We start from the raw sequence: 57,274 nt of genomic DNA, 5'->3' as shown, positions 1-57,274 counted from the left end.
TCCTCGCCGCGCAGGTGCTGCATGTCGCTCACGAGCGTCAGCGACCGGCGGTGGTCGCCGACGGCGTCGAGCGCCATCGCCAGCTCGCAGGTCTCGGCTCCGGTCACCCACGGGTTGGTGTCGACGCAGTGGATGCCGAGGCCCGGGACGACGAAGTCGCTCCAGCGGGTCTCGAGCAGCGCGAACGCCTCGGCACCGCGGACGGCCCCACCCAGGACCGGGTAGTACCAGTCCATCGAGTAGGTCGCCTTGTCCTCGAACAGGTCGGCGTGCTCGCGGATCGCGTGCCCGAGGCGGCCACCGGCGATCTCCCACTCGGGCTGCGGGTCGTCGAGCAGGTCGGCCAGGGCCACCCCGGCGCGCAGCGAGTGATAGATGCTCGAGCAGCCGGTCAGCAGCGCGAAGCTCTCCGTGGGCGTCCACCTGATGCCGCCGAAGGCGAGCTGCTGCGACACGACCCAGTCGAGGCCGGCGCGCACCGAGGGCCAGTAGCGACGCACGAAGCCGATGTCACGGCGTACGAGCCAGTGGTGCCAGAGGCCGACCGCGAAGTAGGCCGACATGTTGACCTCGCCGCGCGGGTCGTCGACCTCGCCCGCCACGATCTTCATCGGCCACGAGCCGTCCTCGCGCTGCATCGTCGGCACCCAGTCATAGGCACGCTCAGCGGCCTCCACCTCGCCGCCGACGAGCAGCGCCATGGCGGCCTCGACGTGGTTCCAGATGTCGACGTGCTCGCCCACCGTCCACGGGATCGCCCCGCACGGCTCCTGCATGGCCGCGATCGACGCCGCGGTCTCCGCGACCTGGGCCGCGGTCAGGATGCCGTCGACGTAGGGGATCCGCGCCAGCGGGTCAGACATCGCCGTCCAAGGAGGCGGTCTCGGGCTTGCGGAAGTAGAGCACCATCGACTTGCCGATCATCGGGTCGAGGACCTTGCCCGCGAGCTGGAGGGCCTTGGGCTGCTTCATGATCTCCCAGACCAGGAGCTTGTGGTAGGCCTTGGCGAGCGGGTGCTCGTCGTTCTCGACGCCGACCGCGCACTTGATCCACCAGTAGGGCGCGTGCAGTCCGTGGGCATAGCCCTTGCCCTCGAAGACCATCGCCTCGCCGGGCGTGCCGTCGTTGAAGCGACCGGCCTTGGTGACCTTGTCGACCAGCTCGTGGTCGGTGTAGATCCGGATGTGGCCGCCCTCGGCGTTGTGGTAGTCGTCCGACAGCTTCCAGTTGATGACCTCGGGCAGCCAGCGCGGCACGGAGATCGCCATGGTGCCGCCGGGGCGCAGCACGCGGACGAGCTCCTTGATGGCCTCGACGTCGGCGTGGATGTGCTCGAGCACCTCGGCCGCGACGATCCGGTCGAACTCGCCGTCGGCGAAGGGCAGCTGGAGCGCGTCGCCCTGCTTGATGTCAGCCTCGGCACCCAGGGGGACCTCACCGGCCTCCTTCATGGCGGAGAAGAGCTCGAGCACGCCGGCCAGCTCGTCGGCGTCCATGTCGAAGGCCACCACGTCTCCCCCGCGGCGATACATCTCGAACGCGTGGCGTCCCGCGCCACACCCCATGTCGAGGACCCGGTCGCCCGGCTTCAGGCCCAGGCGGTCGAAATCAACGGTCAGCAAGGTTCTTCCTCTCGGTTCCTGCGATGTGCGCGCCGGTGGCGCGCTCCTGCTCGAAGTCGGCGATGACCTCGGCGTAGGCCTGGGCGACGGTCGCGGCGACCGCCCGCCAGCTGAAGAGCTCCTCGACCCGCTGACGACCGGCGGCGCCCATGCGCTCACGCTTGGCGGGGTCGTCGAGCAGTCCCTCGATCGCGGCCTTGAGCTCGCCGACGTCGCCGGGGGTGACCACCTCGGCGCACAGCCCGTCAGGGCCCACCACCTCGGGGATGGCGCCGGCGCGGGAGACGACCAACGGGGTCGCGCAGGCCATCAGCTCAGCGGTCGGGAGCGAGAAGCCCTCGTAGAGCGAGGGCACGCACGCGAGCTCGGCCGAGCCCATGAGGTCCACGAGCTCCGCCTCGCTGACGCCGTGGACGAAGCGCACGGAGTCGCCGATCGAGAGCTTCTCGATGAGCTTCTCGGTGCGGCCACCGGCCTGCGGCTTCGTGACCAGGATGAGCTCGACGTCGCGCTCGGTGCGCAGCTTGGCGAAGGCCTCGAGGAGCGTCGCGATGCCCTTCATCGGGGCGTCGGCGCTGGCCATCGCCATGATGCGTCCAGGGACGCGCGGCTTGGTGGGCGGCTTGAAGCCGTCGTCGACGCCGAGGAGGATCACCTGCATCTTCGCCGGGTCCACGCCGAAGTCGGTCGCGATGTCGCGCTTGGAGGTCTCCGAGGGCGTCATGATCTTGCGCGCCTGACGGGCCACCTTGCCCTGCATCCGCAGGAAGCCGTACCAGCGACGCAGGGTGACCTTCCGCCACGGGTTGCGGGTCTGGGCCAGGTCGATGCGGCGGTCGAAGGTGATCGGGTGGTGCAGCGTCGTGATCAGCGGCAGACCGAGCTTCTCGATGTCGAGCATGCCGTAGCCGAGCACCTGGTTGTCGTGGGCGATGTCGAAGTCACCGGCGCGCTCGGCGAGCAGGCGCGCCACGCGCTTGGAGAAGGTCTTGGGCTCGGGGAAGCCCGCGGCGCACATCGTCGCGAACTCCTCGACGTCGATCAGGTCGCGGAACTCCTTGAGCTTGGGCACCCGGAAGGGGTCGGGCTCGCGGTAGAGGTCGAGGCTGGGCACCTTGGTGAGGGCGACGCCCTCGTCGAGGTCGGGATAGGGCTGTCCGGAGAACACCTCGACGGTGTGGCCGAGGCGGGTGAGCTCACGACTGAGGTGACGCAGGTAGATGCCCTGGCCCCCACAGTGCGACTTGCTGCGGTAGGACAGCATGGCGATGCGCACGCGTCACGACCTCTCTCTGGGTAACGGGATGCGACCCCGGGGGGGACGCATCGATTGTCCGGACACACGCCGGAAGACTGACACGCCGGGCCGGACGAAGTGGAACGTGTTCCTATTATGACCCACTCATTGCTAGCCTGATGACCTGAATCATCCAACACCACCGAGGTCCTCGGCACATTCCACCGTCGCGACGTGCCGCGCACCCCCGAGCACAAGGAGCCCCTTGTGAGCAGTGCCAACTCCTTGACGGTGGACGATCTCGGATCTGCTGCCCAACGTGACCGCCGCAAGCGCATCCTCGACGCCACCTACGAGCTCGCCCGGGAGGGCGGGTTCGACGCGGTCCAGATGCGCGCCGTCGCCGACAAGGCGGAGGTGGCCCTGGGCACGCTCTACCGCTACTTCCCGTCCAAGATCCACCTGCTGGTCTCGGCACTGGCCAGCGAGTTCGAGCGCGCCGAGGCGGCGTTCCGCGACAAGCCGATCCCGGGTGACACCAGCTCGGAGCGGGTCATCTTCGTGCTCAAGAAGACCACGCGTGGCCTCCAGGGCGACCCCCACCTCACCGAGGCGCTGACCCGGGCCTTCATGTTCGCCGATGCGTCCGTGGCCAACGAGATCCACTCGGTCGGCATGCTGCTCAGCTCGATGCTTACGCAGGCCATGCACCCGGGCAAGACCGACCTGACCGACGACGACGTCGCGATCGCGCGCGTCATCGGTGACGTCTGGCTCTCCGCCCTGGTCGCCTGGGTCACCGGTCGCTCCACGGCCGCCGAGACCGGCGCCCACATGGAAAACGCCGTGCGACTCCTCCTGCGCGACTGATCGGCGCCCCACCTGCCAGACTTCCCTCTCCGACAACCGGCCTCGGGAGGTGACGTGAGTCCTGTTCGTGCCCACGTGGGCGACCTGAGGCCGATCTACGCGATCATGCGGCGCATCAACACCGGTGCCGACGTGCAGTCCGTCCTCGAGGCGATCGCCGAGGGTGTCGCCCAGGCGGTGGGCTTCGAGGTCGCCGCCATCAGCTATCTCACGCGCGACCTCGAGCTCGAGGTCGTCACCGTCGCCGGCAGCACCGACGCCCGCGACCAGCTCGTGGGCAGCCGCGTGCCGCTCGCGGAGATGGAGCAGGAGCTGGCCCTGGCCGAGCCGCTGGGCTCGCTGTTGTTCATCCCCGCCGAGCGCTTCGCCGACGTGCCCACCACCGGCTGGATCCCGGCGGTCGACCCGTCGACCGACGCGAGCCACGCCGGTGACCGTTGGCGTCCCGAGGACACGCTGCGCTCCCCGCTCCTGTCCCCGGACGGCGAGCTGCTCGGCCTGCTCTCGGTCGACCTCCCCATCGACGGGCAGCGCCCTGATGCCGCACGCCGTGAGCTGCTCGAGATGTATGCCGAGCTGGCCGGCGTCGCGCTCAACAACGCCCAGCGCGCCTCCGACCTGGAGGACCAGGTGCGCCTTTCCCGGGCCGTGGAGGCCATCAACAGCACGGCTGCCGAGTCGCTCGCCGTCGCCCACATCGTCGAGAGCAGCGTGGCCCCGGTCGCGGAGGCCCTCGACGCCGACACCGTCTGGCTGCGCGTCTTCGGCGACGGAGGCGTGGCCGACCAGGGACAGTCCGCCCGCCACCCCGCCGGTGGCGGGCGCGCCACCCCCGGCATGCTCGAGCACGCAGCCGGTGACGCGCGCACTGCCTGGGCCGACGGGGTCGTCGTGCTCGCCCGGATCGGGGAGGACGGCTCGGTCGGGACCGCTGAACGCGCCCCGGTGGCCGGCTTCGGGCAGCACGAGTTCACCGGGGTGCGGCCCAGGCCGACCGACGCCGAGCGGGTCCCGGTGGCCGGTGGCACGGCCGGCTGGGTCCACCGCCGCGACGCGCCGGCCCAGCCCGCGACCGCCGACCAGTCCCAGGTCGTCGAGTTCCTCCGGGTCGCCAGCGCCGACAACGTGCTGCTCGCCCCGTTGGGCGCCGGACCCGACTGCCTCGGCTACCTCGTCGCCGTACGCCGTCGCGAGCTGGCCGACTGGTCGACGTCGGAGGTCCACGCGGCCGGCCAGATCGCCCGCAACCTGGGGCAGGCCGTCCTCAACGCGCGGCTGCTCGAGCACGAGCAGGTGCTCGTGGCCCAGCTCGAGAGCCTCGACCACTACAAGAGCGACCTGATCTCCACGGTCTCCCACGAGCTGCGCACCCCGCTGACGTCGATCTCGGGCCACCTCGAGCTGATCGAGGACGACCCTCGCGGAGCCACCGCGGCCAGCTTCGAGGTCGTGCGTCGCAACCTCGAGCGGGTGCTGTCCCTCATCGACGACCTGCTCACCCTCAAGCGGCTGACCGACTCCGAGGCACCCGTCGCCTCCGGGGTCGTCGACCTCCAGCAGGCGGCGATCGACGCTGCCTCGGCCGTCCGCCCGAGCGCCGTCGAGGCCGGCGTCACGCTCGTCGTCGTGCCGAGCGGCGGCCCGCTGCTCATCAGCGGCGACCGCGACGAGCTCGAGCGGGTGGCGCTCAACCTGGTCGGCAACGCCGTCAAGTACAGCCGCCGTGGCGACACCGTGACCGTCTCCACCGAGCGCACCGAGCGCTTCGTGCGGCTGGTCTGCCACGACACCGGGATCGGCATCAGCAAGGCCGACCAGGAGGAGCTCTTCACCGAGTTCTTCCGCTCCACCAACCCCGACGCCCTGACGCAGCCGGGCACCGGGCTGGGCCTGAGCATCGTGCGCCGCATCGTGCAACGTCACGGCGGGTCGATCCGGCTCGAGTCCGACCTCGGGGTCGGCAGCACCTTCACGGTGCGCCTCCCGCTCAGTCGCGTGACGAGCTAGAGACCGCGGCCCACCAGGGCGACGAGGTCGGCCACCGAGTCGCACACGATGGTCGGCCGGTAGGGGAAGTGCTCGATCTCGTGCGGCTTCGTCGACCCGGTCGTCACCAGGATCGTGCGGATGCCGGCCTCGAGGCCGCTGATGATGTCGGTGTCCATCCGGTCGCCGATCATCACCGTGGTCTCCGAGTGCGCGTTGAGCTTGTTGAGCGCCGAGCGCATCATCAGCGGGTTGGGCTTGCCGATGAAGTAGGGCTGCCTCCCCGTCGCGGTGCTGATCAGCGCGGCCACCGAGCCGCAGGCCGGCAGCTTGCCCTGCTGGCTGGGGCCGCTGGCGTCGGGGTTGGTCGCGATGAACCGCGCGCCCCCGTCGATCAGCCGGATCGCCTTGGTGATCGCCTCGAAGGAGTAGGTGCGGGTCTCCCCCAGCACCACGTAGTCGGGGTCACGGTCGGTCATCACGTAGCCCACGTCGTGCAGCGCCGTGGTCAGCCCCGCCTCCCCCACGACGTACGCCGTGCCGTCGGGCCGCTGGTCGAGCAGGAACTGGGCGGTGGCCAGGGCGGAGGTCCAGATCGACTCCTCCGGCACGTCGATGCCGCTGCCCAGGAGCCGTGCCCGCAGGTCGCGCGGCGTGAAGATCGAGTTGTTGGTGAGGACCATGAAGTCCAGCCCCGAGGCCTTCAACGCGTCGACGAACTCCTGGGCCCCGGGGATCGGCACCTCCTCGTGCACGAGGACGCCGTCCATGTCGGTCAGCCAGGTCTCCACAGCTCGATGCTCCATGGCGACATCCTCGCAGGGCCTTGCACGCCCTGCGACGCGTCAGCAAGCGCCGGATCAGTGAGGCTGCCACCCGATGACTCCCAACAGACGCGAAACTGCCGCGTGAGCCGATATGGATCTGTGGCACGCACGACATGGGGCATGAGCGTGCGTTCCTGCCTCGGCAACGGCGCGTTGGTTTGTTGCACTGGCGGGGCGACGGTAGGCATGAATCCGTGCCTTCCTCGGAGCCCTCCATGACAGCCAGTGACTATGACCGCTTCGCCGACGCCTACTCGGCGGAGAACGAGTCCAGCCTCCTGAACGCCCACTATGAGCGACCCGCGATGCTCCGCCTCGCCGGGGACGTCACGGGGCGCCGCATCCTCGACGCGGGGTGTGGCTCCGGCCCGCTGTCAGAAGCCCTGCGCGCTCAGGGGGCCTCCGTCACCGGCTTCGACGTCAGTGCGGGGATGGTCGACCTCGCTCGCCGCAGGCTCGGTGACGAGGCTGACCTGCACGTAGCCGACCTCGACGCCCCGCTGCCGTTCACCGATGCTCAGTTCGACGATGTCGTCGCGTCCCTGGTCCTGCACTACATCGAGGACTGGTCGACACCGTTGGACGAGCTCCGACGCGTGCTCCGCCCGGGTGGTCGGCTCATCGCATCGGTGAACCACCCCTTCGTCCGCAAGATGACTCATCCCGAGATCGACTACTTCGAGGTGTCGCAGTACTCCGAGGACTTCAGGTTCAACGGCGAAGATGCCGTGCTGACGATGTGGCACCGCCCACTGCACGCGATGACGGATGCATTCACCAGCGCCGGGTTCCGTATCGCCGTCGTGAGCGAGCCACCGTTCGACCCGGACACCCCCCGTGAGCTCCTCCCGCCTGGCATCGGCGAACGGACCGCGTTCGTGTGCTTCCTGTTTTTCGTGCTCGAGGCTGTCTGAAGCCCGCAGAGCCCGAGTCGCCCTGGGGTATCTTCCGGTGAGGGGCGTCTGAAGACGAGGTCAGGTTGTGTGGAAGAACGAGCCGGGACCGTCCGTGATGCACGCACTCGTCACGCAGGCGCGACTGGCGGTGGCCGCCTGCGACACCTCCGGAAACCTCATCATGTTCAGCCCAGCACTGGAACGGATCTTCGGCTGGTCGTTCACACCGTTGACCGAGGCTCAGTTCTTCGACGCCATCCCACTCCTGACCGCCGACGGCAAGACGCCCTTGCCGCCGGAGGACCGCCCATTGACTCGCGCCCGACACGGTGAGGTCGTCTCAGACGCGGTGGTGGCCGCCGACACCGCCGATGGGCGCCGCATCTACCTGCGCTGCAACGCAGCCCCGCTGCGGGACGATGACAGAACCGAGCGCGGCGCCGTGCTCCTGGTCCAGAACATCACCATGGAGACCGCCGGCCGGGTCGAGCAGGAAGAGCTGCGGCACCGGCTGATCGACACCGTGAACCACGAGTTCCGCACCCCCCTGACCAAGCTCATCGGTCACCTGGAGATCCTCGACGACTCATCCGAGGAGTTGCCGGCAGATGCCCAGTGGTCGGTCGGGGTGGCGCAGGATGCCGCGGCCGAGCTCAGCGATCTGGTCCTGAGGGTTTCCGGATTGGCCGATCTAGGGTCCCACGCGAAGTTGAACCCGACCGACTGCAACGTGGCCGGGCTCCTGCGTGACGTCGCCCGCGAGTTCGCTCCGGTCCTCGCGGCCCGCGCGATTGGCCTCGACGTCGATCTCCCCGATCGGGTCACGACCACCCTGGACCCCGGTGAGATCACCCAGGCCGTCGTGGAGTTGCTCGCCAACGCTGGGCAGTTCGCGCCACCAGGCTCCCGGGTGAGGCTTGAGCTCAAGGTGGGGCCTCAGTCGGTAGAGGTGAGTGTCATCGACCAGGGGGGCGGGATCCCCGCACGAGACCGCGATCGGCTGCTGCAACCGTTCGAGCGGGGCAGCCACCCCGGGCAGGAGACCAACAGCAGGGGGCTAGGCCTCGCCATCGCCCAGACCATCGCAGCCGCGCACGGAGGGAGCGTCACCCTGCGAGACAACGACCCCACCGGCCTCGTCGCAACCCTGACCCTGCCCCGCTACCGCCCCACCGATCGCTAGCAGCTAGAGGCCAGTTGCCGCGGGCGATCGGAGTGGAACACGGTCATCGGCATGTGCGGTCATCAGGTTGCTGACGCCATGAACGCCGCGAGGATGTAGTGCGGATGACGATCGAGGTTGTTGCGAGCTCGGTCGTGGCGCATGGTGGTGCGCGGGTCAGCGTGGCGTGCGGCGATCTGGACGTCGCGCAGGTCGACGCTGGCGTCGTCACGAAGGTGTGACGAAGCATGTGCGGGTGCATCCGAGCCGTGGCGACTGTGCCCGTGGCCCTGATGGTCTTGACGGGTCTCGGGGCCCGCGTCCATGGCATGCGGTGGCTCCGCGCTGCTGGCAGGTTTCGCGTTCCCGCTGACTTGGGGTGGCTTGGTGAGTGCGCGATGAACCGCCGCACGGCACCAGCAACGGATAGCACTGGCACCGCCCGACCATGCCGCGTAGAGGTCGGCGGACAGGCGGGGTCTACTTCCCAGCACTTCTCCCACCCTGCGGTGGAACCCGTCTCTGTCTCTTACCTGCCGGGATGGCCGGTGGCTCAGCCTAGGGACAATCGTGCGCTCGTGTCGCGATGCGCGCGAGCTCATCGCGGCAGAAGCGGAAGGTTCCGTGGACGCTCGGCTGTTCGCCTTCAGCGCGCCTTTCCCTCGGGCTCGCTTTCGTGGCTGGGAGTCCTCATTGCCGCAGGTGTCCGCCTGTGCGTGATCTAGGGTGACGGCTAGCTACTTGGGAGGCTACGGATGAGATCGAGAACCGGACTGCGGGTGCTGGCCGGCGTGGTGGGCATCACCACCATGGTCGCGCCGAGCGTGGTGGCCCTGAGTGGCGCGGAAGCCGCCGAGACCTGCTTCGGCCTGAACCCGACCATCACCGCACGCCCCGGCGCAGCCGAGGTGCGAGGCACCGAGGGCAACGACGTCATCGTGGCCGAGAAGGTCTCACGGGTGTATGCGCTGGGTGGCGACGACGCCGTGTGTGTCACCGGACGGTCCCGGATCGAGGCCGGCGACGGCAACGACCGAGTCCAGTCCCAGTCGCCTGTGCGCACCAAGACCGTGGTCGTCCTGGGCTCGGGCTCCGACCTGTTCGAGGGCTCGCTGGGCCAGGACGTGGTGTTCGCCGAGCAGACCTCCCCCAACGAGTTCACGGGCGAGCCGGAGTCGTCCCCCGGCACCGGCACGGAGAACACCGACGTCGTCCGCACCTACGGCGGTGCCGACGAGGTCTTCTCCGGTGCTCGAGAGGACAGCCAGGTCAACCAGGACGAGGTCCACCTCGGAGGTGGCGCCGACCGCGTGTCGGTGGTCACCTGGCGCGGGGGTGAGGTCCTGGTGTCCGGCTCGACCGGCACCGACGAGTTCTCCTACTCCTCCGGCGACGCGCTCGCGGAAGCCGTGGCGATCTCGATCGACCTCACTGCGGGCACGGCCATTGCTGACGGGGTCCGGTTCGCGACGGTCGAGGGCTTCGAGGACGTCGACGTCATCCACACCTCTGCGGCCCCGGGCTCCTCGCTGGAGGTGCGCGGCAACGGTGGGCGCAACACGATCGACGCGACCGCTTACAGAGTGGACACCGTCAGCATCAAGACCGGGGCCGGCCGCGACTGGGTCGATGCTTCCAACAGCGGCGGCAGAAGCATCAGCGTCGTGACGGGGGACGACAATGACGTCGTCTTTGCCGGCGCGGACAGTGTCAGCGTCCAGACTGGCGACGGCGACGACTCCGCTTCTCTCTACGCCCGCGGCATCGCTGACAGTCCGGGTGGGGTCAGCTTCGATGGGGGGGACGGCGCCGACGACCTAGAGGTGACGGGCGTCCTGGAATCCGTTCTGGGTGGGGATGGCTACGACTCGGTCAAGGTGAACCGCTACAGCGACGACGAGGACAAGCCGGCGCTCTTCGACCTCGCCAACGGGATCTTCACGCGAGGAGACCAGACCGCGGCCTTCGAGACCGAGAGGCTAGTCGTACATGCCTATGACGGCGAGAAGTACGCCGCGGCCACAATCCTGGGCTCGGAGGGGTCCGACAAGATCATCGTCTCGGGGTGCGGGAGCGTCGTCCGAGGTGCCGGCGGCAACGACGCCCTCATCTCCCGGACCGGGGAGTGCATAGGCGATGAGCCCCTGTTGTACGGCGACAGCGGCGACGACTTTCTGCAGGGCGCGCACTATCGAGACGTGCTGCGCGGTGGAGCAGGATACGACCGAGCCTTCGGCGGCCCGGGCAGCGATCTCTGCCGAGCCGAGTTCAAGCGCGAGTGCGAGCGGTACTGACCAAAGCGCCGGATACACAGAGCAATGCCCAAGACTCGCGCTCATCGGCAAGACCGCGCACATCGCGGCAGATGCGTGCGCCTGTAGAGGTCAGGAACCTGCGGTCGTGGCCCGGCGCCTACGTGCGTAACGTCCGAATGCCCAAGGCGATTGCTACCAACACAGCGCCGATGAACAGGGTTCCAAGCCCTACCCAGCGCGGGATCGAGTCGACGGGGCCCCAGGCCATCAGTGCCCCAAGGACCATGACGGCCAGTCCGCCTCGCAACGCGCCGATGGGTGCGAACTTTGCCTCCGGAGATGCCATGCCGCCGACCATAACGGACAGTTGGAAGCGCCATCGCAGCGCGGCATAAGCGCGTCTTCGAGCGCACGCCACGCGGCAGATCCAGAGGGATCTCCCAGACATTGCGGCTGATCGACCGCACTGGGCACGTGCGATCAACCGCATTGTTCATCCCGCCCTGATGTCGGCATGAGCAGAGTTTCACCACGCTCAGAAGCGGTGGCATGACGGATCCGGATCGCGGCTGGGAGCGGACGATCGCACATGCGTTGCCCTACCCGTCGCGGAGCCGTTCGAAGGATGGCTACTGTTTGACGCTGCCCACACCGAGCATTGACGAGATTGAGGAAGGGGCTGGCGGGTGAGGTGGATCTGGAACGGGCTCATGCACCCGGCCCGTGTCGTCCCAGCGGCGTTCTTCGCTGCTGTCGTCGTCGGCACCATCCTGCTGTCGCTTCCCTACTCGACACCAGGTCCGACCCGGCCTCCGGTGTTGACTGCTGCGTTCACGACCGTCTCCGCGGTCTGTGTCACGGGGCTCACCAACGTCGATACCGCGACCTACTGGTCGCCGTTCGGGCAGGTCGTCATCATGGGCCTGATCCAGGTGGGCGGGTTCGGCATCATGACCCTCGCGACCCTGCTCGGGATGCTGGTGGGCGGGAAGCTGCGACTCAAGTCGTCCCTCATCGCCCAGGCCGAGACCCACACCCTCAACATCGGCGACGTCCGCCATGTCATCCGTCGCGTCGCCATCACAGTCCTGGCGTTCGAGGCTGTGTTCGCGACCGTCCTGACGGTCCGCTTCCGGGTCGCCTACGACGACTCGTGGGGACAAGCCCTGTGGCACGGGGCGTTCCACGCAGTCTCGGCATTCAACAATGCTGGGTTCGCTCTTTACAGCGACAACCTCATCGGGTTCGTCGACGACGCCTGGATCATGTTCCCCATCTGCGTGGCCATTATCGCCGGAGGCATCGGCTTCCCCGTCCTGTTCGAGCTACGCCGACGGTGGCGCACACCCCGCGCATGGACCGTCCATACCCGCTTGACCGTGTACGGATCGCTCGGCCTCCTGGTTCTTGGCACGATGGGCTTTCTCGCCCTGGAGTGGTCCAACAACTCGACCATCGGAGCTCTCGACACGTGGGGGAAGGTTGTCGCAGGCGTGACTGGCGGGGTCGTGCCCCGAACGGCTGGCTTCAACAGCATCGACTACGGCCAGATCACCCCCGAGACGATGGCCATCAACTACGTCCTCATGTTCATCGGAGGCGGATCGGCAGGCACCGCGGGCGGCATCAAGGTCACCACGTTCTTCCTGCTCGCCTACGTCATCTGGTCCGAGATCAGGGGCGAACGCGACACCAACATCGCTCACCGCAGCATCGCCGGGTCCACCCTGCGCCAAGCCCTCACCGTGGTCCTCCTCGCCATTGCCGCCATCAGTCTCGGCACCATGTCGATCCTGCTCGCCACCGACTACGCCCTCGACGTCGTCCTCTTCGAAGCCATCTCGGCCTTCGCCACCGTCGGACTGTCCACCGGCATCACCCCTGACCTGCCACCGACAGCCGAGATCACCCTCATGGTCTTGATGTTCGTAGGCCGCGTCGGCACCATCACCGTCGGCACTGCGCTGGCCTACAAGTCCCGCCACCACCACTACCGCCTGCCTGAGGAGCGCCCCATTGTTGGCTAAGAGGAAAACCGACAGCGTCTCCGTTGTCGTCATCGGGCTCGGACGATTCGGGTCCGCTGTCGCCGAGTCGCTCGTCAACCTCGGACAAGAAGTCCTCGCCATCGACGAGAACCGTGAACTCGTCGAGCGCTGGTCCGACGAGCTCACCCACGTCGCCCAGGCCGACACCACCGACGATGAAGCGCTCCGCCAACTCGGTGTTGCCAACTTCGACCGCGCCGTCGTTGCCATCGGTGCCGACATCGAGGCGAGCGTCCTGACCGTCCTGGCCCTCGCCGAGGCCGGCGTCCCCGACATCTGGGCCAAGGCAATCACCCGCAAACACGGACGGATCCTCGAGCGCGTCGGCGCACACCACGTGGTCTACCCCGAGCACTCGATGGGCGAAAGAGTCGCCCACATGCTCACCGGCGGGATGATGGACTACATCGAGTTCGACGACGCGTTCTCCATCGCCCGCTCCCTCGCCCCACAGGAGACCTGGGGCAAGACGCTGGCGGAGTCGTCGCCCCGCACCCGCCACGGTGTCACCATCGTCGGCATCAAGCGGCAAGGCGAGGACTTCACCTACGCCCGCCCCGAGACCAGCATCGACCGCCACGACCAACTGATCGTCTCGGGCCCCATCAAAGAGGTCGAACGGTTCTGCACACTTCGCTGACGTTGCGTTCCCATCGGTCATCTGGAGCACCGAAGCGTCTATCGTCGATGTGCGGGCTCATCCGCGTCACATACGGCGGTCGTTGGGCTCAGTGGGGTGAACGCAGCTACCCGGGAGGTACTCAAGGTCTGGCAGGTAACTCAGCGGCCCCCAGACAACCATCTGCGCGTCGTCCACCGCCGCAGCGCAGTCTTGATCGCTGAAATATCCTCTCTCGAACGCGGCGAAAGCGCCCGCGATCAGCCAGATGAGGACCAGGAACACACCCAACGTCAGAACCCTCTTCACGTCCCCACCCTCGCCACTCGTGTCGCCTTGGACGCACGAAGCAGAGTCCTGGTTGCACGTGGAAGGGTCGTCATCGGCATGAGCGCGCACCATCGGCGGCACATGCCGATGGCCGCCGAGCACGCGGGACCGGCGGCCGCCGACGTCTGCTGAAGCGTGTCGCCGGGCACGATTCCGCGATACGTTGCGCGGTGCCGCTGTGCGGTCCACGCCTGACAGGAGACCCCATGCCCCACGACCCGAGCCAGTCGAAGATCGATCGGCCCTTCACCCGTCAGTCCACGGTGCTCGAGCTGGCCTCGACACTGCCCGGGCGCGCGTTCAAGACCATGATCGTGCGCCAGCTCCCGGCGACAGCCACCGAGAAGGAGCGTCAGGAGCTGGAGGACCTCACCGTCAGTCTTCCGCTGGAGACCTTGGTGGAGCTCTCCGAGGGCAAGCTCCCCTGGGGGATCGCCGACTCCGTCGTCGACCTGGCCAACCGCAAGCCGCACCGTCTGGTCGCTCGTGGTGTCGGCGCCGGCGCGGGCGTCCTGAAGAAGGCCACGCGCGCCGTTCGCCGCTGACAGGGCGCACGATCGGGGCGCACGATCAGGGCGGCCGGCTACTGCCCGAGGAACTCCGCGGTCGAGCCACCGAGGTCCATCGCCGGCAACCCGAGTTTGCGGTGGTCCCAGCTGCGGGTGCGGATCGCGTCGAGACGCACCACGACGCGGTTCTTGGCCATCAGCTCGACGAAGGGCTTGAGCTCCTCGGTGTAGGGCGCGTTGTAGCGCTCGAAGACGTTGACGCACACGTCCCACACCACGTCGGTGTCCTCGATGACCTCGGCGGTCCCCTCGAGGGCGACGCCTCGCAGCTGGTCGTAGGTGTTGCCGGTCTCGACGAGGAAGCTCATCGTCGGATCACGGCGCAGGTTGACGACCTTCTGCGACTTGGCCTTGGTCTCGATCCAGATGTGGCCGTCGAGGTAGGCGTACCACATCGCCACGAGGTGCGGCCGACCCTGCGGGCCGAGCGTGGCGATGGTCGCGTTGCGCCGCTGGGTGAGGAAGGTGTCCACCTCGTCGTCGGACATGACGATCTGGGAGCGTTGATTGGCCATGAGCGGGGTTCAGCCTCCGAAGGCGTGGGTCGAGGTGACGCCGCCGTCGACGGCGATCTCCGCGCCGTTGATGTAGGCCGACTCGTCGGAGCCGAGGAAGACATAGAGCGGCGCGATGTCCTCAGGATGCCCGACGCGACGCAGCGGCACCTTGGACGCGCCGAACTCCATCGCGGCGTCTCCCCCGTGCACGCGGGTCATCGGGGTGTCGATCATCCCCGGGTGCACGGAGTTGACCCGGATGCCCTTGGGTCCGAGCTCCATGGCCGCGCACTTGGTCATGCCACGGATGGCCCACTTGGTGGCGGCGTACGCCGTGCAGCCGGCCATGCCGGCGAGTCCCTCGACCGACGAGGCGTTGATGATCGAGCCGCCGCCGTTCTTCCTCATGGTCCGCGTGACGGCCTGCATGCCCAGGAAGCAACCGAGCTGGTTGATGCGCCAGAGCAGCTCGACCTCGTCGGCGCCCTGGCGCTCGATGTCGCCGAAGCGCAGGATGCCGGCGTTGTTGGCCAGGATGCTCACCGGGCCGAAGCGGGTGTTGACGTCCTCCACCACCGCGGTCCACGACGCGGCGTCGCTGACGTCGTGCTGCACGAAGTGGGCGTCCGGACCGAGCTGGTCGGCCAGCGCCTGTCCCTCGTCCTTGGCGACATCCGCGATGACGATGCGCGCGCCCTCGGCCACGTAGGCACGGGCGATCCCGGCCCCCTGGCCCTGCGCGCCGCCGGTGACGATGGCGACCTTGCCGTCGAGACGACCCATGGTGGTGCTCCTTGCGAGTTGGTGGCTAGACGGTGAGCTGCATGACGGAGTCGGCGGCGAAGCCCTGGGCGGGGTCGCGTCCCTCGAAGTAGCCGCCGAGCTGCTGGTCGAGGTCGTCGAGCGTCCAGGCCGCTCCGGCCTTGTCGAAGCGCTGCTCCACGACCGGGGCCGCCACGAGGGCGACCATCCCGCCGTAGACCACGAACACCTGACCGGTGATCGAGTCGGCGGCCGGGGACGCGAGGTAGGCGACGAGCGGCGCCACGTGCTCGGGCGAGTAGGGGTCGATCTCGAGACCCGACTGGTCCTCGCCGAACACCTGGGCCGTCATCGCGGTGCGAGCGCGCGGGCAGATGGCGTTGGCGCGGACGCCGACCTTGCCGAGACCGCGCGCCGTGGAGAGGGTGAGCGCGGTGATGCCCGCCTTGGCAGCGGCGTAGTTGGCCTGTCCCGGGGAGCCGCCGAGGAACGCCTCGGAGGCGGTGTTGACGACCCGGCCGTAGACGGGGGCGTCGGTGTCCTTGGACTTCTGCCGCCAGTGGGAGGCCGCGTTGCGCGAGAGCAGGAAGTGGCCGCGCAGGTGCACGCGGATGACCGCGTCCCACTCGTCGTCGCTCATGTTGAAGAGCATCCGGTCGCGGGTCATGCCGGCGTTGTTGACGACGACGTCGAGCTGGCCGAAGCCGTCGACCGCGGCCGCCATCATGGCGTCGGCGGTCGAGCGCTCGGCGACATCGCCCTCGACGATGCTCACCTCGCCCCCGCGGGCACGGATCTCCTCGGCGGCCTCGTCGGCGGCTCCGGGCAGGTCGTTGAGGACGATCCGGGCGCCGGCGTCGGCCAGGGCCAGCGCCTCGGCGCGCCCGAGCCCGGCGCCTGCCCCGGTGACGATCGCGACGCGGCCGTCGAGTGACAGGTCGTGGTGGTCCACCATCAGCGGATCAGTCCTCCAGGGAGATGGCGGCGCGCGGGCAGGCCGCCACGGCGCGCTTGACGTTGTCGAGGGTCTCGGGCGTCGTCTCCTCGGCCTTGACCACGAGGTAGTCGTCGTCATCGAGCTCGAAGACCTCAGGGGCCATCGCCTCGCACAGGGCGTTGGACTCGCAGAGGTCGAAGTCGACCTTGATCTTCATGGGTTGTCTCCTTGCATCGAGAGGGGCGTGCGGTCTGCTCAGGCCTCGGACGAGTGGCCGGGGAACACCTTGGCCGAGGGGTCCATGGCAACGGTCGCGTTGTTGACCGCGGTGGCCGCCTCCCCGAAGCCGACGGCGATCAGGCGGACCTTGCCGGGGTACTCCGTGATGTCACCGGCCGCGAACACCCGCGGGAGGTTGGTCTGCATCGACGGGTCGACCACGATGTGCCGCTTGAGGACGTCGATCCCCCACTGCTGCAGGGGACCCAGGTCGGCGATGAAGCCGAGCGCGGCCACGATGGCCTGGGCCGGCCGGGTCGTGGTGACCCCGCCGACGGTGATGTCGACGGACTCGACGGTGGCACCACCGTTGATCGCGCTCACCTCGGCCTTGGTCACGATCTCCACGGTCGAGTCGCGCACCTGCTGGACCGTGCGCTCGTGCGCACGGAAGGCATCGCGCCGGTGCACCAGCGTCACGGACCTGGCCACCGGCTCGAGGTGGACGGCCCAGTCGAAGGCACTGTCGCCACCGCCGACGATGACGACGTCCTTGCCGGCGTAGGGGACGAAGCTCGGCACGAAGAACTCCAGCCCACGCCCGAGCCAGTCGGCCTGGGCGGGCAGCGGACGGGGGCTGAACTTGCCGATGCCGGCGGTGATGATCACGGCGCCGGCTCGCACCGTTGTGCCGTCGTCGAGGCCGACGGTGACACCCTCGTCGTCCTGGGTCAGCGTGGAGGCCGTGCGGTCCAGGAGGTACGTCGGGCTCGCGGTGCCCGCCTGGCTCACCAGGCCCTCGACGAGGTCGCGCCCCTTGATGCTGGGGAAGCCGGCGACGTCGAGGATCTGCTTCTCGGGATACATCGCGGTGATCTGACCACCGAGCTCGGGCAGCGAGTCGACCACCGCGACCCGGTGTCCACGGAAGCCGGCGTAGTAGGCGGCGTAGAGACCCGTGGGCCCGGCGCCGATGATGAGGAGGTCGGTCTCGACGGCGTCAGGTGTGGGAGAGGTCACGCCGTGATCCTTCCGTGCCGGGCCGTCATGCTCAACAGACGCGCCGCCTCGTCTCACGACGACGCCGCCTGGGCATTTCTGGAACGTGTTCTAGTTCGCCCGCACGCTATCAGATGGTCTCCATCTGGGAGACCAACCAGCCGCCCTCGGTCCGCACGACGGTGACCAGGATCTTGTACTGCGCGACGTTGAGGTCGGTGCCCGCCTTGGTGGTGCTCTGGTCGAGGAAGACCAGCGCCACGACCTGCTCGGGCGAGGCCTGCACCACCCCCTGGGCTGCGACCTCGGCGGTCACCTCGGTCTTCTGGGCGATGAAGTCCTCGCGGATCTCGGCCTTGGTCTGCCGGAACTCCTCGGCGAAGGAGTCGGTCATCTTCGACGCCGCCAGGTCCACCTGCTCGTCGTAGGTCCGGAAGGACGACGACACGATGTCGACGGCGGAGCGGGCGGCCGCGTCCACGGCCGAGGTCGCGGCCACCTTGCCGGTCACCACGGGCCGCTTGGCGGAGACCACGGGGTCGTCCTGGCCGTAGACGTAGAACGCCTCTCCTGCTGTCACCGCCGCGAGCAGCACGACGAGCGCGACCAGCAGTCCCGTCGTACGCCGTGAGGGCGGCGGGCGCTCCTGCTCGTCCTCGACCGGCCACTCCACGTGCTCGTGGCGGGCCTCCGGCTCCGGAGCCTCCTGGGTGACGTCCTCTGCGCTGTCCTCGGCGCTGTCGTCGAAGACCGGGTCGTCTGCACCGGACGTGCGTCCCGCGACCTTGCGCGGACGTGCGGTCGGCGTGCGGGCGCCCAGGGGCCGCTTCGGCGGACGCGGGCCCGGCCCGGAGACGCTCATCCGACGAACTCCAGGTTGTTGGTGCGCCACTCGCCGTCGACCAGCAGCAGGTCGAGGCGCAGGCGGAAGTCGCGCGCGGTCTGCTCGTCGTTGCTGGACACGTTGCTGACGCTGCCGTTGGTCGCGACGATGACGGTCGCGCTGTCGGCGTCGAGACCGGTCACGGCGGCCGACCGGACCGCCCCTGTCATCACCGACTCGTTGGTGGTCAGCAGGTCGACCAGGCTCTCGCTCGAGCCCTCGTACTGCTCGAGGAACTCCCCCGTCGCGTTGTCCGCGACGGCCTCGAAGGAGTCCTCGGGGGTGCGGTAGTCGATGTTGACGAAGGCAACGGCCATCCGGCGAGCGGCCTCGAGCACCTCGCCGTAGCGCTCCTGCTCGGCCTGCGCCGCCGCGCGGTTGTCGTGCTCGCGGAAGGCTGCGTAGCCGCCGACGCCGCAGGCCACGAGCAGCACCACGACGAGGACGGTGAGCAGCACCGGGAGCCGGGCCGCTCCCCTCTCGGACGCCCTGCCTGGCGTCATCGTGACGACACCGGTCCCACCAGCAGCCATTTCCACGAGTCATCTCCCAAGATCGACAGGTCACCCGGGTCGGTGAAACGCACCGGATCGCCGTTGCGGTCCACTGCACCGTAGACCAGGCCGGAGGTCGGGTCGTAGGAGCCACCGAGGGCGCGCGGCGGAGAGGCCGGAGGGGGTTGGGCGCCGGGCGAGTACTTCGGACCGCGCATGACGTACGGCGGGCCGCTGAGGCACTGCGCCGGGAAGATCGGTGCATCGGTCAGGTCGTTGGCCTGCCGCCACTGCGAGGGCGGCTTGTAGCCCTCGGTGCAGGGCGGGACGCTGTTGTCGAGCTGCAGGCTGACGTGGCCGTAGCCGTCGGGCGTGGTGCCGGTGAAGCCGCCGGCGATGGTCCGCGGGAAGGTCACCAGCAGCTGCTCGAGACCGTCGAGGTGCGAGACCACGACCTGGTTCACGCTGACGGCGTTGCCGAGCAGGATCGGCAGGGTGGGCTCGAGGTCCTCCAACAGGGCCTGCACCTCCCGGGCGGTGCCCGGGGTGCCCTCGAGGGTGGTGCGGATGTCCTGGTCGGAGTCGCGCAGGGCGGCGGTGAGCAGGCGGAGGTCGCGCGAGAACGCCCGGATGTTCTCCCCCTCGGCGCGCTGCGTGCGCAGCACGGGCAGCGCCGTCTCGAGCAGCCGCACCGTGACGTCGGTGTTGGCCGCGGCCTCCCGGATGAACTCCCCTCCGCCGTCCAGCAACCTCTGGAGGGGGACCCCGGTGTCGCGGAACATGATCCCGAGCTCCTCGATGAGGGTCTTGAGATTCTCCTGGTCGACCGACCCCACGAAGGAGTCGAGCTCCACGAGGAGGTCGGCCTCGTCCACGGGCAGGGACTCCATCGACCCGACCAGCGTGCTGCCGTTCTCGGCGTAGGGGCCCTCGTCGTCCGCGGGCTCGAAGTCGAGGTACTGCTCGCCGACGGCCGAGAGGTTGTGCACGAACATCGGCGCGTCCAGCGGCAGGCGCGTGCCCTCCTCGAGGGCCAGCTCGACGCTGACGCCGGCCCGGGTCGGGGTCATCGAGGAGACCTTGCCGATCTTGACGCCGCGGTAGGTCACCTCGCTGCCCTCGAAGAGGCCACCGGAGCCCGGCAGGGTCGCCTCGACCGTGATGCCGCGCCCCAGCACCTTGTCGACGAGGCCGAGGTAGGAGGCGGTGATGTAGACGATGCCGACGCAGGCCAGCACGACGAAGGCCAGCAGCCGGATCCTGATGCCGGTGCGGGTCACGACACCCCACCCCCGAACAGGCCGGTGGTGCTGGGCTCCGGGCTCGCCGCCCCGCTCGTCAGCGCCAGGTTGAGCCGGCCCAGGCCGGGCAGCAGTCCACCGAGGTCCGGCACCGGGAGCTCGAGGTCGGGCAGCGCGAGCCCGCCGTTGCCCAGCGCCTTCAGCGCGAGGCAGACCGGGTTGTCGGCGTACTTGGCGCGCTTGCAGTCCTTGACGAGCTTGGACAGCAGGTTGATGCTGCCGAGGACCTTGACGCAGGCCTTGCTGGTCAGGTCGGCGCTGGTGAGGCAGTCGAGGACCGTGTTGAGCGGGTCGTCGGGCAGCCCGGGGATGGGGATGTCCGGGAGGTCCGGTGCCGGGCCGCCCTCGCCGGGTGAGAGGAAGTTGGCGATGTTGATGTCGGCCTTGATCGAGGTGTTGGCGTAGTCGCCCAGCACGATCTCGCTGGCCTCCTGGGGGAACGGGAAGCTCAGCAGCAGGTTGAGGCCGGGCGCCAACTTGTCGCCGGCGGCACGCAACCGGTTGACGATCGGCTCGAGGCTGCGCAACGAGGCCACGAGGTCGTCCTTGCTGGCGCCGATGACACGGGTCCCGACGACGCCGAGCCGGTCGAGGGAGGACAGCATCGCGACCAGCTCGTCGTGCTGGTTGCCCAGCACCTCGATGGCCGGGCCCGCGGCGTCGAGCGCCCCCTCGATCGTGGTGCGCTCGGCGTTGAGCGTCGCGGTCAGGTTGTTGAGCGACTCCAGCGCGCTGATGATGTCGTCCTTCTGCGCGTCCAGGGTCCCGATGACGCTCTCGAGCGAGCCCAGCAGGCTGCGCACCTTGTCGGTGCGCCCGCCCATGACGTCGTTGATCTCCTCGGTGATCGAGCCAAGCTGTCCCACACCGCCACCGCTGAGGAGGAACGACAGCGCGCCGAGCACCTCCTCCACCTCGGGGTTGCGACCGGTCGCCTCCAGCGGGAGGTTGTCGCCGTCCTCGAGACGCCCCTGGGCGGTGCCGGCCTCCGGCTCCTCGAGGGCGACGTACTTCTCCCCCAGCAGGCTGACCTGGCGGATGTCGGCGATCGTGTTGTCGGGGAGCCGGATGTCGTCGCGCACCCGCAGCGTGATCTTGGCGTGCCAGCCGACCCGCTCCACGTCGATGACCTCACCCACGGTGACGTCGTCGACCATCACCGGCGAGCGGGGCACGATGTTGAGGATGTCGCGGAACTCCGCGGTGAACTCGTAGGCCTCGTCGGCGTCGACGGGCGAGCCGGGGAGCGGGAGGTCGTAGGCGCCGTCGAACTCGCACCCCGACGAGAGCAGCGCGAGGACAGCGACGAGTCCCACCCATCGGCCGCGGCGGTGAGTGGTCGGGCGCGTCACGGGGTGCCTCCCAGGAGGGTCGCGAGGCTGGGCTCGAGCTCGCTGGCGTACTGCTGCTGGACGACCTCGCGCCCTGCCGGCTCGTCCTGCACGACGGGCCCCACGCGGGCGCCAGCGGCGCCGCGGCTGGGGGGCGGGGTCAGGGCCGCCTCGCCGATCGGCTCCAGTAGGGCGGAGAAGATCTGGCAGGCGAGGTCCTTGCTGATGCGCGGGAGCGCGGACTGCTGGACCACCGAGCAGAGGAACCCGTCGGCGTCGGCGACGTTGCCGCTCACCCCGATGCGGGAGCCGATCGTGCCCGACTCGGAGTTGTAGGCCAGGACCAGGTTGCCGATGGCGACGGGGGCGATGCGCAAGGCGGTGTCGAGGTTGGACTTCTCGGAGTTGATGACCCGCACGATGCTGCTCAGCCTCTCGACGTTGCGCACCAGTGCCTTGCGGTTGCCGCGCACGAAGGTCTCGACGGTGCCCACGGCGTCGGCGACGGAGGCCAGGGCTGCCTGGAGCTCACCCCGCTCGGCCGACAGCTGGGAGGAGACCCCCGCGAGACGCCGGATGAACGCACGCACCAGCTTGTCGTTGGAGGCCAGCGTGCTGGTGAAGTCGGCCAGCTGCGTGACGGTGTCGAAGAGGTCGCCGCTGCCCTCGCCGAAGGTCGTCGCGGCCTCCGACAGGTCACGGATCATCTGGTTGGCACGAGCACCCTGCCCGTCGAGTCCCTCGGCCCCCGCCTCCAGGAGGTTGTCGAGGGTCCCGTCGGCGTTGACGCCGTTGGGTCCGAGGGTCTGGGTGAGGTCGCGCAGGGCGGCGTAGATGCGGTCGAGCTCGACGGGGACGGCCGTGTCGGGCAGCGCGATGTCGGCGCCATCGGCCATCACCTCGCCCTCGGTGTAGGCCGGGGTCAGCTGGACGAAGCGGTCGGCGACGAGGGTCGGCGTCACGATGACGGCCTTGGCGTCGGCGGGGACGTCGTAGGTGGCGTCGTACTCGATCTCGACGCGCACCGACTCACCCTCCGGCACGACGGCGGTCACCTCGCCGACGTTGACGCCGAGGATGCGCACGTCGGTGCCGGTGTAGACGCTGACCGCGCGCGGGAAATGCGCCGTGACGGTGCGGGTGCCCTCCCCGCCGCCCTGGGTGAAGGTGATGACGGCGGCGACGAGGAGCACCACCACGATGACGGGGGTGACGAGCCGGGGCAGGGAACGAGTCATGTGGCGCCTCACTGGGCCGGCCCGGGCAGGAACTCGCCCGTGGGGATGGCGGCCAGGTTGACGGCGTAGGCGTCGAACCACGGACCGGTGCCGATGATGTTGCCGAGGATCGAGACGTAGGGACCGAGCGCCGAGAGCGTCGCCTTCAGCTCCTTCTCCTTGCCGTTGAGCAGCGCCAGCAGCTCGTCGACCTCGCGCAGGGCGGGCCCGATCTGGCGCTGGTTGTCGGTCGCGACCCCGCGCAGCTCGACGGCGAGGCTGCGCGCGTTGACGAGGAGCCGGTGGATGGCGTCCTTGCGCCGCTGCACCTCCGCGAACACCAGGTCGCTGCTCCTCAGCAGCTGCACGATGTCCTGGCTGCGGTCGGCGAGCAGCGTGCTGACGTCCTTGGAGCTGGCCAGCAGCGCCTGGATCTCCTCGTCGCGCGACGCCACGGTCTGCGAGAGCCGGGAGATCCCGGTCAGGCTGTCCTCGATCTCGGGGGCCGCGGAGTCGACGGTGTCGGCGACGACGTCGAGGGCCCGGACCAGCTGGTCCTTGTCGATCTCCTCGGTGGTGGTGGTGAGGTCACCGAAGACGCCGACGATGTCGTAGGCCGACTGGGTGCGCTCCTTCGGGATGCGGGTGTCCTCGTCGAGCTGGCCCTCGCCGGCCGGCGTGAGCTCGAGGTACTTCTCGCCCAGCAGGCTGAGCACCTCGACCGAGGCACCGCTCTCGGTGCCGAACTCCACGCCGTTGTCGACCTCGAACTGCACCAGGACGGTGTTGCCCTCGAGGGTGACGTCCTGGACGCGGCCGACCCGGATCCCGCCGACCTGGACCATGTTGCCGCGGTGCAGACCGCTGGCGTCGGTGAACTCCGCGACGTAGGAGGTGCCGCCGAAGCCGGGGAACTTGGAGAGGTTGAAGGCCGCGGCCATGATCACGAGCATCACGACCAGGCTCATCGCTCCGAGGCGGAGGATCTGGGCGTCCGAGTAGCGCTTCACGTCGTCATCACCTGTTGCACCGGGGCGCGCTCGAGTGGAACTCGATGTCGTCGAGGCCCGACAGGAGCTGGTTGAGCAGACCCTTCGGGATGCCCGGGACCTGGAGGTCGGGCAGGGTGATCGTGCCCGAGAAGCCGCAGATGTAGTAGTTGTACCAAGACCCGTACGTGCCGGTCCTGGTCTGGTCGGTCATCGACTCGGGGAGCCGGTCGAGCAGCTCCACGACCTGCTCCTTGTTGGCCTTCTTGTTGAGCAGGACCGCCAGCTTGCGCAGCTCGGCGATGTCGGCCTTGAGCACCGGACGGCTCTCGCGGAGCAGGTCGGCGAGGACCACGGTGAGGTCGCTGATGCTGCCCAACGACGACCCGATGACGTCACGGTCGCGGGCCAGGTCGCCCATCCAGTCCTTGAGCTCCACCACCAGCGTGCTGAGCTGCTCACGGCGACCGTCGACGGTCTGCAGGGTCGTGCTCAGGTTGTCGATCACCTCGCCGACCAGCTGGTCGCGGTCCGCGAGCGCGTTGGTCAGCGACGCGGTGTTCGCCAGGAGGCCGCGGATCGTGCCGCCCTCGCCCTGGAGCACCTGGATGAGGTTCATCGTGAGCTCGTTGACCTGCTCGGGCTGGAGCGCCTGGAAGAGCGGCTTGAAGCCGTTGAACAGCGTGGTGAGGTCGAGGGCGGGGCTGGTCTGCTCGACCGGCAGGACATCGTCCTCCTGGAGCGGCTGCGCATCGGCTGAGACGCCCTCCTCGAGGGCGAGGTAGCGGTCGCCGACCAGGTTGAGGAATCGGATCTCCGCTCGGGCCGCGGTCGTCATGGGCACGTCGGCCTTCACCCGGAAGGTCACGAGCGCCTGCGTGCGGTCGTGGTGCTCGACCTTACGCACCTCCCCCACGCTGACGCCGGCGATGCGGACGTCGTCGCCCTTCTCGAGCATCGAGGCCGAGGTGAAGACGGCGCGGTACTCACGACCCGCGCCGAAGCCGAGGTTGCCCATGATCGCGGCCAGCAGTCCCGTGACGAGCACCGAGACGATGGTGAAGATCAGGAGCTTGATCCCCGAGGACACGAAGACGCTGTTGCGCGACATCAGGCACCACCTCCCCGGACGACGGGGGCGTAGAGCAGCGAGCCGAGCGAGCCGTAGCTGTCGGCGGCGCGTCCCGAACGACCCGCGAGGAGGGCGTTGACGACCGCCTGCTCGGCCTCGCTGCCGGCATATCCGCTGGACATGCCCGAGCCGAACCCCGCAGCCGCCGCCTGCTTGGACAGGCCCGGGATCGGCAGGACCGGGACGGGGCTCGACGGCGGGTTCTCGTCGATGTCGGAGCCGTCGGCGAACGAGTTGGGGCCGATCGGGACCGGCGGGAACGGCAGCCCAGAGCACCATGGGCCGTGACCGACCTCGCCGTACTCCGGCAGGTCGCCCTGGTCGTAGGCCTTGTACTGGGCCGTGCCGAACTCGATGAACTGCTTGACCTGGTTGCCCTCGAAGGTCTTGGCGAGCAGCGGCCGGTAGCGCGCGGCGCCCTTGATCAGGCAGGGGAACTCGGGTGAGTAGATCTCGAGCAGCTTGAGCACCGGGGCAGTGACCTCACCGATGCGGATCAGGTCGGACTCGTTGTCGGAGAGGACCCGGGTGGTGGTGTCGGAGAGGCCGGCGACGTCGGAGAAGAAGACGTCGAGCTCCTGGCGCTTGGCGACCACCGTCTTGCTGGTGACGGTGAGGTTGCGCAGCACCCCGATCAGGTCCGGCGCGGCGAGGTCGTAGGTGTCGGCGACCGCCGCCAGCTCGACGAGGTCCTGCCGCAACGTGGGCAGGCTGTCGTCGATCGCGCCGAGGTAGGAGTCGAGGTCCTCGATGGTGTCGCCCAGCTGGTCACCGCGGCCCTCGAGGGCGGTGGCGAGGGCGTTGAGGGTGGCGTTGAGGTCGGCGGGCCGCACCGCGCGCAGCAGCGGGAAGAGGTCGGCCAGGATCTGGCTCAGCTCGACGTTGGTCTCGACCTGGCCGGCCGGGATCACGGAGCCGTCACGCAGGGGGCTCCCGCCCGGCTGCGCCGAGGGGATGAAGGAGAGGAACTTCTGCCCGAACAGCGTCGTGGGCAGGATCTGGACCCGGGCGTCCTCGGTGATCTCCCGCGCCGCCGCCGGCTCGAGCGCCACCTCGATCGAGGCCATCGCGCCGTCCTGCTCGACGCTGCGGACCTGCCCGATCAAGGCACCGTTGAGCCGCACGTCGCCGAACTTGGCGAGCTGGAGCCCGGCCCGGTCGGCCTTGACGGTCACCATCGTCACGGTGTCGAACTTCTTCTGGTAGATCGCCACCGACAGGTAGACCAGCGCGGCCATGGCGGTCAGGAAGACCACGCCGGCGACGAGCAGGCGGCGGTGCTCGGCCGGGGAGTCGTGGTGGATGTTGACGAGCATCGGCGACTACCCCGTGATCCGCACGGTCGTGGTCGAGCCCCAGATCGCGAAGCTCAGGAAGAAGTCGGCCACCACGGTGAAGACGATGCTCGTCCGGATCGCCCGGCCCACGGCCATGCCGACCCCGGCGGGGCCGCCCGACGCGGTGTAGCCGTAGTAGCAGTGGATCAGGATGATCGCGGCCGACAGGAAGAGCAGCTTGAAGAAGGACCAGAGGATGTCGATGGGTGGCAGGAACTGCAGGAAGTAGTGGTCGTAGGTGCCGGCCGACTGCCCGTAGATGAGCGTGGTGATCAGCCGCGGCGAGAGGTAGGACGCGCTCAGTGCGACGACGTAGAGCGGGATGACGGCGATGAACGCCGCGATCATGCGGGTCGTGACCAGGAACGGCAGCGACGGGATGCCCATGACCTCGAGGGCGTCGATCTCCTCCGAGATCCGCATGGCGCCCAGCCGCGCGGTGTAGCCGCAGCCGACCGTGGCCGCCAGCGCGATCGAGGAGATCAGCGGCGCCACCTCACGGGTGTTGAAGTAGGCGGAGATGAAGGCGCTGAACTTCGCGACCCCGAGCTGGCTCAGCGAGGCGTAGCCCTGGATGCCGACCTCGGTGCCGGCGAAGAACGCGAGGAACGCGATGACGCCCACCGTGCCGCCGATCAGGGTCAGCCCGCCGGCTCCGAAGGTGACCTCGGCCAGCGTGTTGGTGATCTCGCGGGGATAGCGACGGATCGCCCGCGGCGTCCAGGCCAGCGCCTTGACGTAGAACATGAGCTGGTCGCCGTAGGCCTCGAGCGACTTGCGTCGCCCGTCGACGACGGCGCCTGCGATGGAGCTGATGGTGGCCATGTCAGATCCCCGGGGGCGGGATGACTTGGAAGTAGATCGCGGTGATCACGGCGTTGATGAAGAACAGCAGCATGAACGCGACGATCACCGACTCGTTGACCGCGCGACCCACGCCGCTGGGGCCGCCGCCGGCGTTGAGACCCTTGTAGGCACCGACGATCGCGGCCATCCCGCCGAAGACGACGGCCTTGATGATGGCGATGTAGAGGTCGGTGATGCTGGCCAGCGCCGTGAACGACGACAGGAACGCGCCGGCCGAGCCACCCTGGACGATGACGGTGAAGAAGTAGCCACCGCCGATGCCGGCGGCGATGACGATGCCGATGATCATCAGCGCGACGAACATGGTGGCGACGACGCGCGGTGCCACCAGCCGCTCGAGCGGGTCGACGCCGAGGACCTCCATGGCGTCGATCTCCTCGCGGATCTTGCGGGCGCCGAGGTCGGAGCAGATCGCGGAGCCGGCCGCGCCCGCGATGATCAGCGCCGCCGCGATCGGTGCCGCCTCACGCACCACCGCGAGGACGGCCGTCGCACCGGCGAACGACTGCGCACCCAGCTGCCCGGTGAGGTTGCCCACCTGGAGCGAGATGACCGCACCGAAGGGGATGGAGACCAGGATCGTGGGCATCAGGGTGACGCTGGTGATGAACCATGCCTGCTCCACGAACTCGCGGAACTGGAACGGCTTGGTGAAGATCCGCTTGACGACCTCGACGGTCATCGCGGCCAGCTCACCTGGCCCACGGAGGACCGACACGGCACTGAGCGCCATCGATCCACCTCCCCATGTCTACGACGGGCGTCACACTAGAACGTGTTCTTGTTATCACACAACGAGACGCGTCCTTACCCCGTGCCCTCCCCGGCCTGACCCGCCACGAGTGACGGTGGCCACAGGCTAGCCCCGGTGTCGCCCTAGGATGGGCGAAAAGCGCAACCCGAAGGATCCACGTGAGCCGACTGGCCACCATCCGCGAGCACCCCTCGGGCGTGCTGCTCTTCGCCCAGCTGTTCGCTGTGCTGTCCTATCCCTTCCTCGACGACTCCGCCTTCGGCCGCGGCGTGGTCGGGGTCGTGCAGATGGGGGTCGTGGGGCTCGCCCTGTGGGCCGTGCGGCGCACGCCGGCACTCAGCTGGATGGCCGTGCTCCTCGGCGGCCCGGCGCTGGTCTTCACGGTCCTCGAGGCTGCGCAACCGTCGACCGGCTGGATCGTGCTGGTCTCGGCCCTCTTCCATGCGCCGTTCTACTTCTACATCTCCTACGGGATGATCCGTTACCTCTTCCACGACGACAAGGTGACCCGCGACGAGCTCTTCGCGACCGGCGCCGCCTTCACCGTGGTCGCGTGGGGCTTCGCCTACGTCTACGCCGCGGCTCAGGTCGTCTGGCCGGGCTCCTTCGCCGGCAGCCAGGGCAGCGGCGAGCAGGCGTGGTTCGAGCTGCTCTACCTGTCCTTCACCACGCTCACCAGCGTCGGGCTGTCCGACATCGTCCCCGTGCTGGACCACGCGCGGTCGTTGGTGATGCTGGAGCAGATCGCGGGCGTGTTCTACGTGGCGCTCGTCGTGGCCCGACTGGTCGGGCTCAACGCCAACCGGCACGCCCGCCGCTGACCACGACGGGCTGACTCGGGGACGGCCGACTCGGGGACGGCCGACTCGGGAACGGCCGGCTCAGGCGACGTCGAAGACGTAGCCCGACCCGTCGATGGTGCGGATCCAGCTGTGGTCGCTGCCGGCTCGGCGCAGCTTGCGCCGCACGTTGCCGATGTGGACGTCGATGAGGAAGTCGGACTCGATGAACTCGCCCCGCCACACCTCGCGCACCAGGTCGCCGCGCTCCCAGGCCGCTCCCGGCTTCGATGCGAGCGCGTGCAGCAGGTCGAACTCGGCGGGGGTCAGCATGACCCGCTGACCGTCGAGCACGGCCACGTGGTGCTCGGCGTCGAGCACCAGCCCTCCCCCGACGTCGACGGGCCCGCGTGGCGCCGGTGACGACGGCGAAGCCGGGTCGTCCTCCGGGACGGGCGGCGTGACGACGACCGCGCCGAGGCGGGGCCGTCGCAGCAGCGCCGACACCCTCGCCCGCACCTCCCGCGGTGAGAAGGGCTTGGCCATGTAGTCGTCGGCGCCGACCTCGAGGCCCACCAGACGGTCGATCTCGGCGTCACGACCGGTGATCATGACGACGTAGGCGTCGCTGAACTCGCGCAGCGCCTTGCACACGTCGGTGCCGTCCATGTCGGGCAGCGACAGGTCGAGGGTCACGAGGTCCGGCTGCACCTCACGGATCGTTGCGAGCGCGGAGGCACCGTCGGAGGCCGTGGACACCTCGAGCCCGGCCTCGCGGAGGACGTGGACGAGCAGGTCGCGGATGTCGTCGTCGTCGTCGACGACCACCGCGCGGTGTGCTGTCGTCATGCTCGTCACCTCCTGGGGATCGTGCCGTCGCCCAATCTAGCCAACGGTGTCGGCCGACGTTGCGGCGCCACCGGCGTGGCTGCCTTGCACCGACTTGGGCCCGGGTGTGAGGCTTGTCCCCGAGCGGCCGTGGGGGACGTTCACCTTCAAGCCTCGCGACACCAGCCGAAGGACCACGTATGACTCCCTCATCAGGCCCGCCGCGCGACCCGGTCGTCGAGGAGCGACGCCAGCGCGCGGTCGAGAGCCTCCAGCTGTCCGAGGGCCAGAAGGACGAGCGGTTCGAGCGGATCACCCGCCTCGCGCGCACCGTCTTCCACGTGCCGATGACGACGATCACGGTCCTGGACGCCGACCGGGCGTGGTTCCCCAGCTCCCAGGGGGTGGACGTGAGCGAGCTCCCGCGCGAGGAGACGTTCTGCGACCGCACCACCGACGAGGGGCGGCTCCTGATCGTCGGGGACGCCAGGCAGGACGACCGTTTCCGCCACCTGCCGCTGGTCGAGCACGGCAACGTCCGGTTCTACGCCGGCCACCCGTTGCGCGACGCGATCGGCAACGTCGTCGGCACGTTCTGCATCTACGACACGACGCCCCGCACGCTCGAGGGTGACCTGCTCGTCGCGTTCCGCGACATGGCGGCATGGGCCGAGCAGGAGCTCGTGTCCTCGGCGGAGATGTCGCAGGCGGGACACGTCCAGGCCTCGATGCTCCCCGCCCGGGCGGTGCGCACCGGTGGCTGGGAGGTCAACGGGATCTGCCTGCCGGCGCTCGCGGTCGGCGGGGACTTCTACGACTACGGCGTCACCAACGGGGTCGTGCACCTCGGGCTGGGCGACGTGATGGGCAAGGGTACGGGGGCAGCACTCGTGGGCGCCGGTGTCCGCGCCGCCATCCGGGGCACCAACGCCGCCGTCACGGCGGGGGTCGACCTCGGCATCGCCGCCACCCAGGTGGCCCGCAGCCTGCTGCCCGACCTGGAGCGCACGGAATCGTTCGTGACGCTCTTCGAGGCCGCCATCGACCTGGAGGACGGCTTCACCCGCTACATCGACGCCGGCGCCGGGCTCTGCCTGCTCGTGCACGGCGACGGCAGCGAGCAGCGTCTGGACAGCGAGGACCGGCCCTTCGGGATCCTGCCGGACGACCACTGGACCGAGCACCAGGTCACGCTCGGTCACGGCAGCCGCCTGCTGATCTTCAGCGACGGGCTCCTCGACCTGATCGACGACCCGATCGAGTGGTGGCACGAGGTCGGGGCCCTCGTGCGCAAGGCCGACGACGCCGGCACGCTCCTCGAGCTCGTCGCCCGGCTGGCGCGCCACCGCACGGCGCTCGACGACGTCACAGCCGTCGCGGTGTTCCGCGCCCCCCTGGAGGGTGACCCTGCGTGAGCCGACGGCTGCTACTGATCCGCATCATCGTCGTCCTCACGTCGATCCTGGGGCTCAACTACGTCGCGTGGCGCTGGCTCGTCTCGGTCAACTGGGACGCGTGGTGGATCGCGGTGCCCCTCGTGGTCGCCGAGACCTACAGCCTGATCGACTCACTGCTCTTCGGTCTGGGCATGTGGCGCCTGAAGGAGCGGGAGACTCCCCCGCCGCCCGAGCCCGGTCTCACGGTCGACGTCTTCATCGCGACCTACAACGAGCCGATCGAGCTCGTGATGACCACGGCGCGCGCAGCCAAGGCGATCAGCTACCCCCACGAGACCTGGATCCTCGACGACGGCAACCGCCCCGAGATGCGGGCCGCGGCAGAGGCCGAGGGGATCGGGTGGATCACCCGCTCGGCCGAGTGGGCCGGCATGCCGCGGCACGCGAAGGCCGGCAACCTCAACAACGCACTGCTCACCACGGAAGGTGAGTTCCTGCTGATCCTCGACGCCGACATGATCCCGAAACCCGAGATCCTCGACCACACCCTGGGCTTCTTCACCGACGAGCGGATGGCGCTCGTGCAGACGCCGCAGTACTTCACGAACGTGCCGGACGACGATCCGCTGGGAAGCCAGGCGCCGCTGTTCTACGGGCCCATCCAGCAGGGCAAGGACGGGTGGAACTCCGCCTTCTTCTGCGGGTCCAACGCGGTCATCCGACGTGAGGCCCTGATGCAGCTGGGCGTCTCCCGCTACGTCGGCGAGGTGGAGGTGGGCGTGCACCGGGCGCTGAAGACCGCCCGCGCCGTGCTGCGCTCGGCCAAACGCACCCTGGACCCCGGGGAGACCCAGGCGCGGGAGGCGCTCGACGCCATCCTCCAGGAGATCGGGCGGGCCCGTCGCGATCTCGCGCGCGGTGGGGCGCTGTTCGACGTCACCTACAGGTTCCAGAAGCGCGTCGGTGCCATCCGGAGGGACCTGGTGGCGGCCGACCTCGAGGCGCTGCAGTCGGACCTGGCGGTGATCGCGGAGCTCGATGGCATCGGAGCCGACCCCGACCTCGCGTTGGCCACGATGGACGACGACGTGCTGCAGCAGATGGCCCACCGTGACTGGTCGCCCCTCGGTGCGGTCGAGACCGTGCAGGCCCTGGTCGACGCGATCGACGTCGACCGGGGTGGCGAGGCCCAGGCCGTGATGCCGATGGCCACCATCTCGGTGACCGAGGACATGGCCACCTGCATGCGGTTGCACACGCTGGGCTGGAAGTCGGCCTACCACGACGAGATCCTGGCCACGGGGCTGGCGCCCGAGGACCTGCAGACGATGCTCACCCAGCGTCTGCGCTGGGCCCAGGGCACGGTCCAGGTGCTGTTCAAGGAGAACCCGCTGACCCAGAAGGGCCTCAGCCTGGCCCAGCGCCTCATGTACTTCTCGACCATGTGGAGCTACCTGTCGGGTTTCGCGGCGATCGTCTACATCGGGGCTCCGGTGGTCTACCTGACCCTGGGGGTCCTTCCGGTCAATGCGTTGAGCTTCGAGTTCTTCGTGCGCCTCATTCCGTTCCTGCTCATCAACCAGCTGTTGTTCTTCGTGGTCGCCGACGGACGCAGGACCTGGCGGGGCCAGCAGTACTCCCTCGCCCTGTTCCCGGTCTGGATCAAGTCCTTCACGACCGCCTTCGGCAACGTCTTCCTCGGCCGCAGCCTCGACTTCGCCGTCACGCCCAAGACCAAGCGGGAGTCGACAGGCCCTGCGTGGCACCTGATCCGACCCCAGCTGTGGGCCATGGGGCTGCTCGTGCTCGCGGTCTTCGCGGGCATCGCACGGATGGCGTCGGGCCAGGCCAACGTCCCCGGCAGCCTGTTCAACATGGTGTGGGTGGCCTTCGACCTCCTGATCTTCTCCGTCATCATCAAGGCCGTGCTCTACCGCGGCTACGAACCGTCGGACGAGTCCGACCCTCTGCCCGTCACCGCCAGCACTTCCCACCAAGGAGCATCATGATCGAGTTCGCGGTCCACACCCGAGACGACGGCATCGGGGTCGTCACCCCGGAAGGTCGGCTCAACATGGTCTCGGCCCGGCGGCTCAAGGAGATCCTCTCCGAGCTCGTGAGCGGCGGCACGACCCGGATCGTGGTCGACCTGGGCGAGACCACCTTCCTCGACTCCTCGGGACTGGGTGCCCTCATCGGGGGGCTCAAGTCGGCCCGGCAGGCCGGAGGCGACCTGCGCATCGCCCGGGTGTCTCCGGCGGTCATGACGGTCTTCGAGCTCACCAACCTCGACCGGGTGCTCCGGGCGCGCGAGTCCGTCGACAGTGCCTTCGATGACTGATCCCGGTCCCGCACGGGCCGTCACCACCCTCGAGAGCCGCATCGAGCTCTCCGCGCCCGCGACGCCCGAGATCATGGACCTGGTGCACGCCATGCTCGAGCACCTGTGGGGGACATGTCCCGACGTCTCGGACCGCGACCGCATGCGCTTCGAGATGTCGGTGATCGAGATCCTCGGCAACGTCGTGGAGCACGCCTACGCGGCCGACAACACCGACATCCCCGGCCAGGAGGGACGTCGCTTCGAGATCGTCGTGGGGATCACCGAGGCGAACCTGATGGCACACCTGGGTGACAACGGCCTGCCCACCGAGCTCGATCTCAGCGGTGTCGCCATGCCCGACGTCCTGGCCGAGTCAGGGCGCGGCCTGGCGCTCGCCAGCGCCGCCCTGGACGATCTGTCCTACGAACGCGTCGGCGGCCGCAACCTCTGGGACCTCCTCTGCCTACGGAGCTCAGACTGACCGTGAAGCACCACCTCCGACCGGCCGTCGTCCTCGGCCTGGCAGCAGCGATGCTGCTTCCACTCCTCACCCTCGCTCTGGTCGTCCCGGCGCAGGCGGCGGACGACACGATGCCGCGGCCCGGGCCCGGCGCACCCTGGTTCGGTCCCGAGCTCGACATCGAGACCGCCGTGCCCCAGGACTATGCCGACGCGCTCGGGGCCGCGCCTTCGTCCTTCACGTTCCAGGTCGACTACCCCATCAGCGGGGAGGACGAGGTCTTCCTCGAGCGCCAGGTGCGAGCGATCGCGACCCTGGGTGCGGTCGTCGTCGTCGACCTGCAGCCGCGCACGCCGCTGGAGGGACTCGGACTCGCTGATGCCGAGGCCTTCGGGGAGCTCCTCGACGGGCTGCACGACGAGCTCGGGACCTGGTTCCTCGCACGCTTCGGAGCCGAGATGAACGGGTCCTGGGAGCCGTGGGGCCAGCAGGCCGTCGCCTACAAGGCCGCCTTCCGCGTGCTCGCCGAGGGCCTGGACACGACGGCGCCTCACGTCGAGACGGTCTGGTCGCCCGTCTACGGCTCCGGGTACCCCTACCGGGAGGAGCAGGGCGCCGATGGTGACATCGGCCTGCCCGACGAGGTGGACGTCGAGCCCCTGGACACCAACGGCGACGGACGGCTGGCTCCCGGGGACGACCCCTACGGTCCCTACTTCCCCGGCGACGACGTCGTCGACTGGGTCGGTCTGACCCTCTACCGCTTCGGTCAGGACCAGGGCATCGAGAGCAACGTCGTCCCCACCGGCGAGTACGACGCGCGGCTCGCCGAGACCTGGGGCTACGGCGACGGCACCAACGGCCGGCCGTTCTACGACCGCTTCGCGGCCGCCGGCGACCGGCCCATGCTGGTGCAGACCTCGGCGCTCTACAACCCGGCTGTCGAGGGCGCGACCGAGCTCGAGCTCAAGCGGTCGTGGTGGCGCCAGGTGTTCGGAAGCTCCACCGACCACCCCCTGATCGGCCTCATCAGCTGGCTGGAGGTCGATCGCATCGAGCCGGAGGTCGACACCGCGGCCGTGGACTGGCGAGTCACGGCGGACCCCGAGATCGCGGCAGCGATCCGTTCCGACCTCGAGCGCTCCACGGTGGACCTCGGTCCCGTGAGCGACCCCGTCGAGGACACCACCCCCCGCGACGCCGACGGCAACCCGATCGGCGACGGGGGCTCCTTCGTCCCCGTCCCCGGCAGCGACCTCCCGGCCGGGGTGACTCCCGACCCCGGCGCCCGTGCCCTGGGCATCGGTGGGCTGGCGCTGCTGGCGCTGCTGGGCCTGGCGCTGCTCGCCCGCACACGGTCCGGCTGGGCGTCCGTCGAGGACGGCGTCGGCTCGCGCGACCCGCGGCTGGACCTGGCGCGTGGAGCCCTGCTGGTCCTGGTCGTGGCCGGTCATGTCGGTGTCGTGCTGGGCCACCTCGGCACCGCCCGCTCGGCGCTCGGCGTCCTACCCGTCGCCGAGGCGCTGGTGCTGCTCTCGGGCTTGGCGATCGCGTCGTCCCCCGTCGTGCGCTCCCTCCGGCGCGCCATGCGTCTGTACGCCGTGGCCGTCCTGACCGCCCTCGGGGTCTACGTCGCGAGCCTGGTCCCCGGTGTCGAGGCCGGGCGCCTCCTCGGGCTGCGCGACCCGGCGACGGGCCAGGTGCGTGACCTCTTCCCGGACGCCGACCACCTCTTCGACTACCCGACACCCTGGGACGCCGCACGGCGGCTGCTCTTCCTGGAGATGGGCCCCTGGGCCACCAGCATCATCGGTCTCTTCGTGCTTCTCGGGCTCGCGGTCCCGCTCGTGCTCCTGCTGCTCCGACGTCGGCTGTGGTGGGTGGCGCTGCTGGTGTCCTGGGCGCTGTGGGCGCTGGGGCAGGTCTGGCACCCCTCCTGGGCGCCCGCCCAGTTCGCCGACACCTACCCGCCGCTGGCGTGGCAGCTCCTCTTCGTCCACGGCCTGGCCCTCGGCCACCACCGGCGCTCCGCCGGCGCCTGGCTCCGCGGCAGGGCCGGCACGCTGGTCGCCGGCCTCGCCGTGACGGCGTACGCCGGGGTGGTCGGCTGGTGGTGGGCCACCGGCCGCACGCTCGACGCGGACTTCTGGGGCGGGGTCGACCTGCCGGTGGGACGCGTCGCGCTCGTGGTCGCCACCGGCGTGGTCGCCACCGCCGTCCTCACCGCCTGCTGGCGCCCGCTGGCCTCGACGGTCGGGCGGGTGCTGGTGCCGCTCGGTCGTCACCCGGTGGCCGTCCTGGTCGGCCACGTCGCGGTGCTGCTCGTGATCGCCACCGTCATCGACCGCTAGGGGCGGCCGGCGTCAGGCCAGGACGCCCGACTCGAGCTGGGTCCGGTCGATGACGGCACGTGCCCGGCGGCGGTAGCGCCAGATCTGCACCAGCCCGATCCCCCACAGGACGTACTGCGAGCTCATCGCCCACCGGAAGGCCTCGGGCGTGTACGCCGTGCTGGCACCCGGGGTGCGCCAGTCGAGGATGACGCCGATCGCCACCACGAGGATCAGGGAGGCCGTGAAGCCGGCCTGGTTGATGATGCCGCTGGCGCTCGCGAGCCGCTCGACGGGGTTGGAGGTGCGACCGAGGTCGAAGCCGATCATCGACGCCGGTCCCCCGATCCCGGCGACCAGGACGAGGAGCACGAGCAGCGGCAACGGGGCCGCACCCGGCCAGACGAGCACCACGGTCCACACCGCCACGATCGACCAGACGATCGTGAGCACGATGGTCGAGCGGTGCCACGGGTGACGACCGATCAGCACGCCCAGCACCGGGCCGGCGACCATGACGGCCACGATCATCAGCGAGAGCAGGACTCCGGCCTGCTGCGCGGAGAGCCCCTCGCCGCGCACGAGGAAGGGGTAGCCCCAGAGCAGGCTGAGCGCGGTCGCGCTGAACTGGGTCGTGAAGTGCATCCAGAAGCCCAGCCGGGTGCCCGGGTGCGCCCAGGAGGCCGCCAACGTCTGGCGCACCGCACCCCACGACATCCGCGGACCGCGCAGGTTGCGCCCGTCGGGCGAGTCGTGGACGGCGACCAGGATCGCGACGGCCAGAACGGCGCCCAGCACGGCCGCGCCGAGGTAGGCGGTGGTCCAGCCCCAGCGACCCAGCGCGTAGGTCATGGGGATCGCTGCACCGATGGCACCGACCTGCCCGAGCGTGCCGGTCAGCTGCGTCACGAAGGGCACGCGGCGGGCCGGGAACCAGCGGCTGACCAGGCGCAGCACGCAGATGAACGTCAGCGCGTCCCCGACCCCGACCAGGGTGCGGGCGAGGAGGGCCAGCGGATAGCTCTCGGCGACCGCGAACAACGCCTGGGCCCCGGTGAGCAGCAGGGTCCCGGCCAGCATCACGCTGCGCGAGCCGTAGCGGTCGACCAGCAGCCCGACGGGGATCTGCATGCCGGCGTAGACGAGCAGCTGGAGCATCGTGAAGGTCGCCAGCTGCGAGGCGGAGATGTCGAAGCGCTCGCTGGCCGCGAGCCCGGCGACGGCCAAGGACGAGCGGTGGAAGACGGCGACGAGGTAGACCGCGAGGCCGACCCCCCAGACCGTCAGCACGGTCCTGGTGGGCGGCTCGGCTGTCACCCCGTGATCGTAGGCGCGTCAGTCGAGGCAGAGCTCGTTGCCCTCGGGGTCCTGCAGGACGAGGAACCCGTGGCTCAAGGGCGGCTCCGGCCCGTGGCGCTCCACGCGGGTGGCACCGAGGGCGACCAGCCGCTCCGCCTCGGCCTCCAACGCGGCCATCCGCTCCTCCCCCTGGAGCCCCGGCGCCGCCCGCACGTCGAGGTGCACCCGGTTCTTGGCGGACTTGCCCTCCGGGACGACCTGGAAGAACAGCCGCGGGCCGGCGCGCGTGGGGTCGTGGCACGCCGACCGGGTGTTGCGCTGGTCGGGCGGCACCCCGAAGGCCTCGAGAGCGGCGTCCCAGGTGTCGAACCCCGGCGGCGGCGCGTCGAGCTCATAGCCGAGGGCCGCGCACCAGAAGCCCGCCAGGGCTCCTGGGTCGGCGCAGTCGAAGGTCACCTGGATCTCTCGGACGTCCATGGAGGTGACGATAGGCACGGCCACCGACACCCGTCGAGACGTGCCGACCGCTCGCTGCGACCCGCCTCCTAGGGTGACGTGGTGACTGACCGGGGACGCACGCCGCTGGGCGGCGTGGTCCTCGTCGTGTGGGTGACCGTGCTCCTCTCGGTGGTGCTCTCGCTGGCCGGGGTGCCGTCGGCGGTGCTCTTCGGCTCGCTGCTGGGAGGCATGGCCCACGCGCTCACCTCCCCCACCGAGATCAAGGTGCCGGCCGCCGCGTTCCGCCTCGGGCAGGCCCTGATCGGCGTCACCATCGGCACCCTGGTCAGCGTCGAGGCGCTGCGTCGCATGCGCGGCGAGATCGGGCCGATCCTGCTGGTCACCCTGGGCACCATCGTGCTCAGCCTCCTGGCCGGACGGCTCCTGGCCCTGCGACGCGACGTCTCGCCCGTGACCGGCGCCTTCGCCCTCGTCGCCGGGGGTGCCTCCGGGGTCGTCGCGGTCGCGCGCGACCTCGGGGCGGACGACCGGGTCGTGACGGTCGTGCAGTACCTCCGGGTGCTGATCGTGCTCGTCACCATGCCGCTGGTCACCGCCGTCGTCTTCGACCCCGCCTCGGGCGTCGGGACGCTGGAGGGGTCCGGAGGCTCCCTGGCCGCCTCGACGGCGTACGTCGTCATCGCCGTCGGCGGTGGCCTGCTCGTCGCTCGCTTCGTGCCCGTCTCGACCATGACCCTGCTCGCCCCGCTCACGATCGCCGCGGTCGTCGTGTCCGCAGGGTGGCTCGGGGAGGTATCCGTGCCGGTGCCGCTGCAGTGGCTCGGCTACGCCCTGATCGGCGTCCAGGTCGGGCTGCGCTTCACCCGGGCCAGCCTGGCCGCGATCACCCGGATGCTGCCGGTGGTGACCGGGCTCATCGTCGCGATGATCGTGCTGTCGGCGGTGATGGGATCGGCGCTCGCCTGGCTGACGCCGGTCGACGGGCTCACGGCCTACCTCGCCACCACCCCGGGTGGACTCTTCGCCGTGCTCGCCACCGCCGCGGACAGCGGCTCGGACGTCACCTACGTCATGGCGGTGCAGCTGTTCCGGTTGCTGGTGATCCTCCTGCTGACCCCGGTGCTGGCCCGGTGGCTGCGCGGCCACGAGGCTCGGTAGGTTCCTCCCGTGGAGACAGACGAGGTCCTGACCCTGCTCCGGGACGTGGCCGAGGAGGTCATCAACCCGCGCTTCCGCACGCTGAGCGACCACGAGGTCTCGGAGAAGAACCCCGGTGACCTCGTCACGGTCGCCGACCACGAGGCCGAGGTGCTCCTCACCGACGCGTTGCTGCGCGCCTACCCCGACGCGGTGGTCCTCGGCGAGGAGGCCACGGCGGCGGACCCGTCGCTGCTGGAGCGCTACGCCGCCGCCGACCACGCGTTCACCGTCGACCCCGTCGACGGCACGAAGAACTTCGTGCACGGCTCGCCCGACCACGCGGTGATGGTGGCCGAGCTGCGCGGGGGCGACGTCGTGCGCAGCTGGATCTGGCAGCCCCAGCACGAGGTCGCCTACGTCGCCGAGCGCGGAGCCGGCGCCTGGCGCAACGGCGATCGCCTGGTCCGGGCCCCTCTCGGCGACGACCTGCGCGGGGTCACCTCGCGCCGCAGCTGGTTGGGACGCGCGCTCGGCACGCTGCGCGAGCTCGACCTCACCTGGGTCTGCTGCGGGGTGGACTACCCGCACCTGGTCGAGGGCGCCGCCGACTACGCCCTCTACTGGGTCGCGAAGCCGTGGGACCACGCCCCGGGCTCGCTCCTGCTCACCGAGGCGGGTGGTCATGTCGCGATGTTCGGCGGCGAGGCCTACCGGCCGCAGGACCCGACCGTCCGCGGCCTGGTCGCGGCGGCCGACCGTCCGACGTACGAGCTGGTGCAGGGGCTGGTCGGCGCCCTACCGCGGCGCTGAGGGAGGGCTCACGGGACGCACCGTGAGCGCCTGGGACATCGTCCCCACCGGGCCGTCGAGGTCGTGCAGCACCGTGCTGGTGATGCCGAGGCCGCCCGCGCCGAAGGAGACGGTGGTGTCGAAGCCGACCCAACCGCCTCGGGGTGCGCGCAGGACGTGGGCCGTCAGGTCGACGTTGGGGAAGGCGACCTGGCCGGGATCGACCCGCACGACCATCCCGTTGGCGATGTCGACGACGCCGAAGGTCGCCGCCAGCGCGCTGACGTCCTCGTCGGCGAGCAGCGGAACGCGCGGTCGCACCCAGAAGGTGCCGCGGCCTGGCTCGTGGAGGTGCCGTCGCACGTCGACCGAGGCGATGAAGCCGCCGGGCCAGGTCGTCGTCCCGTCCCACCCCGGGTGGTCGTCGGGTCCCGGGATGGGGGCGAGCGCCGTGCCCGCGAGCTGGTCGGTCTCCCCCGGCTGCAGGAGCCAGGCCCGGAGACGGACGACGTCGCGGCCGGCGTGGCGCAGCCGTGCCTCGACCAGCTCGATCGTGCGGCCGGGGCGCAGCACCTCGACCGCGATCTCGACGACGTCGACCGGCATCGTGCCGAGGATGTCGAAGGACACCCGACCCACGAGGGCCGCGTCGTCGCGCCGGCCGGCCCGATCGGCCTCCACGGCGTGCACCATCAGCCCGAGCGCCGGGGCGATGTGCTGCGTGGCGGTGTCCCACGCGCCGCCGACGTGGTCGGTCGCGCGGAAGGTGCCGGCGGCGAGGCGGTGGAAGTAGGCCGTGTCGTCTCCCGAGGTCACCGCGTCATTGTGCCTGGACCCGTCGTAGGCTCCCGACATGCCTCGGGTGGTCCTCATGGGCAGTCCGTCGGGGTCGGGCAAGTCGACCCACGCGCGGCGTCTCGAGGCCGACGGGATCGTGCGGCTCACGGTCATCCGCTGACGCCGACTCGGCGAGGGTGCGACCTACTTGGTGGCTTCCATCATCTGCCGCAGCTCCTTCTTCAGGTCGGAGATCTCGTCACGCATCCGGGCGGCGACCTCGAACTGCAGCTCGGCGGCGGCTGCCTTCATCTGGTCGGTGAGCTCCTGGATGAGCGAGGCGAGCTCGGAGCTCGGCATGCCCGCGAGGTCCTTGGCGTGCTGGCCGGACGCGGCCTTGGACAACCCGGGGACCGGCTGCTTGGCCTTCACTCCCCCGGCGCGACCCTTGGCCGCGGTGCCGGCCCAGGTCTCGAGGAGCTCCTGGGTGTTCTCGTCCTCGCGGGCCAGCATCTCGGTGATGTCGGCGATCTTCTTGCGCAGCGGGGTCGGGTCGATGCCGTGCTCGGTGTTGTAGGCGACCTGGATCGCGCGACGACGGTTGGTCTCGTCGATCGCCCTCTCCATGGACGGGGTGATCTTGTCGGCATACATGTGGACCTGGCCCGACACGTTGCGAGCGGCTCGACCGATCGTCTGGATGAGGGACTTGTCGGAGCGCAGGAAGCCCTCCTTGTCGGCGTCGAGGATCGAGACCAGCGACACCTCCGGCAGGTCGAGGCCCTCGCGGAGCAGGTTGATGCCGACGAGGACGTCGTACTCGCCGAGGCGCAGGTCGCGCAGGAGCTCGATGCGCTTGAGGGTGTCGACCTCGGAGTGGAGGTAGCGGGTGCGGATGCCGGCGTCGAGGAGGTAGTCGGTGAGGTCCTCCGACATCTTCTTGGTCAGCGTCGTGACCAGGACCCGCTCGTGCTTGTCGGCCCGCGTGCGGATCTCGTGGATCAGGTCGTCGATCTGGCCCTTGGTCGGCTTGATGACGACCTCGGGGTCGATCAGGCCGGTCGGGCGGATGATCTGCTGGACCGTGTCGGGCTGGCCGTCGGGTCCGGTGACCTTGTCGAGCTCGTAGTTGCCGGGCGTGGCCGAGAGGTAGATGGTCTGGCCGATGCGCTCGAGGAACTCCTCCCAGCGCAGCGGCCGGTTGTCCATCGCACTGGGCAGGCGGAAGCCGTGGTCGACCAGGTTGCGCTTGCGCGACATGTCGCCTTCGTACATCCCGCCGATCTGCGGCACCGCGACGTGGGACTCGTCGACGACGACGAGGTAGTCCTCGGGGAAGTAGTCGAGCAGGCAGTTGGGCGCCGATCCGCGCGAGCGACCGTCCATGTGCATCGAGTAGTTCTCGATGCCGGAGCAGGACCCGACCTGGCGCATCATCTCGACGTCGTAGGTCGTGCGCATGCGCAGGCGTTGCGCCTCCAGGAGCTTGCCCTGCTTCTCGAAGGTCGCGAGCTGCTCCTCGAGCTCCGCCTCGATGCCGGCGATCGCCCGCTCCATGCGCTCGGGGCCGGCGACGTAGTGGGTCGCGGGGAAGACGTAGAGCTCGGTGTCCTCGGTGAGCACCTCACCGGTGACGGGGTGCAGCGACATCAGCCGCTCGATCTCGTCGCCGAAGAACTCGATGCGCACGGCGTGCTCCTCGTAGACCGGGAAGATCTCGAGGGTGTCGCCACGGACCCGGAAGGTGCCGCGGGTGAAGGACATGTCGTTGCGCGTGTATTGGATCTCGACGAGCTGGCGCAGGATCGAGTCGCGGTCGCGCTCCTCGCCCACCCGCAGCCGCAGCATGCGGTCGACGTACTCCTGGGGGGTGCCGAGGCCGTAGATGCAGGAGACCGTGGAGACGACGATGACGTCGCGCCGGGTCAGCAGCGAGTTGGTCGCCGAGTGCCGCAGCCGCTCGACCTCCTCGTTGATGGAGGAGTCCTTCTCGATGTAGGTGTCGGTCTGGGGGACGTAGGCCTCGGGCTGGTAGTAGTCGTAGTAGGAGACGAAGTATTCGACCGCGTTGTCCGGGAAGAGCTGGCGCAGCTCGTTGGCGAACTGGGCGGCCAGCGTCTTGTTGGGCTGGAGCACCAGCATCGGACGCTGCACCTGCTCGGCGACCCAGGCCACGGTCGCGGTCTTGCCCGTGCCGGTGGCACCCAGCAGCACGACGTCCTGGACCCCGCCGTTGATGCGCTTGGTGATCTCCTTGATCGCCGCGGGCTGGTCGCCGCTGGGCTGGTAGTCAGCCTGCACGTGGAAGGGCGCGACGCGGCGCTCGAGGTCGGTGACAGGACGCATGCCTCCAGCCTACGGAGGGCCACCGACAGTGGCCCCCAGACGGTGGGGGCCCCGCTCCGGCACCTCCCCCCGACAGATCACCACTTCTCCTCATGTGACGATGCCACGTACCGTAATTGGGGGAGTCGACCCGGGGGGGCGACCGATCCATCGACGACACATGGGGACACGCGTGGAGACCACCGACGCCGTACGCCGGGAGAAGGCACTCGCCAGCCTCGGGCTCGCCGAGGCCACCGGTTCGGAGCGCCTCGACCGGATCACGGACCTGGTGACCCGGGCACTGGGGCTGCCGATCAGCACCATCACGGTGCTCGACGGGCAGCGCGCCACCTTCCCCGGCAGCACCGGCACCGACGGCCAGGACATGGCCACGGACCAGACCTTCTGCGAGGTCACCCAGGCGCTCGGCGAGACCGTCGTCGTCGAGGACGCCCGCCTCGACGAGCGCTTCGCCTGGAAGGACGCCGTCCGGGACGGGGTGACCTTCTACGCGGGGCAGCCGCTGCGCGATCACCACGGCACCGTCGTCGCGACGCTGTGCGTCGCGGGCATGGAGGCGCGCCGGCTCACGGAGGCAGAGCTCGACCTCTTCCTCGAGCTCGCCTCCTGGGCCGAGCACGAGCTCGTGGGCACCACCGAGATGCGCCTGGCGTGGGAGGCCCAGTCGGCCCTGCTCCCCCAGGGTGCCGTCTCCGACGGCGACTGGCGCATCGAGGGCTCGTGCGTCCCTGCTTCCGCGATCGGCGGCGACTTCTACGACTACGAGCTCTCCTCGGACATCGGCTTGGTGCGCCTGGGCGACGTCATGGGCAAGGGCACGGCGGCCGCGCTCATCGGGGCCGGGGTCCGGGCCTCCTTGCGCGGCACCCACGACGCGGTCCACGCCGGGGTCGACCTGGGCGTGACCGTGACGCAGGCCGCCCGCGTGATGCAGCCCGACTTCGAGCGCACGTCGGCCTTCGCCACCCTCTTCGAGGCCGCGGTCGACCTCCGCGACGGCACCGTTCGCTACGTCGACGCCGGCTCGGGCCTGGCCCTGCTGGTCCGGGCCGACGGCCGGGTCGTCCGCCTGATCGGTCTCGACCACCCGCTCGGGATCCTCGCCGACGACCACTGGACCGAGCGGCAGGAGCGGATGGAGGCCGGGGACCGGCTGGTCGTCTTCAGCGACGGCCTGCTCGACATCGTCGGCGACGGCCCCGGGTGGGTGGACCGCATCAGCACGCTGGTCCGCACGTACGACGACCCGGCCGAGCTGGTGGCTGAGGTGGCGGAGCAGAGCCGGAAGCTGTCGAGCATCGACGACGTCACCATCGTCGTGGTCTCCCGCGCCGCCTGAGGCGGCCCGGTCACGACGGCCGATCGACGGCTCAGAGCAGCGGTCGCAGCGGCGCGAGGAAGTACTCGGTGAACTTGCGGTGCAGGTCGCGGGCCTCCCACTCGAGGCTGGTCAGCTCCAGGCAGTTGCCCTCGTCGGTGGCGAAGATCTGCTCCAGCTCCTTGGCCAGCGACTCGTCGATGAACTCGACGTTGATCTCGTAGTTGCCGGTGAGGCTGAGCCGGTCGATGTTGGCCGTGCCCACGGTCGTCCACGTGCCGTCGACGGTGGCGGTCTTGGCGTGGACCATCGCGTCCTTGTAGCGGAAGATCCGCACGCCCGCGTCGAGCAGCTGGGTGAAGTAGCCGCGCGAGATCCAGTCGGCCACGATGTGGTTGGACTTCAACGGCAGCAGCAGCCGCACGTCGACCCCGCGCTGGGCGGCGTGGCGCATCGCGTCGACGAAGTCCTGGTCAGGCGTGAAGTAGGCGGTCGTGATCCACACGTTGCGGCTGGCCCGGTTGATCGCCTCGATGTACATCGACCGGATGGGGAACATCCACAGCCGCGGCACGTTGCGCTGCACCCGGATCTGCGGCTCCCAGGTGGACGCGGTCTCCAGCAGCAGCGGGCGCTCGCTGTGGCGGATCCGGCGCCGGCGGTTGAGGTTCCAGAAGTCGGCGAAGGCGCGCTTGAGGTCCCACACGGCCGGGCCGGTGATCCGCACGTGGGTGTCGCGCCACTCGGTCTCGTAGGCCGAGCCGATGTTGTAGCCACCCACGAAGCCGGTGTTGTCGTCGATGACGAGGATCTTGCGGTGGTCGCGGCCGTAGCGGCTGAGGTCGAAGAAGCGCCAGCCGGCGGCGTAGACGGGGTAGCGCAGCACCAGCATGTTGTCGGGGAAGCGCTTGAACACCGGGGACACGACGAGGTTGGCGAAGCCGTCGTAGATGCAGTAGACCTCCACGCCGCGGTCAGCCGCCGCCGCGAGCGCGTCCTTGAACCGCTCGCCCGTCGCGTCACCCTTCCAGATGTAGGTCTCGAAGAGGATCTGCTTCTTCGCGCCCTCGATGGCCGCGATCATGTCGTCGTAGAGGTCCTTGCCGAACGTGTACGTCGTCACCGACCCGAAGCCGACCTCGACCGTGCTGGGGGCACTGACCGGGAAGGGCTTGGGCTTCTTGCCGCGACGCCGGTAGGAGTCGACCAACGACATCACGATCGCGACCCCGAGCTGGACGCTCAGCACGGTCAGCAGGGTCTTGCGGGCGACGGTCAGGAGCCGCGTGGCAGAGGGGCGGCGCAGGGACACGTCAGACAATCTAGCGAGTCGCTCACCGCGGGTGGCGGACGACGGTCGCGGGCAGGTGCCCCCGCGGCGACATGCGGGCTCCGTGACGGGGTCGGCGCAGCCCCGCGACCGCGACGAGCGTGGGGACGCGACCGCGCTGCGGACGCCACGGCTCGAGGAACTCCTCCAGCTGCGCGTCGTCGAACGGCGTGCCCGTCAGGGCCCAGCCGACGTCCTTGGCCACGTGGTAGTCGCCGAACGAGACGGCGTCCGGATCGCCGAACGCTCGCTGGCGGACCTCGGCACTGGTCCAGACACCGACGCCCGGGATGGACCGCATCCGGCGCTCGGCCTCCTCGCCGGTCAGCGACGCCGTGCGCTCGAGCGCGTCGGCCACCCGCGCGACCGTGACGATCGTGCGCGACCGCGCCGGGTCGACGTGGAGCCGCAGCCACTCCCAGCTCGGGATGGTGCGCAGCACCTCGGGCGTCGGCTGCAGCCACAGCTTGCGGTCGGCTCCGGGACCCGGCGCCCGCTCGCCGAAACGGTGCACGAGCATCCGGAAGCCCGCGAAGGCTTCCTGCCCGGTGACCTTCTGCTCGATGATCGCCGGCACCAGCGCCTCCATCACCAGACCCGTGCGTCCCAGCCGCAGGTGCGGGTGATGGCGGTGAGCCTCGGCGAGGACCGGGTGCCGCGGCTCGAAGGCGCCCCAGTCGTCGTCGGCGCCGAGCAGCGGGGGCAGCCCGTCGAGCACCCAGACGGCGCCAGGCCCCCAGGCCTCGCCGACCACCTCACCCTCGCCGGGACGAGCCGTGACGCACAGCGTGGCGGGTCCCTGCGGGGTGCGGATGCCACGCCAGTGTCGGCCCTCATCGTCGATCCTGTACGTCGGGTCGCCGCCGCCGCGGCGGTGCAGGCGCAGCACGCCCCCCACGGAGACGGGCCAGTCGGGCCGCCACACCCGCCGCTCGCCTGCCGTGCCCATGCCGCGAGCCTAGACGCGGCCGGCGACAGCGCGGATCGGGACAACCTAGAACACGTTCTACTTCACGGCTAGCATGCCGCCATGACCCTGCAGATCACCGACGAGGCCCGGGTGCGGACCATCACGCTGGACCGCCCCGAGGCGCTCAACGCCTTCAACGAGGCGCTCTACGACGCGACCGCGGAGGCGCTGCTCGCCGCCGCCGAGGACCCGGACGTCGCCGTCGTGCTGCTGACCGGCAACGGGCGGGGCTTCAGCGCCGGCACCGACCTCCTGGAGATGCACCGGATCGCCACCGACCCCGACTTCGTGCGCGGCACGCACGGCTTCCTCGGGCTGCTCGACGCGCTCGTCGACTTCCCCAAGCCGCTGGTGTGCGCGGTCAACGGGGTGGGGCTCGGCATCGGGATGACGATCCTCGGCTACGCCGACCTGGCGTTCATGTCGTCCACGGCCCGGCTCAAGTGCCCCTTCACGAGCCTCGGCGTCGCGCCCGAGGCCGCGTCGTCCTACCTCTTCCCGCAGCTGCTCGGGCGCCAGGACGCGGCGTGGGTGCTGCTGTCGGCGGAGTGGGTCAGCGCCCAGGAGGCGCTGGAGATGGGGCTGGTCTTCCGGGTCTGCGAGCCCGAGGACCTGCTCGCCGAGGCGCACCGGCACGCGGCGCTGCTGGCCCGTCGCCCGATCTCGTCGCTGGTCGCGGTGAAGCGCACGATGACCGAGCCCCTGCGCTCGGAGATCCGCAAGGCTCGCGAGCGCGAGAACGCCGCGTTCGCCGAGCTGATGGGCGGGCCGGCCAACCTCGAGGCACTGACGGCCTTCGCCGAGGGACGCGAGCCGGACTTCACCTCGCTGCCGCCCGGCTGGTGAGGCTCAGCGCCAGGCCGAGCGACGCACCTTGCCGGTGTCGGACCGCAGCTCCTCGCTGACGACCTGCCAGCTGCGCGGCTGCTTCTCGGGGTCGAGCCGGTCGTGCACCCAAGCCATCAGCTCGGCCTCGCCGACCGCGACGCCCGCCGTGTCCACCACCGCGTGGACCCGCTGGCCGAGGTCGTCGTCGTCGCGGCCCACCACCACCGAGGACCGCACCGCCGGGTGCTCGTCGAGCACCGCCTCGACGTCGGCCGGCTGGACCTTCACCCCTCCGGTGACGACCACGTCGTCGAGCCGGTCACCGATCCACAGGAAGCCGTCGGCGTCCAGGTGACCCGAGTCCCCCAGCGTGTGCCAGCCGTCGCGCACCTGGGGCACCGCCCCCACATAGGCGTACGTCGGTCCGCTGCGGCGCATCAGCACCTCACCCTCCTCGCCCGGGTCGCACCCCGAGCCGTCGGGCCGCACCACGCGGAAGCGTGAGTCACCGACCGGTCGCCCCACGGACCCCGGCCGCTCCAGCCACTCCGTGCCGCCGATGAGCGCCAGCCCCTGCGACTCGGTCCCGGCATAGAGCTCCCAGACCCGCTCGGGCCCCAGCCACTCCAGCCACGCCCGCTTGAGCCATGCCGGGCACCGGGCTCCCAGGTGGAGGACCGACTCGAGGCTGTCGAGCTGCGCCGCACCTCGCGAGGGAGCCCGCCAGATGCGCTGCATCATCGTCGGCACGAGCATCCCCCAGGTCACCTGGTGCTCGGCCACGAGCCGCAGCCACTCGTCGGCGTCGAAACGCGGCATCACCACGAGCTCGTGGCCGGTCATCAGCCCACGCATCGCGTAGACGAACGGGGCAGCGTGGAAGAGCGGGCCCGCGACCAGCTGCACCGCCTCGCGCGGCACGAAGGGCGCGACCCGGCCCTCGGGGTCGACGCGCGCGGGTGCCGCCGCGCGCACGATCTTGGGCCGCCCGGTGCTGCCGCTCGACGTGGGTGCCTTCCAGCTGGAGGCCGCGAGGTCCGGGAGCGGCGCGTCCGACTCTCCGTCGCACCGGTCGAGGGGTCCCGCGACCACCACGGCAGGCGCAGCCAGCGCGAGGACGGCGTCCCGCTCGGCGGCGCCGAGTCGCGGCGAGAGCGGCTGGGGGGTCGCACCGGCCTTCCACGCCGCGACGCAGGCGACCACGACGTCGGTGCTGTTCGGCAGGGCGACGCTCACCAGGTCGTCGACCGCCAGACCGGCCGAGCGCCACCGCCGCGCCACCCGGTTGCTCACCTGGTCCAGCTCGCGCCAGGTCAGCACGTCGTCGCCGCACCGCACCGCGACGGCGTCGGGGCGCTGCTCGGCCCACGAGGTGATCGCACGCGAGATCGACAGGTCCGGCACACCGGCGACCCTAGGCCGGCGCACCAGGCCCCGCGAGCCAGGTAACAAGGAACTTACGTGCTGGGTCGCACACTGCATTCCGCCCGAAACCATTCGGAAACGCTGCGCCCGTTGACTTCTCGTCATGCCCAGCCCGGTCCACGACGCCCACCGCCACATCGGCGTGCTGCCGTCGTACCCGTTCTACGGCGGCCCCGCGATCAGCCCCGACACGACCGCGAAGGCCACCGTGGCCGACTTCCTCGCCACCCTCGACGACGAGCGCGTGGAGCGCACGCTGGTGCTGCCCAACTACGGCGTCCCGGACCCCGACGTCGCCTTCGGGCTCAACCACCTGGCGATCGAGGCGGCGCAGAAGGACGAGCGCGTGCGCTGCGGGCTCTGGGTCTCCCCGAAGGCCTCCGACGCGGCGCGCAACGACGCGGCGCTCGACCTGGTCGGCGAGGACGGGGTGCGGGCGCTCAAGACGAGCTTCCTGCTCGGCGGCTCCCCCGACGACCCCGACTGCGCCGAGCAGCTGCACCGGATCTTCACCACCGCCGCCACCCACGACCTCGTCGTCCACGTGCACACCTCGCCCGGCGCCGCCTCCGACGTCGACCGCATCGGCGAGCTGGTCGAGACCTACGGCGACGCGACCAAGATCCACCTCGTGCACCTCGGCGGCGGGATGAGCGGCCACCTCAAGCTGATCGGCGGCCGGCTCTTCGACTGGATCGAGGCCGGCAAGCAGGTCTACACCGACACCAGCTGGGCGATCGGCTTCGCGCCGCGCTGGCTGGTCGCGGAGATCGAGCGGCGCGGCATCGGCCACGACCGGATCCTCTTCGCCACCGACACCCCCTGGGGCGACTTCGCCGGCGAGCACGCCCGCCTGCGCGACGCCGCCGGTGACGGCGACCTCGCCGCCGCCTTCTTCACCCACAACTTCGAGGCCCTCTACGGCTGAGAGACGCACCACCAGCACGGCAGCACCCGCACGGCACCCACCCACGGCACACAGGAGAAGCGATGCCCGCGTTCGACGACGAGATCATGGCCAACATCGAGAAGTCGCTGGGAGAGATCCCGCACCCCTCGCAGGCCCCCGGGACCAACCTCTACGGCTCCACCAAGCTCTTCCCCGACTACCAGGCCACCGAGGGGCAGAGCTACCTCACGCTGGTCCACGGCATCCCGCACGAGTCCTCGGTCAGCTTCGTCGCCGTCCTCCAGGCGACGCGTGCGCTGCGCAAGGGCTTCGAGTCGGCGATCTACTTCTACGGCCCCGGTGCCCTGGCGTGCATGGACACCCGTGGCTTCCCGACGACCAACGACGTGGCCTTCCCCGGCAACCAGAACATGAACGACTCGATCAAGACCTTCATCAAGGAGGGCGGCACGGTCTTCTGCTGCCGCTTCGGCCTGGCCCTGCACGGCTGCCGCGAGGAGGACCTGATCGCCGGGATCATCCCGGCCCACCCGCTGGACGTGCAGGACGCGGTCATCCACTACGCCAACAAGGGCGCCATCATCAACTCCGTCTACAACCTCTGAGGGGTCGGGACATGGCCGCGCAGATCTCCGAACAGGTCTCATCCGAGCCGACACCCGGCCGCAGCACGCGTGTCGACGTCGCCATCCAGGGCATCCGCCTGCTCGACGCGCCGGTCGCGCGACGCGCAGGTGCCGGGCCCAGCGACGACGGCCACGTGCTGCTCGACGGGATCGGCGCGGCCATCCCGCTCAACCCCCGCAGCGCCTACACCGTCAAGGGCGGCAAGCTCCTCCTCGACGGCGCCGACACCGGCATGGGGGTCGAGGCCGTCGCCCGCCCCCGCTTCTACGACCTCGAGACCGCCGACGGCGTGTCCTACGAGAAGATCGCCCGCCTCCACTCCGACCGGGTGCTCGCCACGACCGTCGTGCAGACCTGCATCCGCTACGCCGAGTCGGAGCGCTGCCGCTTCTGCGCGATCGAGGAGTCGCTGGTCCAGGGCTCCACGGTCGCGGTGAAGTCGCCCGCGCAGATCGCCGAGGTGGCCAAGGCCGCGCACGACCTCGACGGCATCACCCAGATGGTGATGACCACCGGCACCAGCAACGGCCGCGACCGAGGCGCCACCCACCTCGCCCGCTGCGTGCGGGCGGTGCGGGAGGTCCTGCCCGACCTGCCCATCCAGGTGCAGTGCGAGCCGCCGGCCGACCTGGCGACGATCCAGGACCTCTACGACGCCGGCGCCCGCTCCATCGGCATCCACGTCGAGTCGATGGACGACGACGTACGCCGTGCCTGGATGCCCGGCAAGGGCACCGTACCCCTGGAGGAGTACCGCGCCGCGTGGCGCGAGGCCGTCCGGGTCTTCGGCCACAACCAGGTCTCCACCTACCTGCTGATCGGCCTGGGCGAGGACGCCGACGAGCTGGTCGAGGGCGCCCAGGAGCTCATCGACATGGGCGTCTACCCCTTCGTGGTGCCCTTCCGCCCGCTCGCCGGCACGCTGGCCACCGACGTCGACGGCGCCACGGCTCCCCCGCCGTCGGTCGTCTACGACGTGACCGCCCGCGTGGCGGCTCGGCTCAGGGCGGCCGGGATGGCCGGCTCCGACCAGGCTGCCGGGTGTGCCGCGTGCGGCGCCTGCTCGGCGCTCTCCTGCGAAGGGGCCTGACCATGAGCGCGCATGACGTGGGGCTCCTCGACCACATCCTCTCCGGCGCACCGACCTGGGTGGCGCGGGCCGACCCGTCGGCGTACGTCGTGCTGCGGGCGGACGCTCCCGCCGAGCTCGACGCCTACCGCCGGCTGCGCCGCGAGGTGTTCGTCGACGAGCAGGGGCTCTTCAGCGGCAGCGACGCCGACGACGTCGACGACGACCCGCGCACGGTCGTGCTCGTCGCCCGGGCCCCCGACGGCGAGGTCCTCGGCGGCGTGCGGCTCCACCCGGCCCTGCCCGGCCGGGACCTCGGCTGGTGGCGCGGCAGCCGGCTCGTCGTCGCCCCGGACGCCCGGCTGCACCTCGGGGTCGGAGCCGCGCTGGTGCGCGCGGCCTGCGCCGAGGCCGAGAGCGCCGGCGCCCTGCGCTTCGACGCCACCGTCCAGGCCCAGAACGCCGTCCTCTTCCGGCGGCTCGGGTGGACGCTGCGCGACGAGGGCCGCCCGGTCGACCTGCACGGTCACCCCCACGTCGTCGTCGACTGGCCGATCGCCCGCGTGCAGCGCCTGGCCGACGCGACCAAGTCGGCTCTCGGAGGACTGCTCTCCGGTCTCCAGGCCGTCCCCTTCGGAGGAGGCGGTGCGGGCTTCGTCGGCGACGACGGCGCCCCCGTGCCCGGCACCGACCTGGTCGCCGCGTGCGACGCGATCCTGCCCTCCATGGTCGAGCGCGACCCCGAGTGGGCCGGCTGGTGCGCGGCCCTGGTCAACCTCAACGACCTCTCCGCCATGGGCGCCACCCCGGTCGGTCTCCTCGACGCGGTCGGCGCGCGGGACGCGTCGTTCGCCCGCCGCGTGCTGCGCGGGCTCACTGACGCCTCCCTGGCCTGGGGGGTCCCCGTCCTCGGCGGCCACACCCAGCTGGGCGTCCCGGCGTCCCTGTCGGTGACGGCCCTCGGCCGGACCGCGCGTCCCGTCCCCGGAGGCGGTGGCCGCGTCGGTCACGACCTCCGGGTCACCGCCGACCTCGGCGGCGGCTGGCGTCCGGGCTACACCGGCGCCCAGTGGGACTCCTCGTCGCACCGCTCGCCGGCCGAGCTGCGAGCCCTGGCGCACGTCGTACCGGCCCTGGAGGCGACCGCCGCCAAGGACGTCTCGATGAGCGGCCTCGTGGGCACCACCGGCATGCTGGCCGAGGCCAGCGGGTGCCGCGCGGTCCTCGACGTCGAGGCGATCCCCGCTCCCGAGGCGGCCTCGCCGGGCGACTGGCTGACCTGCTTCCCCGGCTTCGCCATGGTCACCGCCGAGACGGCACCGTCGCGCGCCGCTGTGATCGGCCTGCCGGACCTCGTCACCAGCCGCGTCTGCGGCCACCTCACCGAGGGCACCGGCGTCGGCCTGCGCTGGCCCGACGGCGTCGTCACCGAGGCGATCGGCGCCCGGGTCACCGGCCTGGGCCCCGCCACCGCCACCGGCACAGCCACCGCCACCGGAACAGCAGGAGGGACCGCAGCATGAGCACCACGTCGAGCACCCGCTTCGGCGCCGTGTGCGCCAACTTCGGCCGCGACGTCGAGGACAACCTCGCCCAGATCAGCTCCTACGTCGAGCAGGCGCGCGCCCAGGGCGTCTCCCTGCTCGCGCTGCCCGAGGCCTGCCTCGGCGGCTACCTCTCGGCCCTCGGCAGCGGGCGCGACGGCACCCACGACGAGGCTCCCGAGTCGCTGCCCCCGGTGATCGACCTCGCCGGGCCCGAGCTGCGCCGCGTCGCGGAGATCGCCCGCGAGATGACCGTCGTCGTGGGCTTCTGCGAGGCCGACGGGGCCGACCGCTACAACAGCGCGGCCGTGCTGACCGGCGACGGCGTCCTCGGTGTGCACCGCAAGGTGCACCAGCCGCTCGGGGAGAACCTGCACTACGCCGCGGGCAGCGACTTCCGCGCCGTCGACACCCCGATCGGCCGTCTCGGCATGCTGATCTGCTACGACAAGGCCTTCCCCGAGTCGGCCCGGTCGCTGGCCCTCGACGGTGCCGAGGTCATCGCCTGCATCTCCGCCTGGCCCGCCTCGCGCACCGCCTCCGCGGGAGACCTGGCCGAGGACCGGTGGACCCAGCGGTTCAACCTCTTCGACCAGGCCCGCGCCCTCGAGAACCAGGTGGTGTGGGTCGCCGCCAACCAGAGCGGCACCTTCGGCCGGCTCCGCTTCGTCGGCAACGCCAAGGTCGTCGGTCCCGGCGGCGACGTCCGCGCGACCACCGGCACCGACAGCGGCCTCGCGGTCGCCGAGGTCGACGTGGCGGCCGAGCTCGACACCGCGCGTCGCGCCATGTTCCACCTGCGCGACCGCCGCCCCGGGACCTATCTCGCCCAGGAGCCGGTCCATGCCTGAGATGACCTTCTCCGTGCGCTGGCCGGACGGACGCCTCGAGGAGTGCTACTCCCCCTCGCTGGTCGTACACGACCACCTCGAGCCGGGGACCACCTACACCGTCGCCGAGTTCACCCGGCGCTCCACGACCGCCCTGCAGATCGCCAGTGACCGCGTGCGCGAGAAGTTCGGCTGGGCCTGCACCTCCGCGGCCGCGACCCAGGAGCAGATCGCCGGCTCCGCGTCGTCGTACGCGCCCGACGAGCTGGTCGAGGTCGTGCGGCTCTGGCCGCCCCTGCCCGCCAGGACACCCACCCAGGAGACCTCATGATCCCGTCCGTCCGCCACGTGCCCGTCGTCGTCGTCGGCGGCGGCCAGGCCGGCCTCTCCGTCAGCTGGCACCTCAAGCGCGAGGGCGTCGAGCACGTCGTCCTCGAGGCCGAGACGCCCGCCCACGAGTGGGCCACCAGCCGCTGGGACAACTTCACGCTGGTGACGCCCAACTGGCAGTGCCGGCTGCCGGGCTACGCCTACGACGGCCCCGAGCCGCACGGCTTCATGACCCGCGAGGAGGTCGTCGCGTGGATCGGCGGCTATGCCGCGACCTTCGACCCTCCCGTCGTCACCCACAGCCGGGTCACCTCGCTGACCGAGCGCGACGGCGGAGGCTTCGTCCTGCAGGTGTCGGGCCCCGACGGCACGAGCACCTGGGAGGCCGACGACGTCGTGCTCGCCACCGGCGGCTACCACCTGCCGATCGTGCCGCCCTGGTCGCACGCTCTCGACGACTCGATCCACCAGCTGCACTCCGCGCACTACAAGAACCCCCAGCAGCTGCCCGAGGGCGAGGTGCTCGTCGTCGGCTCCGGCCAGTCCGGCGCGCAGATCGCCGAGGACCTCCACCTCGCCGGCCGGCGCGTGCACCTCGCGCTCGGCGACGCCCCCCGCTGCTCGCGCTTCTACCGCGGTCGCGACTGCATCGACTGGCTCGACGAGATGGGGCTCTACACCAAGCCGGTCCAGCAGTATCCCGGCGGCCTCGCCGCCCGCGAGAAGACCAACCACTACATGACCGGGCGCGACGGCGGCCGCGACATCGACCTGCGCGCGTTCGCCCTCGAGGGCATGGCGCTCTACGGGATGCTCGAGTCCGGCTCCGGCACCGAGCTGTCCTTCCTGCCCACCCTGACCGAGGCGCTCGACCGCGCCGACGCCGTCGCCGCCTCCATCAAGGCCGACATCGACGCCTACATCGAGCGCCAGGGCATCACGGCCCCCACCGAGGAGCCGTACGTCGCACCCTGGGCGCCGTCGTCGGAGCCGACGTCGTTGGACCTCGCCCGGGCCGGGATCACCAGCGTCATCTGGGCGATCGGCTACCGACCGGACTACCGCTGGGTGAAGGTCGGCGTCTTCGACGGCACCGGGGTGCCGACCCACACCCGCGGCGTGACGTCGGTGCCGGGGCTCTACTTCCTCGGGCTCCCGTGGCTGCACACCTGGGGCTCGGGGCGCTTCGCCGGCATCGCCGACGACGCGGCCCACGTCGCCGGTGCGATCACCGGCGCGCACCGCCCGGTCGGTCTCGCGCGCTCGGCGGGCTAGCGCGGTGCCGTCGTGAGCCGGGCCTCGGGGACGCTGCGGATCGGCGCGGTGGCGGCCCACTTCGGCCGCGACCTCGACCGGGCGCTGGTCAAGCTCGAGGGCATCGTCCGCGACGCGCGCGCGGCGGGCGTCGACCTCCTGGTGCTGCCCGACGCCACGCTAGGGGGCTATCTCTCCGACCTCCGGCGTCCCGACCCGCACGCGATGCCGCCCGCGCTGACCGAGGACTCCTTCGAGATCGGGCGCGTCATCGCGATGGCCGGGCCGATGGTGGTCTGCGTCGGCTATGCCGAGGAGGCCGTCGAGGACGGGCAGGCGCTGCTCTACAACGCCGCCGTGTGCGTCACCGGCGACGGTGTCCTCGGCCGGCACCGCAAGGTGCACCAGCCGGCCGGCGAGTCCCTCGTCTACGCCGCCGGCGACTCCTTCGAGGCCTTCGACACCCCGGTCGGCCGGCTGGGGATGCTCATCGACTACGACAAGACCTTCCCCGAGGCCGCGCGCTCGCTCGCCCTCGACGGCGCGACCATCCTGGCCTGTCTCTCGGCCTGGCCGGCCAGCATGACCGACCGCGCCTCACGGCTCCCCCAGGACCGCCAGTCGCGGCTCTTCGACCTCTACGACAGCGCTCGCGCCGCGGAGAACCAGGTCGTCTGGGTCTCCTCCAACCAGACCGGCGTCATGGGCGGTCTGCGCTTCCTCGGCCAGGCCAAGGTCGTCGGCCCCGGCGGCGACATCCTCGCGCGCACCTCCTCCAAGGGCGGCCTGGCCGTCGCCGAGATCGACGTCGCCTCCGAGGTGCTCCGCTCGCGCCGGGTCCTGCACCACCTCCAGGAGCTGACCCCGTCGGCCTACCACGCGCTGCCCGCGGCGCCGGAGGTCGCGACGTGAGGATCGCCCTGCTCACCTACTCCACGCGGCCGCGCGGCGGCGTGGTCCACACGCTCGCGCTGGCCGAGGCGTTGGCCGCGCTCGGTGAGGACGTGCACGTCTGGACCCTGGGCCGCGGCGGCGACACCACGTTCTTCCGGCCCGTCGACCCGGCCGTGACCGTGCACGCGGTGCCCTTCGAGGCGCTCGACGACGAGACGGTCGGCGCGCGCATCGTCCGGTCCATCGCCGAGCTGAAGGTCGCCTTCGGCCGCGAGCGGTCGTCGTACGACGTCGTGCACGCGCAGGACTGCATCAGCGCCAACGCCGCGCTCCCCTGCCTGCGCACCATCCACCACCTCGACCAGTTCACGACGCCCGAGCTCGCGGCCTGCCACGAGCGGGCCGTCGTCGCACCGCGCGCGCGGGTCTGCGTCTCGGCGTCGGTGGCCGCGGAGGTCGAGGCGGGCTGGGGCCTGGTGCCGACGGTGATCCCCAACGGGGTCGACGCGGCCCGCTTCGCGGCAGGCGCCTCGGACCGCGCCGGTCGCGAGCGGTGGGCGCGCGAGCTCGGTCCCTACGTGCTGGCGCTCGGCGGCATCGAACCCCGCAAGGCCAGCCTCGACCTGCTGGAGGCCTTCGCCCACCTGCGGCGCGAGCGGCCCGGGCTTCGGCTGGTCTTCGGGGGCGGGGAGACGCTCTTCGACTACCGCGACTACCGCGCGGCCTTCGACGCCCGCGCGCGTGACCTGGGGATCGAGCCGACCGTCCTCGGCACGATCGCGGAGGACGCCCTACCGGCGCTGGTCGCGCAGGCGTCGGCACTCGCGATGGTGTCCACCAAGGAGGGCTTCGGCCTGGCCGCGATGGAGGCGCT

55 protein-coding genes (1 of these 55 cut by a window edge) are annotated in these 57,274 nt (G+C 70.4%); 27 read left to right on the top strand and 28 right to left on the bottom strand.

The annotated features are described in order from the left end of the window. The 3 genes in view from AAG827_RS01980 to AAG827_RS01970 are tightly spaced (each overlapping or abutting the next) and all read right to left on the bottom strand, a layout consistent with a single transcriptional unit that may run on beyond the window. Positions 1-863, bottom strand: partial view of a prenyltransferase gene (locus AAG827_RS01980; protein WP_341924101.1) — the 5' portion only. 220 nt of this gene lie to the left of the window's left edge; only the first 863 of its 1,083 coding nucleotides appear in the window; the start codon lies at positions 861-863; the stop codon falls past the left edge of the window. Further along, positions 856-1,623 (bottom strand): methyltransferase domain-containing protein, encoded by a 768-nt coding sequence (locus AAG827_RS01975; RefSeq protein WP_341924100.1) that lies wholly within the window; start codon positions 1,621-1,623, stop codon positions 856-858. The genes AAG827_RS01980 and AAG827_RS01975 overlap by 8 nt, the downstream gene beginning before the upstream one ends. Continuing rightward, a complete protein-coding gene (locus AAG827_RS01970; RefSeq protein WP_341924099.1) occupies positions 1,610-2,899 on the bottom strand; it encodes a glycosyltransferase family 4 protein in 1,290 nt (429 codons plus the stop codon). The genes AAG827_RS01975 and AAG827_RS01970 overlap by 14 nt, the downstream gene beginning before the upstream one ends. 195 nt (positions 2,900-3,094) lie before the next feature. Here AAG827_RS01970 and AAG827_RS01965 point away from each other — a divergent pair, with 195 nt between their 5' ends. Both AAG827_RS01965 and AAG827_RS01960 read left to right on the top strand, forming a co-directional pair. Beyond that, a complete protein-coding gene (locus AAG827_RS01965; RefSeq protein ID WP_341924098.1) occupies positions 3,095-3,730 on the top strand; it encodes a TetR family transcriptional regulator in 636 nt (211 codons plus the stop codon). Positions 3,731-3,784: 54 nt separating this feature from the next. Continuing rightward, entirely contained in the window at positions 3,785-5,737 is a 1,953-nt protein-coding gene (locus AAG827_RS01960) for a GAF domain-containing sensor histidine kinase (protein WP_341924097.1), read from the top strand. On the opposite strand, the gene AAG827_RS01955 is transcribed toward AAG827_RS01960, so the two are convergent. Beyond that, positions 5,734-6,522 (bottom strand): HAD-IIA family hydrolase, encoded by a 789-nt coding sequence (locus tag AAG827_RS01955; protein ID WP_341924096.1) that lies wholly within the window; start codon positions 6,520-6,522, stop codon positions 5,734-5,736. The two genes, AAG827_RS01960 and AAG827_RS01955, sit on opposite strands and share 4 nt — an antisense overlap. Positions 6,523-6,758: 236 nt before the next feature. Between AAG827_RS01955 and AAG827_RS01950 the strand changes: the two genes are divergently transcribed. From AAG827_RS01950 to AAG827_RS01930, 5 genes are all read left to right on the top strand, one after another. Continuing rightward, the gene (locus AAG827_RS01950) at positions 6,759-7,457 is read left to right on the top strand and encodes a class I SAM-dependent methyltransferase (protein WP_341924095.1); all 699 of its coding nucleotides are present in this window, start codon (positions 6,759-6,761) and stop codon (positions 7,455-7,457) included. A gap of 67 nt (positions 7,458-7,524) precedes the next feature. After that, positions 7,525-8,622, top strand: coding sequence for a PAS domain-containing sensor histidine kinase (locus tag AAG827_RS01945; RefSeq protein WP_341924094.1), 1,098 nt, complete (start codon positions 7,525-7,527; stop codon positions 8,620-8,622). Between the two features lie 917 nt (positions 8,623-9,539). Further along, positions 9,540-10,895 carry a hypothetical protein gene (locus AAG827_RS01940; RefSeq protein WP_341924093.1) on the top strand — a complete coding sequence of 452 codons (1,356 nt, stop codon included), beginning with the start codon at positions 9,540-9,542 and terminating at the stop codon, positions 10,893-10,895. 671 nt (positions 10,896-11,566) lie between these two features. Next, on the top strand, positions 11,567-12,883 hold the full coding sequence (locus AAG827_RS01935) for a potassium transporter TrkG (RefSeq protein ID WP_341924147.1): 1,317 nt from the start codon (positions 11,567-11,569) through the stop codon (positions 12,881-12,883). Further along, entirely contained in the window at positions 12,876-13,544 is a 669-nt protein-coding gene (locus AAG827_RS01930; RefSeq protein ID WP_341924091.1) for a TrkA family potassium uptake protein, read from the top strand. The genes AAG827_RS01935 and AAG827_RS01930 overlap by 8 nt, the downstream gene beginning before the upstream one ends. Before the next feature lie 66 nt (positions 13,545-13,610). Here AAG827_RS01930 and AAG827_RS01925 read toward each other — a convergent pair whose 3' ends face one another. After that, on the bottom strand, positions 13,611-13,832 hold the full coding sequence (locus AAG827_RS01925) for a hypothetical protein (protein WP_341924090.1): 222 nt from the start codon (positions 13,830-13,832) through the stop codon (positions 13,611-13,613). A 227-nt stretch (positions 13,833-14,059) separates the two neighbouring features. Between AAG827_RS01925 and AAG827_RS01920 the strand changes: the two genes are divergently transcribed. Next, positions 14,060-14,398 carry a hypothetical protein gene (locus AAG827_RS01920; RefSeq protein ID WP_341924089.1) on the top strand — a complete coding sequence of 113 codons (339 nt, stop codon included), beginning with the start codon at positions 14,060-14,062 and terminating at the stop codon, positions 14,396-14,398. Positions 14,399-14,436: 38 nt separating this feature from the next. Here AAG827_RS01920 and AAG827_RS01915 read toward each other — a convergent pair whose 3' ends face one another. From AAG827_RS01915 to AAG827_RS01845, 15 genes are all read right to left on the bottom strand, one after another. After that, on the bottom strand, positions 14,437-14,937 hold the full coding sequence (locus AAG827_RS01915) for a PPOX class F420-dependent oxidoreductase (protein ID WP_341924087.1): 501 nt from the start codon (positions 14,935-14,937) through the stop codon (positions 14,437-14,439). A gap of 9 nt (positions 14,938-14,946) precedes the next feature. Beyond that, positions 14,947-15,702, bottom strand: a complete 756-nt coding sequence (locus tag AAG827_RS01910; RefSeq protein WP_341924085.1) for a glucose 1-dehydrogenase — start codon at positions 15,700-15,702, stop codon at positions 14,947-14,949. A gap of 25 nt (positions 15,703-15,727) precedes the next feature. Beyond that, complete coding sequence (locus AAG827_RS01905; RefSeq protein WP_341924084.1) at positions 15,728-16,636, bottom strand: 3-oxoacyl-ACP reductase; 909 nt, start codon at positions 16,634-16,636, stop codon at positions 15,728-15,730. 7 nt (positions 16,637-16,643) lie between these two features. Then, entirely contained in the window at positions 16,644-16,835 is a 192-nt protein-coding gene (locus AAG827_RS01900; RefSeq protein ID WP_341924083.1) for a ferredoxin, read from the bottom strand. 38 nt (positions 16,836-16,873) lie between these two features. Beyond that, positions 16,874-17,857, bottom strand: a complete 984-nt coding sequence (locus AAG827_RS01895) for an NAD(P)/FAD-dependent oxidoreductase (RefSeq protein ID WP_341924082.1) — start codon at positions 17,855-17,857, stop codon at positions 16,874-16,876. Positions 17,858-17,966: 109 nt separating this feature from the next. Beyond that, on the bottom strand, positions 17,967-18,698 hold the full coding sequence (locus AAG827_RS01890; protein WP_341924081.1) for a hypothetical protein: 732 nt from the start codon (positions 18,696-18,698) through the stop codon (positions 17,967-17,969). Further along, positions 18,695-19,222, bottom strand: a complete 528-nt coding sequence (locus tag AAG827_RS01885) for a hypothetical protein (RefSeq protein ID WP_341924080.1) — start codon at positions 19,220-19,222, stop codon at positions 18,695-18,697. Before AAG827_RS01885 ends, AAG827_RS01890 begins: the two co-directional genes overlap by 4 nt. Next, complete coding sequence (locus AAG827_RS01880) at positions 19,219-20,493, bottom strand: MlaD family protein (RefSeq protein WP_341924079.1); 1,275 nt, start codon at positions 20,491-20,493, stop codon at positions 19,219-19,221. Before AAG827_RS01880 ends, AAG827_RS01885 begins: the two co-directional genes overlap by 4 nt. Beyond that, positions 20,490-21,866 (bottom strand): MCE family protein, encoded by a 1,377-nt coding sequence (locus AAG827_RS01875; protein ID WP_341924078.1) that lies wholly within the window; start codon positions 21,864-21,866, stop codon positions 20,490-20,492. The genes AAG827_RS01880 and AAG827_RS01875 overlap by 4 nt, the downstream gene beginning before the upstream one ends. Next, the gene (locus AAG827_RS01870; protein WP_341924076.1) at positions 21,863-23,083 is read right to left on the bottom strand and encodes an MCE family protein; all 1,221 of its coding nucleotides are present in this window, start codon (positions 23,081-23,083) and stop codon (positions 21,863-21,865) included. Before AAG827_RS01870 ends, AAG827_RS01875 begins: the two co-directional genes overlap by 4 nt. Before the next feature lie 8 nt (positions 23,084-23,091). Next, positions 23,092-24,072: an MlaD family protein gene (locus tag AAG827_RS01865; protein WP_341924075.1), complete on the bottom strand. Its 981-nt coding sequence runs from the start codon at positions 24,070-24,072 to the stop codon at positions 23,092-23,094. A gap of 7 nt (positions 24,073-24,079) precedes the next feature. Next, positions 24,080-25,162 carry an MCE family protein gene (locus AAG827_RS01860; RefSeq protein WP_341924074.1) on the bottom strand — a complete coding sequence of 361 codons (1,083 nt, stop codon included), beginning with the start codon at positions 25,160-25,162 and terminating at the stop codon, positions 24,080-24,082. Beyond that, positions 25,162-26,499 (bottom strand): MCE family protein, encoded by a 1,338-nt coding sequence (locus AAG827_RS01855; protein ID WP_341924073.1) that lies wholly within the window; start codon positions 26,497-26,499, stop codon positions 25,162-25,164. The genes AAG827_RS01860 and AAG827_RS01855 overlap by 1 nt, the downstream gene beginning before the upstream one ends. A gap of 6 nt (positions 26,500-26,505) precedes the next feature. Beyond that, entirely contained in the window at positions 26,506-27,345 is an 840-nt protein-coding gene (locus AAG827_RS01850) for an ABC transporter permease (RefSeq protein ID WP_341924072.1), read from the bottom strand. A gap of 1 nt (position 27,346) precedes the next feature. Further along, on the bottom strand, positions 27,347-28,120 hold the full coding sequence (locus AAG827_RS01845) for an ABC transporter permease (RefSeq protein WP_341924071.1): 774 nt from the start codon (positions 28,118-28,120) through the stop codon (positions 27,347-27,349). A 179-nt stretch (positions 28,121-28,299) separates the two neighbouring features. On the opposite strand from AAG827_RS01845, the gene AAG827_RS01840 reads away from it, so the two are divergent. After that, positions 28,300-28,962, top strand: coding sequence for a potassium channel family protein (locus tag AAG827_RS01840; RefSeq protein ID WP_341924070.1), 663 nt, complete (start codon positions 28,300-28,302; stop codon positions 28,960-28,962). A 60-nt stretch (positions 28,963-29,022) separates the two neighbouring features. Here the strand turns inward: AAG827_RS01840 and AAG827_RS01835 are convergent, their stop codons facing one another. Then, positions 29,023-29,769: a response regulator transcription factor gene (locus AAG827_RS01835; protein WP_341924069.1), complete on the bottom strand. Its 747-nt coding sequence runs from the start codon at positions 29,767-29,769 to the stop codon at positions 29,023-29,025. Between the two features lie 179 nt (positions 29,770-29,948). On the opposite strand from AAG827_RS01835, the gene AAG827_RS01830 reads away from it, so the two are divergent. From AAG827_RS01830 to opgC, 5 genes are read left to right on the top strand one after another with little or no spacing between them, the layout of a single operon-like run. Next, positions 29,949-31,163, top strand: a complete 1,215-nt coding sequence (locus tag AAG827_RS01830; RefSeq protein ID WP_341924068.1) for a SpoIIE family protein phosphatase — start codon at positions 29,949-29,951, stop codon at positions 31,161-31,163. Then, complete coding sequence (locus tag AAG827_RS01825; protein WP_341924067.1) at positions 31,160-33,154, top strand: glycosyltransferase; 1,995 nt, start codon at positions 31,160-31,162, stop codon at positions 33,152-33,154. Before AAG827_RS01830 ends, AAG827_RS01825 begins: the two co-directional genes overlap by 4 nt. Further along, positions 33,151-33,486 carry an STAS domain-containing protein gene (locus tag AAG827_RS01820; RefSeq protein ID WP_341924066.1) on the top strand — a complete coding sequence of 112 codons (336 nt, stop codon included), beginning with the start codon at positions 33,151-33,153 and terminating at the stop codon, positions 33,484-33,486. The genes AAG827_RS01825 and AAG827_RS01820 overlap by 4 nt, the downstream gene beginning before the upstream one ends. Continuing rightward, the gene (locus AAG827_RS01815) at positions 33,479-33,949 is read left to right on the top strand and encodes an ATP-binding protein (protein WP_341924065.1); all 471 of its coding nucleotides are present in this window, start codon (positions 33,479-33,481) and stop codon (positions 33,947-33,949) included. Before AAG827_RS01820 ends, AAG827_RS01815 begins: the two co-directional genes overlap by 8 nt. A gap of 2 nt (positions 33,950-33,951) precedes the next feature. Next, on the top strand, positions 33,952-36,279 hold the full coding sequence (opgC, locus tag AAG827_RS01810) for an OpgC domain-containing protein (protein ID WP_341924064.1): 2,328 nt from the start codon (positions 33,952-33,954) through the stop codon (positions 36,277-36,279). 12 nt (positions 36,280-36,291) lie between these two features. Here the strand turns inward: opgC and AAG827_RS01805 are convergent, their stop codons facing one another. Beyond that, positions 36,292-37,575: an MFS transporter gene (locus AAG827_RS01805; protein ID WP_341924062.1), complete on the bottom strand. Its 1,284-nt coding sequence runs from the start codon at positions 37,573-37,575 to the stop codon at positions 36,292-36,294. A gap of 18 nt (positions 37,576-37,593) precedes the next feature. Further along, complete coding sequence (locus tag AAG827_RS01800) at positions 37,594-38,034, bottom strand: VOC family protein (protein ID WP_341924061.1); 441 nt, start codon at positions 38,032-38,034, stop codon at positions 37,594-37,596. Between the two features lie 81 nt (positions 38,035-38,115). On the opposite strand from AAG827_RS01800, the gene AAG827_RS01795 reads away from it, so the two are divergent. Beyond that, the gene (locus tag AAG827_RS01795; RefSeq protein ID WP_341924060.1) at positions 38,116-39,174 is read left to right on the top strand and encodes an AbrB family transcriptional regulator; all 1,059 of its coding nucleotides are present in this window, start codon (positions 38,116-38,118) and stop codon (positions 39,172-39,174) included. A gap of 9 nt (positions 39,175-39,183) precedes the next feature. Beyond that, positions 39,184-39,966 (top strand): inositol monophosphatase, encoded by a 783-nt coding sequence (locus AAG827_RS01790; RefSeq protein WP_341924059.1) that lies wholly within the window; start codon positions 39,184-39,186, stop codon positions 39,964-39,966. Here the strand turns inward: AAG827_RS01790 and AAG827_RS01785 are convergent. Both AAG827_RS01785 and uvrB read right to left on the bottom strand, forming a co-directional pair. After that, a complete protein-coding gene (locus tag AAG827_RS01785) occupies positions 39,952-40,761 on the bottom strand; it encodes a thioesterase family protein (RefSeq protein ID WP_341924058.1) in 810 nt (269 codons plus the stop codon). The two genes, AAG827_RS01790 and AAG827_RS01785, sit on opposite strands and share 15 nt — an antisense overlap. Positions 40,762-40,926: 165 nt before the next feature. After that, positions 40,927-43,068: an excinuclease ABC subunit UvrB gene (gene uvrB / locus AAG827_RS01780; protein WP_341924057.1), complete on the bottom strand. Its 2,142-nt coding sequence runs from the start codon at positions 43,066-43,068 to the stop codon at positions 40,927-40,929. A 172-nt stretch (positions 43,069-43,240) separates the two neighbouring features. Here uvrB and AAG827_RS01775 point away from each other — a divergent pair, with 172 nt between their 5' ends. Next, on the top strand, positions 43,241-44,410 hold the full coding sequence (locus tag AAG827_RS01775) for a SpoIIE family protein phosphatase (protein WP_341924056.1): 1,170 nt from the start codon (positions 43,241-43,243) through the stop codon (positions 44,408-44,410). A gap of 31 nt (positions 44,411-44,441) precedes the next feature. Here AAG827_RS01775 and AAG827_RS01770 read toward each other — a convergent pair whose 3' ends face one another. Both AAG827_RS01770 and AAG827_RS01765 read right to left on the bottom strand, forming a co-directional pair. Continuing rightward, positions 44,442-45,701, bottom strand: coding sequence for a phospholipase D-like domain-containing protein (locus tag AAG827_RS01770; protein WP_341924055.1), 1,260 nt, complete (start codon positions 45,699-45,701; stop codon positions 44,442-44,444). Positions 45,702-45,723: 22 nt separating this feature from the next. Continuing rightward, positions 45,724-46,668, bottom strand: coding sequence for a DNA-3-methyladenine glycosylase 2 family protein (locus AAG827_RS01765; protein WP_341924054.1), 945 nt, complete (start codon positions 46,666-46,668; stop codon positions 45,724-45,726). An 81-nt stretch (positions 46,669-46,749) separates the two neighbouring features. Here AAG827_RS01765 and AAG827_RS01760 point away from each other — a divergent pair, with 81 nt between their 5' ends. Next, positions 46,750-47,535 (top strand): enoyl-CoA hydratase-related protein, encoded by a 786-nt coding sequence (locus tag AAG827_RS01760; protein WP_341924053.1) that lies wholly within the window; start codon positions 46,750-46,752, stop codon positions 47,533-47,535. A gap of 3 nt (positions 47,536-47,538) precedes the next feature. Here the strand turns inward: AAG827_RS01760 and AAG827_RS01755 are convergent, their stop codons facing one another. Next, on the bottom strand, positions 47,539-48,921 hold the full coding sequence (locus AAG827_RS01755) for an AMP-binding protein (RefSeq protein WP_341924052.1): 1,383 nt from the start codon (positions 48,919-48,921) through the stop codon (positions 47,539-47,541). A gap of 124 nt (positions 48,922-49,045) precedes the next feature. Here AAG827_RS01755 and AAG827_RS01750 point away from each other — a divergent pair, with 124 nt between their 5' ends. The 9 genes from AAG827_RS01750 to AAG827_RS01710 form a co-directional block, all read left to right on the top strand. Beyond that, the gene (locus AAG827_RS01750) at positions 49,046-49,870 is read left to right on the top strand and encodes an amidohydrolase family protein (RefSeq protein ID WP_341924051.1); all 825 of its coding nucleotides are present in this window, start codon (positions 49,046-49,048) and stop codon (positions 49,868-49,870) included. Between the two features lie 62 nt (positions 49,871-49,932). Next, complete coding sequence (locus AAG827_RS01745) at positions 49,933-50,457, top strand: MSMEG_0572/Sll0783 family nitrogen starvation response protein (protein ID WP_341924050.1); 525 nt, start codon at positions 49,933-49,935, stop codon at positions 50,455-50,457. 11 nt (positions 50,458-50,468) lie between these two features. Next, positions 50,469-51,569, top strand: a complete 1,101-nt coding sequence (locus AAG827_RS01740) for an MSMEG_0568 family radical SAM protein (RefSeq protein WP_341924049.1) — start codon at positions 50,469-50,471, stop codon at positions 51,567-51,569. A gap of 2 nt (positions 51,570-51,571) precedes the next feature. Next, on the top strand, positions 51,572-53,071 hold the full coding sequence (locus AAG827_RS01735; protein ID WP_341924048.1) for an MSMEG_0567/sll0787 family protein: 1,500 nt from the start codon (positions 51,572-51,574) through the stop codon (positions 53,069-53,071). Continuing rightward, the gene (locus AAG827_RS01730; RefSeq protein WP_341924047.1) at positions 53,068-53,943 is read left to right on the top strand and encodes a carbon-nitrogen hydrolase family protein; all 876 of its coding nucleotides are present in this window, start codon (positions 53,068-53,070) and stop codon (positions 53,941-53,943) included. The genes AAG827_RS01735 and AAG827_RS01730 overlap by 4 nt, the downstream gene beginning before the upstream one ends. Continuing rightward, a complete protein-coding gene (locus AAG827_RS01725; protein WP_341924046.1) occupies positions 53,936-54,253 on the top strand; it encodes an MSMEG_0570 family nitrogen starvation response protein in 318 nt (105 codons plus the stop codon). The genes AAG827_RS01730 and AAG827_RS01725 overlap by 8 nt, the downstream gene beginning before the upstream one ends. Beyond that, positions 54,250-55,527: an MSMEG_0569 family flavin-dependent oxidoreductase gene (locus AAG827_RS01720; protein ID WP_341924045.1), complete on the top strand. Its 1,278-nt coding sequence runs from the start codon at positions 54,250-54,252 to the stop codon at positions 55,525-55,527. The genes AAG827_RS01725 and AAG827_RS01720 overlap by 4 nt, the downstream gene beginning before the upstream one ends. A gap of 12 nt (positions 55,528-55,539) precedes the next feature. Continuing rightward, complete coding sequence (locus AAG827_RS01715; RefSeq protein WP_341924044.1) at positions 55,540-56,418, top strand: carbon-nitrogen hydrolase family protein; 879 nt, start codon at positions 55,540-55,542, stop codon at positions 56,416-56,418. Beyond that, positions 56,415-57,274, top strand: an 860-nt coding sequence (locus tag AAG827_RS01710; protein WP_341924043.1) for an MSMEG_0565 family glycosyltransferase, incomplete at its 3' end; no start/stop codon positions are given. The genes AAG827_RS01715 and AAG827_RS01710, both read left to right, overlap by 4 nt.

The sequence above is a fragment of the Nocardioides psychrotolerans genome (assembly GCF_943371775.1).
GTDB classification, from domain to species: Bacteria; Actinomycetota; Actinomycetes; order Propionibacteriales; family Nocardioidaceae; genus Nocardioides; species Nocardioides psychrotolerans_A.
This window is presented reverse-complemented; position numbering and strand designations above follow the sequence as displayed.

Coding starts and splice junctions, on each gene's coding strand:
- AAG827_RS01955 (WP_341924096.1), bottom strand. CDS start 6,522: ATGGAGCATCGAGCTGTGGAGACCTGGCTGACCGACATGGACGGCGTC.
- AAG827_RS01950 (WP_341924095.1), top strand. CDS start 6,759: ATGACAGCCAGTGACTATGACCGCTTCGCCGACGCCTACTCGGCGGAG.
- AAG827_RS01935 (WP_341924147.1), top strand. CDS start 11,567: ATGCACCCGGCCCGTGTCGTCCCAGCGGCGTTCTTCGCTGCTGTCGTC.
- AAG827_RS01920 (WP_341924089.1), top strand. CDS start 14,060: ATGCCCCACGACCCGAGCCAGTCGAAGATCGATCGGCCCTTCACCCGT.
- AAG827_RS01915 (WP_341924087.1), bottom strand. CDS start 14,937: ATGGCCAATCAACGCTCCCAGATCGTCATGTCCGACGACGAGGTGGAC.
- AAG827_RS01910 (WP_341924085.1), bottom strand. CDS start 15,702: ATGGGTCGTCTCGACGGCAAGGTCGCCATCGTCACCGGCGGCGCGCAG.
- AAG827_RS01905 (WP_341924084.1), bottom strand. CDS start 16,636: ATGGTGGACCACCACGACCTGTCACTCGACGGCCGCGTCGCGATCGTC.
- AAG827_RS01900 (WP_341924083.1), bottom strand. CDS start 16,835: ATGAAGATCAAGGTCGACTTCGACCTCTGCGAGTCCAACGCCCTGTGC.
- AAG827_RS01890 (WP_341924081.1), bottom strand. CDS start 18,698: ATGAGCGTCTCCGGGCCGGGCCCGCGTCCGCCGAAGCGGCCCCTGGGC.
- AAG827_RS01885 (WP_341924080.1), bottom strand. CDS start 19,222: ATGACGCCAGGCAGGGCGTCCGAGAGGGGAGCGGCCCGGCTCCCGGTG.
- AAG827_RS01870 (WP_341924076.1), bottom strand. CDS start 23,083: ATGACTCGTTCCCTGCCCCGGCTCGTCACCCCCGTCATCGTGGTGGTG.
- AAG827_RS01860 (WP_341924074.1), bottom strand. CDS start 25,162: ATGTCGCGCAACAGCGTCTTCGTGTCCTCGGGGATCAAGCTCCTGATC.
- AAG827_RS01855 (WP_341924073.1), bottom strand. CDS start 26,499: ATGCTCGTCAACATCCACCACGACTCCCCGGCCGAGCACCGCCGCCTG.
- AAG827_RS01850 (WP_341924072.1), bottom strand. CDS start 27,345: ATGGCCACCATCAGCTCCATCGCAGGCGCCGTCGTCGACGGGCGACGC.
- AAG827_RS01845 (WP_341924071.1), bottom strand. CDS start 28,120: ATGGCGCTCAGTGCCGTGTCGGTCCTCCGTGGGCCAGGTGAGCTGGCC.
- AAG827_RS01835 (WP_341924069.1), bottom strand. CDS start 29,769: ATGACGACAGCACACCGCGCGGTGGTCGTCGACGACGACGACGACATC.
- AAG827_RS01830 (WP_341924068.1), top strand. CDS start 29,949: ATGACTCCCTCATCAGGCCCGCCGCGCGACCCGGTCGTCGAGGAGCGA.
- AAG827_RS01820 (WP_341924066.1), top strand. CDS start 33,151: ATGATCGAGTTCGCGGTCCACACCCGAGACGACGGCATCGGGGTCGTC.
- AAG827_RS01815 (WP_341924065.1), top strand. CDS start 33,479: ATGACTGATCCCGGTCCCGCACGGGCCGTCACCACCCTCGAGAGCCGC.
- AAG827_RS01800 (WP_341924061.1), bottom strand. CDS start 38,034: ATGGACGTCCGAGAGATCCAGGTGACCTTCGACTGCGCCGACCCAGGA.
- uvrB (WP_341924057.1), bottom strand. CDS start 43,068: ATGCGTCCTGTCACCGACCTCGAGCGCCGCGTCGCGCCCTTCCACGTG.
- AAG827_RS01765 (WP_341924054.1), bottom strand. CDS start 46,668: ATGGGCACGGCAGGCGAGCGGCGGGTGTGGCGGCCCGACTGGCCCGTC.
- AAG827_RS01760 (WP_341924053.1), top strand. CDS start 46,750: ATGACCCTGCAGATCACCGACGAGGCCCGGGTGCGGACCATCACGCTG.
- AAG827_RS01750 (WP_341924051.1), top strand. CDS start 49,046: ATGCCCAGCCCGGTCCACGACGCCCACCGCCACATCGGCGTGCTGCCG.
- AAG827_RS01745 (WP_341924050.1), top strand. CDS start 49,933: ATGCCCGCGTTCGACGACGAGATCATGGCCAACATCGAGAAGTCGCTG.
- AAG827_RS01740 (WP_341924049.1), top strand. CDS start 50,469: ATGGCCGCGCAGATCTCCGAACAGGTCTCATCCGAGCCGACACCCGGC.
- AAG827_RS01735 (WP_341924048.1), top strand. CDS start 51,572: ATGAGCGCGCATGACGTGGGGCTCCTCGACCACATCCTCTCCGGCGCA.
- AAG827_RS01730 (WP_341924047.1), top strand. CDS start 53,068: ATGAGCACCACGTCGAGCACCCGCTTCGGCGCCGTGTGCGCCAACTTC.
- AAG827_RS01725 (WP_341924046.1), top strand. CDS start 53,936: ATGCCTGAGATGACCTTCTCCGTGCGCTGGCCGGACGGACGCCTCGAG.
- AAG827_RS01720 (WP_341924045.1), top strand. CDS start 54,250: ATGATCCCGTCCGTCCGCCACGTGCCCGTCGTCGTCGTCGGCGGCGGC.